The sequence below is a fragment of the Adhaeribacter sp. genome (assembly GCF_057359045.1).
Map to the genome: position 1 here is coordinate 1 of NZ_JBMQUD010000048.1, position 57,671 is coordinate 57,671.

Consider the following 57,671-nt stretch of genomic DNA (forward strand, 5'->3'; position numbering starts at 1 on the left):
CTTAAAACAGCAAAGCCCGGCGCTTACAGGCACCAGGCTTTGCTGTTTTACTATTATTAAACTACTTAAGAAGGATCGTAAGACGAGCTCTTCCGGGCAGCGTGGGCAGTATTGTTGGCTTTAAAATCGGTTTTAGAACGCGAAGATAAATACCAGGCACCGGCGGCAATTAAAGCGCCGCCAATAACTTTTTGGGTGGTGCTCATGCTTTTAACTTTGCTGGCGGCAGTATTACCGTACTGCTTTAATGAATCCGGAATATTATTCAGGTTTACATTACCTAACATTGAAGTAGCTTTATCAATCAGGCTGCCGGAGCTTTTGCTATCGGCCATGCCACTGGGTTGTCCGGGATTATTAAATTGATTTTCCATAGTCTTAAATGTTAATTTTTTAATTAATTGCTTTCAAAATCGGAATGCCTCAAGTAAATATTTAGCTTTTGTATTGCCTTAAGGGAGAACTTTTTATCGGAAAAACGAAACTTTTGTTTCGTTCAGGAGCAATTTTATTTTGCATTCTTTATTGATAGGCTTACGCCAGCACCTGCTTATTGCCTTTGCGGGTACACCACCACTCATGCCTTAAGTAATTCCTAAAACCGCTGAACACTTTACACTACCTGCATATTATCAGGTAATAAGTTAAGGAGTTAATTACGTAAGGGTATTATTTACAATTAACTACCGCTTTTACTGGTTTAAGCCGTTTATGGCAATATAACCAAAATGTTATGCCTGCTTTAATTTAGCTGTACGCCACACAATTACTTAAAATCGCTAATACCAGACCGTAAAAAAAGCCCTGTGATGTAGTGGGGGTTCTTATTTTTTTTGTACCTTAGAGAACAATCTTATTACCACCTTAACGTAATTATTTTACGCACTGCTTAAAGGATGGCACTGTTTCTGCAGTAAAAAGATTAAAACCTTTATCCCCAATAATAGTTTTATAAGATACAAAACCCGATTGGGTTTATTTGCCGTAAGTATTACAGCGCAAATCTTGTGCGTGGAGAGCACCTGTATGTTGAGTACATAGAGGCTTTGAAGCGGCGCTTTAAGCGTTTAACGTTTTATTCCAAGCCTGTTTATCTTTTACCTTTAAATGACTGAAAACATGGCCAACTACCAATGCACGATTGATTTACCTATGCCCTCGCCCGATTTATCTCCGCAGGAAGTAATTGGGTTGATACTGGAATCTTTACAGGAAAACAATAAAGAAGATATTGGCATAGAAACTACTTTTAACTTTGCTTCGCCGGCCAATAAAATGGCTACCGGTTCCCTGGCAAATTATAAATTGCAGGTAAAGGCACCTTTGTTTCAGCCTATCCTGAACTTTATTTCTTATAAAGCCAGCGATTTGGTCTCGGATGGTGAGCAGGCGCAGCAAATTATTGTTACCCGTACCGAAGAAGGTACTGATTCGGGCTTTTTGCTTACACTTACCAAACAATCGGCTGCTCCATACACCGATTGCTGGATGATTGATAGTGTACGCCGGATTAACCCCAAAGAATATGGCGTAACGGTATAACGGATGCTAAAGCTTAGTGGGTTCATTCCGGATCCAAATCTAACTCCATTTTTATATCGGCACGTTTATAACCATTAGGTGGGCAGGGAACATCCCGGAAGCCCAACTTTTGGTAAACGTGCAGGGCTGGTTGCAAACTGCGGTGCGAATATAAAACCAGTTTGGTTGCTCCTAAATTTTTAGCTTCGGCTATAGCGGCCCGGCACAAAAACTGTCCTATTTTTAAGCCTTGTTTTTTTTCGGCTACGGCCATTTTGCCTAATTCGTAGCTGGTATCAGTAATTTTAAGCAAGGCACAGGTTCCCACCACTTCGCCCTGATATCGGGCAAATAATATCTGGCCTCCTTTGGCCAGAATATAACTTTCAGGATTATCTAAAATCTGCCGGTCCAGGTCTTCCAGTTCAAAATATTTATTAATCCACTCGTGGTTTAGGCTCCGGAAAGCTTCTTTATAAGCTGGTTGGTACGTTATTATTTCGGGCGTTTCGGAATTTGCAATAACAGACATAGCGTAAATTATCTATTTAACCAGTGGCAAAAATACAGAATCTCTGCTGGGCTACAATTTATACAAGTCGGCAATTACGCCATCTTCCTTAATTTTCCGGTTGTCGGTCGGTGAGTCGTGTACAATTAAAACGTGTTTGTCATCATAAAGCGCCATACCTTCGGCTTTATCCTGACCAGAAGTCGGGCCGGAGCCGTGCGGTACATCAAACAACCGAATTAATTCTTTCCGGTGCACAATGGCTTCATCGTCCTGGTGCAACCCGTTAGGCCAGCGGTAAACCGCAATGGTACCGTCCAAATCCATGGTTGGGCCGGCCAAAAGCAATAAATCCTGGCCATGTACCCGCAACTCTCGCACGCCCATGCCCTCCAGGTGCAAAAAATGCTTTTTATAGAGCCGGCCATTTTTATCGGGGGCTAATTCAAAATACCCGGGCTCCGTATCCCGCACGTTTACTTCTAAAACCGCAGCCCATCCGCGCAGCACTGGTCCCCTAATACCAATAAATATGCGGTCGCCTTTTACGGCCAGTCCTTCAATATCAAAGCCATTGTCTTTGCCAGGAATTTTAACAAAGTCTTTGAAATGAATATCGTTGGCTACTGCCGTTAATAACTGGTTACCGGCTTCATGCATGGGGAGTTGGGCCGACGTTAATATTTCGTCGGGGTTATCGGGGTTGGGGCAGCTTTTGTGCAACTCGTAATTGCCGGTTTGTTTATCCAAAACCAAAGGAATACGGGCCAGCAAATACCGGTTGGGATCGTTTTTAAGTTTAGCCAGTCTTTTAATTTGTTTGGCCGGGCTATCTTCTTTGCGGGGCTTTTTGCGCGCCAAACTATGCGACCCTACTAACCACAAATAATGCTTATCGTGCCCCAAGCCTTCAATATCTATTTCGCAGCTAGTACCCGCCGGCAACTTTAAATATTTATTCAGGTCGAAAGATTGGTGCGCACTAAAAATATTTTTATCGGTTAAGGTTAAACGTTCCAGCGTGCTGCGCTCATCGCAGCTTACCCACAAATTATCGCCGGTTCTAAAAGCCGCCGATAAGCCATCGCGCACGTGTTTACCGGCTTCGTTCAGGCTGCTGTTAGTATCAAAAAGAAGGTTAATAGCTTGTTTTTTCATAAGGTTACGGACTTAACTATCGCTTGCCGCCTAAGCCAGATTGCCCCGAGGCAGCATGTTTATGCCACGATTAACTACTTACGTAACCAACAGTTTAAAGTATTATTTTATGCTAATATTTCAAGCGACAAAGGCAATTCCAACGAACAAATAATTGCTTTTATTTATTAGACCAGGTTTATAATTTAATAAATTTCCGGATTATACGCGTCTGCTCCGTTCTGATTTCTAGCAGATATAAACCTGGCTGCAAACCGGTTAAGGTCAAAGTTCCGGGTAAAATGGTGGTGGGCTTATAATGCGTGCTGGTAAATACTTTTCGACCTAACTCATCCCAAATAATAAATTGGACCGGCCCCATCTCGTTAGAAGTAAACTCATAATGCAATTGTTGCGCGGTTGGGTTTGGGCTTATCGTTAGCTCTGGTGCTGCCAAAGAAATCACCTGGTGCACCTGTTCACTGGTTACTTCACACCCGTTGGTGATAATCTTAACCTGGTAATTACCCGTATTCCGGGCCAGGAACTTCCGTTTGGTAGCACCCGTAATTTCTTGATCGTTAAAATACCACTGGTACGCTTCGGCTGGCGGCGCAATTAAGGTATCGCCACTAACTGTTAAACTAATACGGGCTGGCTGGATAGATACTGTTACCGCAGTTACCGGGCTCTCGCAGTTATTTAGGGTTTGGGTAACGTAAAAAGTAGTAGTGGTATTAATTGCGGGCGTAAAAGTATGGCCGGTATGTACAATTTTTGTTTTACCCGCATCGGCGTACCAGATTATATTTTTACCCGATGCTAGTAATGGCACTAATTTGCTTCCTTCGCACTGTACCGGCGGTACCGGAATAACCGGTGCTGGCGGTATTGGGTAACGGTTAACTTTAATTTTACTGCGCGATACTTTATTGCACAAAGTTATGGTCCATTCCAGTTCTACTGGTTCGTAATTGTGTAGGATCAGGTCTGTTTGGGAATTGGTTGGCGCCACAATAGTAGCTTGTCCGGAAATAAGTTGCCAACGCCCCGCTCCTTTTTGCGGCGTATTAGCCTGTAAAGTAATTTTGTCTTTTCCGCAAACCTCCTGATCGGGTCCGGTTTGTGCGGTAGTAGGTGTTTCCGGGCCGCAATCATACACCATTATGGGCGCGGGTGGTAGCATTATGGTATCGCCAATAATATTAAAAACCTGGTTGGTAGCTACGGGACTGTTATAATCAAAATAATTGTAAGCAATATTTTTGATGATTGTGCCTTTGGCATTATCTGGCGTTTGGCTGATATTAAATTTAATATACCCATGGCTCGCCGGTTCATTTGTTTTGTGGTCGGGCAGGTTAATATTCTTAAAAGTAAACGTAAGTACGGGTTGGCCTTTACCCGAAACACTATAGGTAAACGGATGCGACCCCGAACCCACCCGTAGCGTAGAAATATCGAGGTACGGACTTAAAGTATCTTGTATCACCACGTTGTAAGCCACATCGGTGCCGGTGTTTTGGAACCGAATAAAATATTCCAGTTCGTCTTTGGCTTTAATGTAATGGCGTTTGGTAATGCCGCTGGGACTTACCTGCTTATCGTTGGGGTCGTAACTGTCTACAATGGTCTGGCAGGCTATTTCTACTTCGGCATCGGCATCGTCCTGGTAAAAATTATCAACCGGCGTAGGAGCAGCCATGGCGGGTGGCGCATTGGGCACATCGGGCGGAAGGGCCATTTGTAAGCTAACGGTGGGCCGGCTTTGGCCCGGATGGTGCTGGCTTTGGTCGGCTTCTAAACGTAAGGTAGCTGGGGTAGCCGGAACAGCCAACTTTGCCTGCTCTCCTTGCGCCAGCATTACTTTCCCGGTTTTTATTAAGGCTTGGTTGGCGTACAAACGGTACTCGGTACTATCGGTCATGTGGCCGCTGCCTTCATTGGCAATGGTAAATTGGGCATTCTGCTCCTCGGGCGCATAACTGGCCGCTACGGTTACACTCGATTCGTCCCAAGCCGGATTAGGGGCTACACAAACATTACGCGGCGAAATAGCCGCCTTGATACACTGGCTTAAACCCCGAATAGCTTCGTTGCCACAAATTGTTGAATCGGTAATAACAAAACTGCGGCGCTCGCCGGCTTTTAAAGTGCCCACCTCAAACAGTAAATTAGATTCTTGCCTGGCTACCCACGGTAACGAGCTGCTAATAGGCACTACGTACTCGGGGTAAGTAACTTTTATTTTAACATTTTGGGCATCGGCGGTGCCGTCGTTGGTATAGGTAACGGTGGTTTGGCTCCGGAAGCAACGGCGCAGGCGGTCGGTGGCAACGTCTACGGTTAGGAGCGTACATTCTTTAATGGTATAGCCAAAGTTAATATCTGTAACTTGTTGGTGTAAACTATCAGTAGTAGCCTGAGCATATTCCCGGCAGTTTTCGATAGTTTGGGATTTTGTAGTTGGGCTAATAAGAGGAGTTACGGTAAATTGGCCATAAGGCACCCTGGCAGAGTAATTTCCATGCTCATCAGTTATGGTATACATGTTGCCAGGATCTATTTTTAATAATTTCTGAGCTAACCCCTTCTCCGATGCGTCAGGAAAACAATTGGAATTAGTGTCGGTATACATTCTTCCACTAATCTTGGCATTTAAAGCAATACCGTCTGCCAATGTATCTGGAATCTGACCAATAAAAATATCGCCCAAGCCTATACTAGTAAGATATTTGCCATTATTAGGTAATTTCTCCGCGAAAGATGCAGCCAAAACTATTTCCTTCCTTTTAGGCACAAAGGATATCTGAGGAGAGCCTTCATAAGACAAACCTCCATAACGTTTCATCCATTCTACTTTCCCATCTAAGTTTAACTTGGCTATAAAAATGTCAGGAGACCATTCTTTATTTGGTCTTAGAACTTTATCCTGAAAATTAAACTCTTTACTAAAAATACCAGTTAAATAAAGGCTCTGATTTGCATAAATCATAGGAGCATAACTATTATTCAAAAAGCTGATGGCCCACTTTGCTCGCCCATTCGGATCTAATTTTATTAGGTTACCTCCATTAAATTGAATCCCAGCCCACGCAGACCGGTCTAAGCGAACGGAATCAATAGTTACTTCAGGATCCTCACTTTCAAAATACGTGGTAAAATATATATTGTCATCGGCATCTAATACCACACTGGGTGAAAAATAATTTGCCTTTACCGGGAAATTTCTGGCCCAGAGAACATTTCCATCTGGATCTCTTTTAACAAAAAACCTACTTTCCACAATCTGACCATAACTATTCAATGGATTTGTATTTTCTAGCTCATAGCCCGCTATGTTAATCTTTTTACTTAATCCTCCCGAGGTAATAATATTCCCCGAAGAATCTATAATTAAATGGGAATAACCTATGCTGGCTTCTAAAGAAGTTTTTACCCATAAAACTTCACCTTCCGAATTAAATTTTGCCAGGAATTCGGTACTTTGTTTTTCTTTTGTCCAATCAAAATCAAAACTTAACCCGCTAAAACCGGTACCGTCAAACCTCCCCGAAATATAAATGTTTCCTTGTTTATCAACGGCGAGTTTATCACCCCAAAAACTTCTAAAATTATTATCTGAAAAAATTATTTCGGGTCTAAATGTTTTCTCCCATACTGTATTACCATCCTGATCCAGTTTCTCCAAAACAAAACTGTAAACTGTAGTATGACTGGTTAAATATATAAACCCCGCTTCATCAATAGCCAAATCATGAAAATTGTTATCAATAGATAATGGCGCTGCCTTAACCCAAATACATTTATTTTCCTTATAGAATTTAGCTATAAAACTTCTGGTTACTTCTTTTTTAAAGCTGCCGAAATCTATTTTTTCTGGTTGGTACCCAGGAATAGTAACGGAACCTGGTTGACCAATTGAACCCAAAATGTATCGGTTGTCATTTTTATCATGAACAATTTTCTGTACGTAGTCAGAATAGCTACCACCAAAAGTTTGGATATTTTCGGCAAATTGACCAAAACCAGGGCAAGGTATTAGTAAAATAAGGAGTAAAAATAACGATGGTAAAAAGTGCTTCATCCAGAAAAAATTAAATCTTTGGCTTTGTAAATTTATAGAAGAAGCAGTATATATAAAATCTAATGTTTAAGTATAAAATATAAATAAAAAGGGAATCAATAATTAGTTGATTCCCTTACAATGCTGATATACTTAGTTTTACGCTTTACCTTTTTTATCTTCTACTTCCGGTTCTTTCACTTTTACTTTATCTTCTTTGCCAATACCCGATATTACTTCAATATTAATGCCATCGGAGATGCCGGTTTTTACAAGGCGTTTTTCAAATTTCTGGGGAGCGGTTTCTACTTCTACAAAGGTGCTATCTTTACTAAACTGCAACAGGCTTTCTTTTATGGCCAGCACGCTATCTTTTCTATCCAGCACAATATCGGCGTTGGCGCTGTAACCCGCCCGGATAAAATCATCTTCGTCCAGCAGTACTTTGGCTCGCACCTGAAACTTAATGGCGCCTTCTTCCAGAATTCCTTTGGGAGCAATGTATTCTAATTTAGCCCGAAAAGTACGGCCTTCTATCGCGCCAATGGTTAAATCCAGATCCATGCCTTCGCGTATTTTACCTACTTCCGACTCATCAATATTGCCTTCAAATATTAAGCTTTTCATGTCGGCGACGGTGGCAATGGTGGTGCCCTCGTTAAAATTATTCCGCTCGATTACGGAGGCCCCGGCTTTTACCGGCACATCCAGCAACATGCCATCTACGGTAGAATAAACCGAGTTAGACGCCGAACCGGTCCGTTTAGAAGCTCCCCGTAGCGCTATTTGCAAATTGCTTTCAGCGGCTTCTAAAGCTTCTTTTTTTAACTGGGCATCTACTTTAAACCGGTTAAATTCCTGCTCGGCAATTACTTTTTGCTCGAATAATTGCTGTTGGCGGGCCAGTTCCCGTTGGGCATCGGCGTGGTTAATGCGGGCGGTTTGCAAACTGGTTTGAGCATTGTTTACGTTTACTACATTGGGCACAATTTTTATTTTAGCAATTAACTGTCCGGCTTTTACAACCTGCCCGGCTTCTACGTACAACTCTTCAATTATACCCGACACCTGCGATTTTACCTGAATTTCGCGGCGCGGTACAATAGAACCCGTAGCTACTGTTTTCTTAACAATGTTGGTCACAAAAGGCTGCTCCGTTTTATAAACCACCGGGTCGGTATGCGATTTCTTGTAAAAATAATAGCCCAACCAAACTGATAAGGCCAGAAATAACAAACCAAAAATGCTTAATAAAACTTTTTTCATTTGGTGTTTAGTAATTAGTTTTTAGAAGTTAGTGATTAGTTGTTAGATGTTCAGATAATTATTAGCGATAAATAAATCATTAACAATCTAACCATTCAACAATTCAATTACTCATCCCTTAGGGCTTCTACAGGATTTACGCGGGCGGCTTTGGTAGCCGGAATTAAACCGGCCAGTGTACCGGTAAAAACCAACAAAACTACCGCCGTAAGCGCAATGGGTACATTTACTTCCGGGTTAGAAAAAAAGCCGGCATCTACTTTAGATTTAGTCATGAAATAATCGATAAGCGCTACCAGGCTGGTGCCGGCCAGCAAACCCAGGTAACCGGCAAAACCAGTTATAACTATAGATTCCTGAATGATAAGGCTGATGATAGACCAGGGCGTTGCGCCTAAGGCTTTGCGAATACCAATTTCTTTGGTGCGTTCTTTTACCACAATCAGCATAATATTGCCAACGCCAATAATGCCGGCAATAATGGTTCCAATGCTTACCACCCAACTAAAGGCGGCAATGCCGGTAAATAATCCTTGTATTTCCTGAAACTCTTTTTCGACGTTGGCCGAGCCAAAGGCTTTTAAATCTTTGGGATCGACCTTATGCCGGCTCATGAGCAAAAGCTTAACTTTATCTTCTATTACTGCCGCGGCAACACCGGGCTGGGGAGTCATGGCAAAGTAGCCGATTTTATTTACCAGGTTATACGTTTGCTGTAAAGTAGTAGTAGGAATATAAATGTTCTGGGCATTCTGAATTAAGTCTTCGCCCTGCCCCACACCCCGCGAAATGCCAACCACCCGAAAGTAGGCCCCTTTGATATTTATGTATTGCCCAATTGGGTCTGCCTCTTTCCCGAACAACACTTCAATTACCCGTTCGCCGATTACGGCTACTTTGCGTTTATCTTTTATATCTAGCTCGTTCAGGAAACGGCCCTTTAAAATAAGTATGGGTTCTACTTCGCGGAAAGCCGGGTAATCGCCGCGCACCGGAAAAGTAGAACTTTTGTTTTGATAACTTACGGTAAAGGTTCCGTTGAGCGAAATACTGGGCGAAATAACCGCCACCTCGGGCACTTCGCGTTTTATTGCGGCCATGTCGTCGTTGGTTAATTGAATAAAGCGGCCGGCTTTTAAACCTTTGTAAGGAATACTGGTACGTTGGGTCCAGACAAAAACTGCATTCTTAGCCACATTAAAGTCTTTTATTACGCCATTCTCCAGGCCTTTGCCGGCACCCAACAAAAGTATCAGCATAAATATTCCCCAGAACACCCCGAAGGCCGTAAGTGCCGTGCGTAGCTTATGCTTTTTAACGGTGGCGTAAATTTCGGCCCATTTATCTATGTCGATTACACTCATACCAGAACGGATTTAATCGGCGCGTAAAGCCTCTATGGGTTTAATGTTGGCGGCTTTTAAGGCCGGAATTAAACCCGCCACGGCGCCGGCAATTACCAATATTACGGTAGCAGTTAGGGCCACTTCCAGGTCAACTTCGGGGCGCGCAAAAAAAGGCAGTTCGGCCCCACTCGACTCTAATAAATACCGGATGCCATCGAGCAAACCGGCTCCGGCCAGTAATCCCAGGTAACCCGAAAAAGCGGTAATAACAATAGACTCCTGCAAGATTAAACTTACTATGGAAAAAGGCGTAGCACCTAAGGCTTTACGCACGCCAATTTCGCGGGTACGCTCTTTTACAATAATGAGCATAATATTACTTACGCCCACAATACCGGCTATTAACGTGCCAATGCCCACAATCCAAACAAATATCCGGATGCCGCTAAACAACCCGTTTAGCTTCTTCAGTTCTACTTCGTTGTTGTTGATGTTCAGGGCCAGCGGGTCTTCGGTAGAGAATTTGTGACGGCCGGCCAATACTTTTTTAACCTTTTCTTCAATAACGGCTGCCGGAATATTATCCTGGCCTACCATTGCCAGCATTTGTACTTTATTGGGCTGGTTAAATGTGGTTTGCAACGTAGCAAAAGGAATATACGCTCGCTCTTCGCGGCGGCCTTTGTTATTGCCAGATGCGTTAAAAACACCTACCACTTTAAAATGCACGCCCTTTATTTTTACGTACTGCCCCACGGCATTTACCGAATCGCCGAACAAAACATTCTTGGCGGTTTCGCCCAGCAAGATTACTTTTCGCTTTTCGCGGTTATCGTTGGGGTTCAATAAACGGCCTTTGTTCAGTTTTTCGCCGTTGAGTTTAAAGAATTGTTCGGTGGTGCCAAATACCTGGTAAGAGCCATTTTGCTTCTGATAATTAATGGTAAACTCGCCAAACAGCCGGTTGCGTGGGGTAATAATTTTGATATTGTTTACCTCTCTTTGGATAGCCGCTACATCGTCGTTGGTAAAATTAATTTCACGGCCCGGTGCCAAACCCTGGTGCGCCACCGAGGTGCGGCCATTCGAAAAGAAAATACTGTTTTTAGCGCCATCGCCAAAGCGGTTAAAAATACCGTTTTCCAGACCTTTACCAGCTCCCAACAACAACACCAGCATAAATATCCCCCAAAACACCCCGAAGGCCGTCAGGAAAGTACGCAGCTTGTTCTTGCGCATGGTTCCTAATATTTCCTGCCATTTATCTAAGTCGAACATGATTGGGTTGTTGGGAGTTGAGCGTTAATTGCTGATAACGGGCTACAGTTATGCAGTAGCCGGGAACTTTGTTTGTAATTATTTCTAATACTTCACTGCCTTGATAGAAAGTAAAAATTGATAATAGAATTATAACCTGATAATTCCAAAGGTAGTATTAGTTACACCTTGCTTATCTTGTTTTTATTTCTGTAATTTTTATGTCCCCTTCCTTTACTAATAAATCCATATGATTAAGAGGCTCAATAATTGCAGGATAAATTTCCTTTATAATATGCCAAACTATTTTATTCTTATTTTCATCTGTAGATAATAATACATTGTAAATAGGCCAAGATTTACCACGGGTAAAAAATACCCCTAATTTTTCATTCCAATAATGCTCAGAACCACTGTCTATTGTTCCGTCGTAGGTTGAGAAGTGATATACTTTATAACTCTTGCTTTCAGATATAATTGAATATTTATTTACAAGATTCAAAGTAGGTGCCTCATAATAGGGGCTAATCATTTGTGCTTTTCTCTTGTCTTTCTTATCAAATACATAAGCAGTAGTATCAAGTACTGTTCTATATGTTAGTTTAGTTTGCTTTTCTGTACTTTCTTTTTCTATTACAACTTTAGTAGTATAGATACGCATTGTTCCATACTCTATTCTTTTTATATAATATTCTTCTGCCTTATGTTTACATGAAGCCGAGAAAATAATAATTAAGCTTAATGACCAGATAAGTTTCATTTTTTAAAGTTGTACCCAACTTACATTCGACAACCAATAACTAATCTCTACCCACTAAAACTCTCAATATTCTCCCGTTCATTTATGATCAAACCATCTTTCAGGCGGATAACGCGGTGGGTTTGGTCGGCAATGTCGTTTTCGTGGGTTACAATTATCACGGTCATGCCCTGGCGGTTTACGTCTTTAAATATTTCCATTACTTCGTAAGAGGTTTGGGTATCTAAAGCACCGGTGGGTTCGTCGGCCAGAATTAATTTGGGTTGGCTAATGAGCGCTCGTGCAATGGCTACGCGTTGGCGCTGGCCGCCGCTCATTTCGTTAGGTGAGTGTTCGGCCCAGTCTTTTAGTCCTACCCGGTCTAAATATTCCAGGGCTAGCTTATTTCGTTCCCGCCTCCCTACATTTTGGTAGTACAGCGGCAGCGCCACGTTTTCCATGGCGTTCTTAAAAGAAAGCAGGTTAAACGACTGGAAAACAAAACCTAAAAATTTATTCCGGTAAAAAGCCGCTTTGGTTTGCGACAGGTTTTTAATGGGTGTACCGGCCAGGTTATAATCGCCCCGGTCGTAATCATCCAGAATACCCAATATATTTAGCAAGGTAGATTTGCCGGAACCCGAAGAGCCCATTATAGAAACCAACTCGCCTTCTTCAATAAGCAAATCGATTCCTTTGAGCACGTGCAGCTTATTCTGGGCAATGGCATAATATTTATGAATATTCTTTAACTCGATCATAACCTGGTAGCCCTAGACTAATGAATGACTAAAAAAAGCTATTATGCTTTACCTAGTAGCTGGCAATGCAAAGAAGAATAAATTATTGTTAAAAACCAAGCAGTTCCTGTAAATATCTTATTTATAAGACTTAAACTTGCCTGTATTTATTATACAAACCACCCGATTTATTTTAATTGGGTCGTTGTTTTTTTAGAGTAGATACTTAAAAGGTGCGGGAAGTTGCCTGATTCCATAAATAAATTTGCTAGAAAAGTAAAAAGCCCATGAAAGTAGACTTCATGGGCTTTAAAATATTTAGTTAAGACTATAATTAAATATGAATAGCGCGGTTTTCGGTAGCGGCTAAACAAGCTTCTTTTATGGCTTCGGTGTAAGTAGGGTGCGCGTGGCTCATACGGGCAATATCTTCGGCCGAAGCCCGGAACTCCATCGCTACTACTGCTTCAGCAATTAAGTCGGCAATGCGCGGACCAATCATGTGCATGCCCAATATTTCGTCGGTTTCTTTATCGGCTAATACTTTTACAAAACCATCGGTGTCCATGCTGGCTTTGGCGCGGCCCGAGGCTTTAAACGGAAACGAACCCGTTTTATATGCGCGGCCTTGCTCTTTCAATTGCTCTTCCGTGTAACCAACACCGGCCACTTCGGGCCAGGTATATACTACTCCCGGAATTAGGTGGTAGTTAATGTGCGGCTTCTGGCCGGTAATATATTCAGCTACCAATACGCCCTCTTCTTCGGCTTTGTGGGCCAACATAGCACCTCGCACCACGTCGCCAATGGCAAATATTCCGGGCACATTGGTTTCCAGGTGGTCGTTTACGGCAATCATGCCGCGCTCGCCCACTTGCACGCCGGCATTCTCCAGGCCTAAGCCTTCGGTATACGGTTTGCGTCCAATAGAAACGAGGCAATAATCACCTTCGAACGTAACGGTTTCGCCTTTCAGGTTCTCAGCCGTCACGGTTACGCCGCTGCTGGTGTTGGTAGCGCCGGTTACTTTGTGCTGGAAGAAGAATTCAAAACCTAAGGTTTTCTTTAGTACGCGCTGCAGCTCTTTACCCAAAGCCCGATCCATGGTCGGGATAATCGAATCCAGGAACTCTACTACCGATACTTTGGCCCCCAAACGGGCATATACCGAACCTAACTCCAGGCCAATAACGCCACCACCAATAATAATCAGGTGCTTGGGCACTTCAGTTAAAGTTAAGGCTTCGGTAGAGGTAATAATCCGCTCTTTATCTACGGGCAAGAAAGGCAGAATAGTGGGTTTAGAACCGGTGGCAATAATGGTTTTATCGGTTTCTATTTCCTGCACGTTGCCATCGGTGCCGGTAATTTTAATGCGGTTTTTATCTACAAAAGAACCCAGACCAAAATAGGTATCTATCTTATTTTTCTTCATCAGGAAGGTAATACCATCGTTGTTCGATTTTACTACCTCGCTTTTGCGCTTAATCATTTGCCCCAGATTTACCTGCAGGTTTTCCAGTTCAATGCCGTGGGTTTTAAACGTATGGGCCGCATTGTGGTAATGCTCCGACGAATCGAGCAAAGCTTTAGATGGGATACAACCTACGTTTAAGCAAGTACCACCCAGTACATTATATTTTTCAACTATAGCCGTTTTTAAACCTAATTGCGCGCAGCGGATAGCGGCAACATAACCGCCCGGGCCGGAGCCGATAACTACAACATCGTATTTCATTTCTTGTAATTTAAGGAGCTAACAAAATATTAGCTGTTATAAAATATATGTCAAAAATAAAGGAGGGAAAATATTAAAATCCTCCCTCCTTTTCACTTCTTATGCATTATACACCTAGTAATAAGCGCATTGGATCTTCCAGCAGTTCTTTAACCCGTACCAGGAAGCTAACCGATTCGCGGCCGTCAATAATCCGATGGTCATACGACAAGGCAACGTACATCATGGGCCGGATTACCACCTGGCCATCGATCGCCACCGGACGCTGCACAATATTGTGCATACCCAATATAGCTGATTGCGGCGCATTAATAATGGGAGTAGACATCATGGAACCGAATACGCCACCATTGGTAATGGTAAAGGTACCGCCGGTCATTTCTTCGATAGATATTTTATTGTCGCGGGCGCGGCCGGCCAAGCGGATTACTTCTTTTTCGATGCCGTCTAATGCAAGCGACTCGGCGTTACGGATTACCGGCACCACCAGGCCTTTCGGGGCCGATACGGCAATCGAGATATCGCAGAAGTCATTGAATACCATTTCGCCTTCGTCGATCATGGCATTAACGGCTGGGAATTCCTGCAGCGCTACCGTACAGGCTTTAACGAAAAACGACATAAAGCCTAAGCCTACGCTATGTTTTTCTTTAAACTTATCTTTGTATTTGGCCCGAATATCCATAATTGGCTTCATGTCTACCTCGTTAAAAGTAGTGAGCATGGCCGTTTCGTTTTTAACAGCTACCAGACGACGGGCAACGGTTTTGCGTAAGCTCGACATGCGCTCGCGACGCTGGTTACGGTTACCAACTTGCGGAGCTGCTGCTGCTGCTGGCTGAGCCGCCGGAGCAGTTGGCGCGGAAGCCACAACCGGAGCCGGGGCGGCTGGTTTAGCCTGTGCTTTCTGGGCATCTTCTTTGGTAATGCGTCCGTCGCGGCCAGTACCCGCTACATCGGTGGCATTTATACCTTTTTCGCTTAATATTTTGCCGGCTGCCGGCGATGGTGTACCCGCCGCATAAGCCGAAGTACCGCCGCTGGTTGCGGCAGCGGGTTGTGCCGCGGGTTGTTGCGCCGGAGCCGTACTTGGCGCACCGCCAGTTGCACCCGAGGTATTAATATTACAGATAACTGAACCTACCGGGATAGTTTCGCCTTCCTGAGCAATAATTTGTAAAGTTCCGGCGGCTTCGGCAGGTAATTCAAAAGTAGCTTTATCCGACTCCAGCTCGCACAGCACTTCGTCCATGGCCACCTGATCACCATCTTTCTTCAGCCATTTAGAGATAGTCACCTCGGTAATAGACTCGCCTACGGTTGGTATTTTTATTTCCTTTACGCCACCGCCACTTGGAGCGGAACCAGCACCTAGTTGGGTGCCATTGCTAACCGCTTCGGGAGCCGGCGCACTGCTTTCGGGCTGACCGGAACCACCGTAACCCGATTGGGTATTGGAAGCAGGCGCATCATTATTAGTCGCTGGCGTAGCAGCGGGAGCAGCTCCATCTGCCGATATTTCGCAAAGCACCGCTCCTACCGGAATGGTTTCGCCTTCGGGTACCCGAATTTTTAAAATGCCGGCCGCTTCGGCTGGGAGTTCAAACGTGGCTTTATCAGATTCCAGTTCGCAGATAACCTCATCCATTGCCACCTGATCGCCATCTTTTTTAAGCCATTTGGCAATGGTTACTTCGGTAATGGACTCACCTACAACCGGCACTTTGATTTCAAGACCCATAGTGTTTTATAATTATGAATTTAGAATTATAAATTACAATTTGATTGTTTCCGGCAAATTAGGAAATCGTATCAAAACTGCCATTTATACTTTTTATATTTCTTTAATTTTATCTTATTCTTTATGCGCAACTGCTAACTAAATGCTAAATGCGGTATCAATAATTTCGCGTTGCTGCTTGCCGTGTACTTTGTTGTAACCGGTAGCCGGCGAAGCACTGGCCTTGCGGCCAATAACATCTTCCAGCAAATTTGTGTGGCGCATGGCCCGCAGCACGTACGTCCAGTAACCCATATTGGTAGGTTCTTCCTGTACCCAGTAAATTTTGGCGTTGCTGTATTTATTCAATTCGGCTTCTAACTGGGTATGCGGGAACGGATGTAATTGTTCTACCCGGATAATGGCCACATCGGTACGTTGGTTTTGCTGCTGCTCATCGAGCAGTTCGTAGTACAGTTTACCAGTACACAAAAGCACTTTGGTTACCGCTTTCAAGTCGGCGTAAGCATCCCCGATAATTTCCTGGAACGAACCGCTGGTAAAATCTTCGAGCGGCGAAACGCACAGCGGATGGCGCAACATAGACTTCGGCGACATAATCACCAATGGTTTCCGGAATGACCAGGCCAGTTGCCGACGCAGGATATGGAAGAAGTTTGCCGGGGTAGTTAAATTAGCCACTACAATATTGTACTCAGCCGATAATTGTAAGAAACGCTCCGGACGGGCGTTCGAGTGCTCTGGTCCCTGGCCTTCGTAGCCGTGGGGCAGCAACATTACCACACCATTCATGCGTTGCCATTTAGACTCCGATGGCGTTACAAACTGGTCGATCATGACCTGGGCACCATTGGCAAAATCACCAAACTGGGCCTCCCAAATAACCAGGGCATTGGGGTTAGCCATGGCGTAACCAAATTCAAAACCCAGCACCCCGTATTCCGATAACAAGGAATTGTAGATCCGGAGTTTTTCCTGGCTTTCGCCAATGTAGTTTAAGCTGTTATAAGCTTCGTTTGTTTCGGCATCGTGCAGTACGGCGTGGCGGTGCGAGAAAGTACCCCGTTGCACATCCTGACCCGATAAACGTACAATTTTATTTTCTAACAGAATAGAACCATACGCCAATAATTCGGCGGCCGCCCAGTTCAGGGTTTTCTGACCGAAGAACATATCCTGACGTTCTTTTAGGAGTTTTTCTATTTGTTTTAAAGGTTTAAAACCAGCTGGTATCGTGCTTAAAGCTTTTCCTACTTTTTCTATTACTTCCGCAGAAATATTGGTTTGCGGCGATCTTTCAAAATCTGCCGGCTCCGACCGGCGCAACTCCTGCCATTCTTTTTCCAGATTCTGGAGGTTATAAGGCAAAGGTTTTTGCTTAACCAGGTTCAGGCGGTCCTGCAACAAATCGCGGAACTCCTTATCCATGTTTTCGGCCAGTTTGGCATCTACTTCGCCCCGACCAATCAGCTCTTTAAAATAAATTTCGCGCGGATTCGGGTGTTTCGAAATAAGATTATACAGTTGCGGCTGCGTAAATTTAGGCTCGTCGCTTTCGTTGTGGCCATGGCGGCGGTAGCACACCATGTCTATAAATATATCGTTATGGAACCGCTGGCGGTATTCGGTAGCAATGCGTACCGCAAAAACCACAGCTTCGGGATCGTCGCCGTTTACGTGAATTACCGGTGCATCTATTATTTTAGCTACATCGGTGCTGTAAATACTGGAGCGGGCATCTTCAAAATCGGTAGTGAAACCAACCTGGTTATTGATTACAAAGTGGATGGTACCACCCGTACGGTAACCGGCTAAGTTAGACATTTGCGTTACCTCGTACACAATGCCCTGACCGGCCAAAGCTGCATCGCCATGAATTAAAATAGGCAGAATACACTTGTAGTCATGGCCATACATCGAATCTATTTTGGCCCGTACAAAACCTTCTACAACCGGATTTACCGCTTCTAAGTGCGATGGATTAGGCGCCAGTTTCAGGTTTACAGTTCTGCCGGCGGGCGTTTGCACCTCGCTGGAATAGCCCATGTGGTATTTTACGTCGCCATCGCCCATGGTTAAATCGGGCACAGCCGTACCTTCAAACTCGCTGAAGATTTGCTCGTAGGTTTTACCCATAATATTGGCCAGCACATTTAACCGGCCCCGGTGCGCCATACCAATTACAACTTCTTTTACGCCCAGTTCGGCACCTTTATCGATAATGGCATCTAAAGCCGGAATAGTGGTTTCGCCACCTTCCAAGGAGAAACGTTTCTGGCCTAAAAACTTGGTATGGAGGAAATTTTCAAAAACAACCGCTTCGTTTAACTTCGATAAAATCCGTTTTTTATATTCGATGGAAGGATCAAAATTAAGCGACTCATGTTCTATTTTTTGCCGGAACCAATCCAGAATTTCGGGATCGCGAATGTACATGTACTCGAAACCAATGGTACCCTCATATATTTTTTTCAGGGCAGAAATTATATCGCGTAAGGTTGCCTGACCAATGCCTATTTCTTCGCCAACTCTAAATACGGTATCTAGATCGGCTTCGCTTAAATTAAAGTCTTCTAAATTCAGGCGGGCCTTGCGGTCTTTGCGCGGACGTACCGGGTTGGTTTTAGATTGCAAGTGTCCGCGGCTACGGTAAGCATAAATTAAATTACGCACCTGCACTTCTTTATCCGATTCGGCGGCAGTTCCACCAGGAACAGCGGCTTTCTTTGGTTCGGCGGTTGCGGCTTGGCCGTTGGTCGTACCATTAGACCCTTTACCGTTGCTGCCGGCATATTGGAGCGAAAAGTCGTAACCTTCAAAAAATTTACGCCAGCCAAAATCTATTGATTCGGGGTCTTGCTGGTAATTTTTATATAACTCATCAATATATGCAGCGTGGGCGTTTGCGATATAAGAATAATTATCCATCGGAATCTGAAGTTTTAAATTCGGCAAATATAAATAATATTACTAACCAACGTATAACAAGTATGCGCATAAGCAAATAAAGGGGTAGTTCTGAAATATTTTTCAGCTGTTTACCTTAATTACAAGCTCCATGCGCTAACCTTATATTTTGTTGTAACTACTTTTTAATTATGAATGGAACAAATCCATTAAAATAATAACGCAACCTTCCCCGAAAGGATATTTATTTCTTAAAATTTGTTTCTGGCAGCAAGTTAGTTCATCTTTTAAAGTAACAGTAGTTTTGGTTTATTTTTTATGTAAAAACCTGTCTTTTTTGTTGATAGACGCTTTGTTTAAACAAATTAATCTGGTTTAACCAGAAAAGCCCACGTATTTAAGACTTCATTAATCAGTCCTAAAAGTTATTCATTGTTTGTAAGTACTTAAATCTTATACAAGTCAGAGCACAGTTAGTATCCATTTGCCCGAAAAGGAAAGAGCCGACCTCTTCACTGAGAAATCGGCTCTTATACCTTTTAATTTCTAACTTTATTTTTGGGGTACCGGCTGTTTTCCGTTATCGAAATAAACCCAATCTAATTGTAAAAAATCGCTTTTGCTGTTACCATTCCGGAATACCAGGTACAAGTCTTGCGGATGCCCGGTAGTTTTAAGGTTGGTACTAAAGAGTTGCATGGTTTCTTCCTGGGGCCCTGTTACCGGCACTTCGGCCGTAGCCAAAAGCTGCCCATCCGGAGAACCAGTTCGGATTTCAATCTGGCTACCCGCCTGGCGGGCTCCACCCCGGAACCACAATTTAGTAATGGTATTCAGGTCAATATTTTTCAGGCCTAGGTAAGCCCCATTCTGCACATTATTTATATAAGAAAAGTCGCTACCATCCAGGTGTTTACGATTAACTAACTTAGACACCTCAAAATCTTCGGCTTGTACTTTGGGGTTACGCAGCAGTACCAGGCTGGTAGCGTTCAGGCTACCAATGGGCGCATTGCCTTTATCGGCGTAGCTGGCCCGAATTACATAAGTGCCTTTGCCACCGGCGGTCAGGTGTTCGTCGGTCGTAACGGTACCGGTCAGCGGCATGCCAATATTTTGCTTGTTGCTCAAAGATAAAATGTACTGGGCCATAGCCGTAGTTTCTTCTTTGGTGTGCTGGGGATGCGCGGCCATTACATTTTTACCCCAATTGCCGTTGCCTCCGGTAATAATTTTGGTAGCCAACATGTCGTCGGAGCCGGTTTTACCTTTGTAGCGCTGCGCCACGGCAATATAGCTGGGCCCAATGGATTTGGCTTCAAGGTTGTGGCAAGATTTACAATCGCTGTTGGCAATTAAAGTTTTACCCCGCAGATATTTTAGCCCACCGGTCATTTGGGTGTTAGAAGCCAGTAAGGCCAAGTCACGGCCTTGTTTCAGGTAATCGAAAGAGAAAAAGGCGTTGTTTGGCTCCACGCCCTTGCCCAAAGTACCATCTTCTTTATCGGTGATATTTACCTGGTAATTCAGCTTTTCGTTATCGAAATAAAACGACCGGTTAGCCTTACCTAAATCTACGGTTACTTTGGGCGGCTCATTGCCTACTCGTATTTCCAGGTCGGCGAGTGATTTTTTGCCTTCGCTATCGGTTACGGTTACTGTGGGGCGGTAAATACCCGGTTTGGTATACGTTACAGTTGCGGTTGGTTGGTTCTGGTTAGAGCCGGACTGGTTACCAAAATCAAAAGCATACTGCAACTTATCGTTTTTATCGTAATCAAAAGATTGCGTAGCCGATAGTTGCACGGTTAAGGGAGCGGCTCCCATGGTTTTATCGGCGGTAATTTTAGCAATGGGTTGGCGGTTGCCTTCGGCGTACGTAATTTTAATCAGGCGCGAATCGGGGTTATGTTCAAAATAATTAGCGCCGTATTGCAACACGTACATGGCCCCATCCGGCCCAAATTTCATATCGATGGGTTTATACCATTCCTGTTCCGGTAAAAAGTTTTCGATACGGGCCAGGTTATAATCTTTATCAAAAGAGACGACTTTTACCCAACTGCGGGCCCATTCGTAAATAAAAAGCTTACCATTATAATAATCCGGAAAACGGTTGCCTTTCGGGTAATCGGCAGCATAATAAATAGGCCCGGCCATGGCACTGCGCGAGCCTTTCCCTAAAATCGGAAATTCTTTCGACTCGCCGTACGGGTACCAGATCAGGGGCTTTTGGGCAGGCGGCAGTATTTTCTGGCCAGTATTATTCGGCGATAAATTTTCAGGACGCTGGCGATCGAACTTAGGGCCTATTTTATTTGTGGCAAAATCAAAGTCGGCGTAAGCAAAATTATTACCTACAAAATAGGGCCAACCAAAATTTCCGGCCTGCCGGGCCTGGTTCCATTCATCGTAGCTTTCGGGGCCACGTTCAGTCGATTTGCCGCCATCTGGTCCCACATCACCCCAATACACGTAACCAGTCTTTTTATCGACGGTAAACCTAAAAGCATTGCGGGTACCCATAACGTAAATCTCGGGCCGGGTTAAGGGCGTACCGGCCGGAAATAAATTACCGGCCGGAATGGTATATGAACCATCGGGTTCCGGATGAATACGCAATATTTTACCGGTTAAGCTATTGGTATTACCGGATGATTTCTGGGCATCGAAGGGAGCCCGGCCCGATCGTTCGTCGATGGGGCTAAAGCCGTCTGACTCTTTGGAACTGGTATTATCGCCGGTAGAAATATACAAATCGCCGTTAGGGCCAAACTCCAAATGACCACCCGAGTGGCAACAGGTTTCACGCTGGGTAGGTATTTCCAACACAATTTTCTCGGAGCTTTTAATCAGGCTATCGCCCTTCATGAGAAAACGCGATACGTTTTGTTTGGGAATATTACCGGCCGGCGAATAATTAATGTAAATAAAGTTATTTTGTTCGAAATTGGGATCCAAAGCTACGCCCAGCATGCCATCTTCGTAGTTACCGGTAATGCTTACATCAAACTTGGCAATGGTACTGGTTTTGCGTTTAGCCGGATTATACAGTTTTACTTCGCCGCGGCGTTCGAGGTAGAGTATCCGGCCATCTTTAAAAATAACCATTTCCATGGGCTCGTACATATAGGTATCGAGCACCTCTACCACAAACCGATTCGACTCCGGCACCCGGGCGGTTTTGGCCTGGTTGTAGTTTAATTTGTCTTTACCAGCCGAAAATTTAAAAGCTTTACCCAGCATTTTTTCCAATGCCTGCGGCGAAAAACTGGCATCTAGTTGGGCAAAGAAAACCCGGCCGCCATCGTATTTAGCCATAAAAGGGGTATCGGCGGTTTTTTGCCGGACCTGGTTTAAAGTATGGTACCAGGGCCAATTGCGCACGGTATCAGTAACGGCATTAAAAGCCATTACACCGCCACCGGCCTGCACATAACGTTCAAAATCGGCTTGCTGGCGGGTATTCAGGACCTCCAGCGGTGTATACAAAAATACCACCGATTTATATTGCTTCAGGGAATCTTCGGTAAAATAAGCGGCATTAGCGGTAGTATCTATCTGCATTTTTTGCTTAGCGCCCAATTGCTGCAACAATTGCAAATGCGCTAAGCGTGCCGCTTCGGCACCACCAGCGCGAGAAAATACCAATATTTTAGGTGGGGTACTTTTAAAAGAAAATAAGCCCACAAATAACAACAAACAAAGGCTGCCCAGGGCATACCACTTTGTGTTTTTAGCAAATGTACTTTTAGAAAAATTTTGGGGGTTCATGTATAATTAACCTAGAATTAGCGGGGTAACAAGTTACGCACTTATAACCAAAATACGCACTATTTTATTCCAAATTAAAAGGCGTAAAACTTAATTTTATATTGGTTTCTTGCTAAAAAGCTGTTTTGCTTATACAAATAATTAAAATTATAGGAAGCCTTTCTGAGAGCAGCTCAGAATTATAACTAAATAAAATATTTGCGGATAGCCAATAATTTATTCCCCTCCCGGAGAATATCTTTTAAAACCCTTGTAATCAAACCTAACCTTTTACTTTAAATTTTAAAAGTTGGTGCAACGAATATTAAAAAAAAAGGTTTAAGGAATAAATAGCTTATTCTTGTACAAAAATTATTTCTTTTTTAACCCTTACGTTAAATTTATGGATGTACTTAAAAGGAATAATGTAACCGTAACGGGCCACGGCAAAACGCCTTTGGTATTTGCACACGGCTATGGCTGCAACCAAAACATGTGGCGCTTTATTACACCGGCTTTCCTGCAAGATTACAAAGTAGTTCTTTTCGATCATGTTGGTTTTGGAAAATCCGACGTATCGGAATATACCCCTAAAAAATATGGTTCTTTACACGCCTACGCCAACGACATTCTGGAAATTTGTAGGGCCCTGCACCTGCAGGATGTTATTTTAGTGGGCCACTCAGTTAGTGCTATGATTGGCATATTGGCTGCCATAGAAGCACCCCGGCTTTTTCAGAAACTGGTACTTATCGGGCCATCGCCGCGCTACATAAACGCCCCCGGCTATACCGGTGGCTTTAAACGCGAAGATATTCATGACCTGCTGGATTCGCTGGACAGTAATTATTTGGCTTGGTCGGCGGCCATGGCTCCGGTGATTATGGGTAACCCGCAAAAGCCCGAATTAAGTGAAGAACTGGCAAATAGTTTTTGCGAGAGCCACCCGGAAATAGCCCGGAATTTTGCTTACCTGACCTTTCTCTCGGATAACCGGACTGATTTGGCCAGGTTGCATACACCTTCCCTGATTTTGCAGTGCCAGGAAGATATGATTGCGCCCTTAGAAGTAGGACAATATATGTACCAAAACCTCCCCAATAGCCAACTGGTGATTTTAAATGCTACCGGCCACTGCCCCAATTTAAGCGCTCCTGAAGAAACGATAACAGCCATTAAAGAATATTTAACCCCCGAACTGGTAACCGCCTAAAAACCCATTATTTAATTAAGAACAGATAATTTAATAGTAAACTGCGGCTTTTAGATTGGGAATGGAGCGTAAGGAATTAAGAAAGGCCAACGGCGATGTTTTTTTTGAAGCAGAACGAAAAGCCGGTAATGCTTATATTCTGGCAAATTGGATTGGTATTCAAACCCTCGAAGGCATTATGATGGGCACCAACCATTTACTTACCATGCTCCGTCGCGTTCCTTGCCGGGCAATACTTAATAGCCACCAGGAATTAATTGGCCCCTGGGAAGACGGTGCTTTGTTCCTGGGCAGCCGATGGGCCGTACAAGCCAGAATATTAGGGGTTTTAAACTTTGCCCAGGTAATGGCACCCGGTATTTACGGCCAACGGTCGTTCCAGACTTTTTACCAACTTGCGCAACGCCACCTGCAAATAAAAACATTTACTACAACCGCCGAAGCCGAAGCCTGGTTATTAAGCGAAGAGGCTGCATAAGAGTTGAATTTACTTTAAATTTGACAACTAGCCTGCTCAATATTTCTGGTTAATCAGCGCTTTTTTACCCCATTATTTAGCCTCCTGCTGCTGCCCACGAATACCATTGCGGCCCGGCTCGTGGGGGTATAAAGTAGTTAATTTATCTGACTGCCAAACTTGTTTGCTATCCATATCCATTACCGACAGACAACCGGTAAAAGCTGCCCCGGTATCTATTAAGATAATATTGCCCATTTGCAAAGGCTGTTGCTGGTTTTCGTCGAGGCGGATAGTGGGCGTATGGCCTACATAAATTTCTTTGTACGGCGGTACAATGGGGCCTGGCTTTGACAGCGGACTGTTTTTGTCTTTCAGGTATAAACGGTAATATTTATTTATAAAATTTCGGCTCCAGATTAAATAATCCTGGTTGGTTTTTTCAATGGGCGTTTCCGGATCAAAGCCGGCGTGTACCAGCAAAATATTATCTTCGGTAACATAAAATGGTTTGGCGTTTAAAAGAAACTGAATATGCGCCTCTGGCATACCAACGCCTAAGCCATACGATTTAACGGTAGCCGCCCCACCTTGCTGCAGCCATAAATCTAATTCTAAAGATTCTGCCTCATCTGTTCTGGAAAACCCGCTGGTGTAATATTTAGTTGCCCACTGGTCGTGGTTACCTATTAAATGTACCAGGTTCCGGATGTCTAATAAAAACGCAATGCTTTGTTTTGTTTCGGACCAGCCATCTACCACATCGCCGATAAAAAACAACTGGTCTTGGTCATTATTAAACCCACAACGTTCCAGGCACTGCAATATGGCTTTATAGCCGCCGTGGCTATCCGAAAAAACAAACCTTTTCATGTAAGCTATAAATTAAAGAGGGCAGCACCAGCCTGCTTTGGCTGTACCGTATAACCTGGCAAATGGTTTAGCCTACCCGCTTGCTAACCTGTAAACCAGTTTTGGTCTGTTTACAAAACCTTTTTAAGGATTTTAATTTTTAGTTCTGGCTTTTTTTCTGGGTCAATGCGTAAACTATATTTAAACAAATAACCGGTTCAGCTTTCAGCTACCCTAAAGAATAACGTTAAAATATTACCTGTACTTTAGGTCAGAACCTTTATTACCTAATTAGCAATTAGCAGCTTTTAAACCGCTTTACGCATTTCTTTTGTACATAGTATTTCATAATAAATATTAAATAATCTTTTCCGCTTCCATGATAAACCTATCCGAATTTATCCCGGGCTTTGCCGCAATATTGCCGGCGCACCAGCATTTACCCCCTTGGGAAATAACCCAAAACTTAAAAACAATTTTGCCCGAAATAATCTTGCAGCTTGGGTCTGATTATATTATTACCGATGGCGTAGCCGTACATAAAACGGCTCTTATTGAGCAAGGTGTGGTTTTAAAAAGCCCGGTCATTATTAATCAGCATTGTTTTGTTGGGGCGCACGCTTACTTTAGAGAAGGTGTTTTTTTAGCTGATGGGGTAAAAATTGGTCCGGGTTGCGAAATCAAAAACAGTATTATTTGTGCCAATACGGCTATTGCGCACTTTAATTATATTGGGAATAGTATAATTGGGGAAAATATAAATTTCGAAGCCGGGGCTATTGCCGCTAACCACTACAACGAAAGAACCGATAAAAACATTTCTGTTTTGTATAAAGGCCAGGTGATTGATACCCGAACTACTAAATTTGGGGCTTTGGTTGGTGATAATTCTAAAATTGGCGCCAATGCCGTTTTATCGCCGGGTACTATCCTGGGTAAAAATACAATAGTAAAAAGGCTGCAATTAATAGAACAGTATGTGCCGTAAGCTTCAATCACATTCCTATCCATTTAAATTATCCGGTGATTTAAATATTTATAGAACTTCCGTAAAAGCCGCTCGGGCTAGGCATTTTCACCAGCCAGTTTTCTGAATAATTTAGGCAACGGCCAAAATAAATATTATTTATCCGTTGGGGCAAAGTCCTGTTTTACTTATTACCTCTAATTTATAATTCAGCCGTAGCAAATATTATTTGGTATAGTAATATCGCTAAGCCAACGCCTGTCATCAGGCAATACAATATTTCCCAACCAATACCGGCAGGATGAATCTTTTCTTTATAGTAAATTATTTTTACTTGCTTGCCTACGCTATAAAGCGGCAAACTGGCACCTATTTCTAATTTCAGCTCCAGTTCCTGGTCGTCTGCGGTGGTAAATTTAATAATTGGGTAATAGTAGTACCTGAACTTACCCCCGCTGGCGCGCCATTGACCAATATTCTTAACTACGGTGCCTCTGGTATGAAACCCATTTTTCACATAGTTATAATGCGAGAAAACCCCAATAAGGCCGGCAACAAAAATGACTATACCCAAAAACAAGTAAAAAATATCCATAGCCGCTATTAAAGGCAGGTAACTCTTGTAAGATAAAAAGCAAGTTTGTTACGCTCGCCAGTTAAAATTACCCAGAGCTCGCTCAGTATAAATATTCTGAAAAATTGGTTAATTTTAGCTATTCTGTTTAAATATTCCACATGAAACATTTTGCTTTTGTACTTACTTTATTTTTTCTGGCAAACGGCTTAAGTGCTCAAAATAAAACTAAAACTAAAACCAGCATTAACCCAACCAACCAGCAAGCCGTGGAAACGGCGGTGCGCACCTTATTTAACAGTATGCGGGCCGCCGATACAGCTCTGGCCCGTTCGGTAATGGCACCGAACTTCCGGATTATTGTTTTAGCGCAGAATGCGGCTGGCGAAGCCGTAACACGCGAAACCACTGGCAAACAATTTTTAGCCCAAATAGCCAGCAAACCACCCCAAACCCTCGACGAGCGATTCTGGGATGGTCAGTTACAGGTAGATGGCAACCTGGCTTCTTACTGGTGCCAGTATGCTTTTTTTAACAACGGCAAATTTAGCCATTGCGGCACCGATGTGTTCCAACTGTACCGCTCGGCCAAAGGCTGGCAAATTGTAAACCTTGCCTACAACATCCGGCGCGAGAACTGCGATATGAAAGCCATCCCGGAAAAATAAATTATTAGCTGCCTAGAGCGAGCCATATTTATAAACAGTAAAGCCTGATTATTTATAGCATAATCAGGCTTTACTGTTTAAACGAAAGCTTTTTACCACAATTGGTGCACGTGCGGTTTTACTTTATTTTCATAGACCGCTTTTACGCCCGCCAACTGTTCTGGGGTTAGTTCCGGCATATCCAGGGTTTGCAGGTTAGAGCTTAAATGCTCGGGTTTAGAAGCGCCCGGAATAATGCAGCTTACCGCTTCAAACATCAGAATCCAGCGCAAAGCTACCGGGGCCAGGTTTTCGTGTTCCGGGAAAAGCTTTTTTATTTCGTCTACCGCGGCCAGACCCAGGTTGTAATCCAGGCCCGAGAAAGTTTCGCCTTTATCAAAAACTTCGCCATTGCGGTTAAAGCTGCGGTGGTCGGTAGAGGCAAAATGCGTAGTAGGCTTAAATTTACCCGTGAGTAAACCGCTGGCCAAGGGCACCCGCACAATAATGCCAATATTGCGGCGCTGGGCTTCCTTAAAAAACAACTCAGCGGGCCGTTGCCGGAACATGTTAAATATTATTTGCACGGTAGTTACATTGGGGTATTCTATGGCTTTTATAGCTTCTTCTACTTTCTCTACGCTTACCCCCATATTTTTTATTTTTCCTTCTTCCTGTAAGCGCTCGAAAAGCTCAAATATTTCGGGCCGGTAATACACGTCGGTAGGCGGGCAGTGTAGTTGAATCAGATCCAGGGTTTCGAGGTCCATGTTCCTGAGGCTATTTTCTACAAATTTGCGCAAAGCTTCGGGCGTGTAAGCGGCATTTACGTGCGGACTCAGTTGCCGGCCGCACTTGGTTGCCACAGCAATATTTTCGGAACGGCTGCGTACCAACCGGCCAACTGCTTTTTCACTTTCACCGTCGCCGTATACATCGGCGGTATCAATAAAATTAATACCGGCATCTACAGCCGCATTTAATATCTGGTCGGCATTTTCGTGGCTAAAAGGAGCACCCCATTTACCGCCTACCTGCCAGGTGCCTAAACTAATTTCCGATACTTCTATGCCGGTTTTTCCTAATTTCCTGTAATTCATTTAATCTGTTTTTATTTTTTTGTGCATAGCCGGCAGCAATTTGTATACTGGGCTAATTTGTTTTTTACTACCTCAAACTATTTTCTTTTACGCAAAAGTAAACTTTAAATAACGTTTCTGAACCCAATTTTAATTTTTAGATGCTGAGTTATACTGCCTGGTTTTAATGCTGTTTCATTATTTAACCAAAGGCAATATTTCTGGTAGCCAGGTAAATAATATTAGTTTGGGTTATAGCCATTAGCACTACCGCTTGCCTGCCCGGCACAAAGTTGGCACGTTTTTGAAGCTACCGGATAATAACTGCTTTAGGATTACATTTGCTTTTATATTAAATTAGAAGTGTCGTTTTGTAGCTTGCCGGCACAAGTAAATAAATATTAGCCCCAGCAGCCAATTAGATTTAACGATATTTAAATATTTTTGCCGGGAGCAGTTAGAAAAACAAGTCTTTTCCTGTACCTTTTACCACATTTAACCCCTTACCTAGTATATGCAATCCAATCACCGTCGTTCGTTTTTAAAAAAATTAGGCTTGGCTGCCGCCACCTATAGTTTTTTACCGGTAGTACCAGGCTTTTCGCTAGATACCACCGCTTCTGGTCTGCTAGCCGAAGCCAGTAATGCTTTGGGTAAAAAACCATTCTTCCAGATTTCTTTGGCCCAATGGTCGTTACATAAAACTTTGCAGGCCGGCCAGTTAGATAACCTGGATTTTCCGCTGAAAGCAAAAAACGATTTTGGCATTAACATAGTAGAGTACGTGAGTCCGTTTTTTAAGAAACAGGAAAAAAATACCAGCTACTTACAAGATTTAAAAAAACGCACCGACGATAACGGCATTACCAATCACCTGATAATGGTAGATGGCGAAGGTTACCTGGGCGATACCGATGCTACCAAACGCAACCAAGCCGTAGAAAATCATTACAAATGGGTAGATGCAGCCAAATATTTAGGCTGTAAAACCATCCGGGTAAATGCAGCTGGCCGCGGTACCGCCGAAGAAGTGCAAAAAGCCGCTATTGAAGGTTTAAGCAAGTTGAGTGCTTATGGCCAACAAAATAAAATTAACGTTATCGTCGAAAACCACGGGGGCTACTCTTCTAATGGAGCCTGGCTGGCCGGCGTTATGAAAGGCGTAAACAACAAATATTGCGGTACCCTGCCTGATTTTGGTAACTTCCAGGTTAGCCCAACCGAAACCTACGATCGGTACAAAGGCGTACAGGAGTTATTGCCTTATGCCAAAGGTATGAGTGCCAAGTCGCACGATTTTGACGCTAATGGCAATGAAACCGGCACCGATTACCAACGCATGTTTAAAATGATTAAAGCTGCTGGCTGGAAAGGCATTGTGGGCATAGAATACGAAGGTTCCCGGTTAAGCGAAGACGAAGGCATTAAAGCAACCAAAGCCCTACTGGACCGCATATTGAGCGAAATGGCTTAACTTTTTGCTAGAATAATGTTGAAAGAGCTGCTTTTCATGAAAAGCAGCTCTTTTTATTGGCTACTGGTAAACGCTAATTTTAAGCAATTATACCATTGCCTTGGTTAGAAGCAGGAAGTAAGCTTTAGTTTAATTACCTGCATAAGCCATTAATAAAGCCTGGCACAAACCCGGCGACATAAACCTATTGGCTTTAATCTACCCGCTACGCTTGCCAACTCTGGTTATCAAACAGGAGTTAACTGTAATATTTACTATTCTAAGAGCCTGCCCCCAGAAGCTTACATAATTGTGTTCTTAGCCGGTTTTTGCACCTTTTCTGCTTTGTAAAATTTACTTGTGTTTTTATGAAGCAATTAATATATTTAGGGACTAATGCTTTATGTGTTTATTTGACTTTAGTAAACCGGCGCATTAAATCTTACCCTGCTTAAGGCTGGTTTTGGAAAATCATCCCGGATATCACAAGCTTACTAAACTGGTGCTATTCTCCCTATTTCCAGCCAGAACAATTGAGTAAAACAAACAGCAGCAATATTTAATACAATTCGCCACCATGAAATTAAGCGCTCCGGATCAGAACGACGCCACCTTACTATGGATTAGATTTCAGCAGGGAGACGAGTTAGCTTTTGCTGAAATTTACAGAACTTATATTCAAACAGTTTATAGTTATGCCAAAAGGTATACCAAAGATGAGGCACTTATAGAAGACACCCTCCACAACCTTTTTATCTACCTGTGGCAAAACAGAGCCAAGCTGTCGGTGCCTTTGTCCATTAAATTTTACTTGTTTTCGGCGGTTAAAAGAAGTATTTTAAAAGATGTACTTACCCACCGGGAAACGCTTAGCCAGCAGTATTTAACGCCTGCTCACGAAAAACAAACCGCTGTATATTCGGTAGAAGCCCAATATATTGAGCACCAGAACGAAGAAGAATTAAACAGCCTGCTTAAAAATGCTTTCGGCTTACTTAGCGGTAATCAAAGGCAAGCCATTGAGTTAAAATATTATAATAATCTATCCTGCCAGGAAATATCGGGTATTATGGGCCTGAATCCTGATAACGTTTATAAGCTAATTAGCCGCGGTATAAGTATTCTGAAAAAAAATGTTCGCCAGGATATATATTCTTTTTTAGTGCTGTTTTTACTGCCTTTCTAAATATTCGTTATTGCCGCCTACTCTTTCAGGTACTGCCAATTAGTGCTTCGCTACATTATAAATCATGAACTTAAAGTTAAAAGAGCCCTTTTACGTTTTGTTCCCTCATTATTTAATTACTACTGGAATTGAATTTCAGCTAAAATCGCTTAACGCAGGTTTACGCTTGAAAGAAACAAGGTGTTTTGACTAGATTAAACTATTACCTTAATTACCGCACAGGCCGGATAAATCTAAGCAATTAACTGCTAGTTAACTCAAGTTGCGAGTTATAAAAAAAGCTGTTCTGTCAATAGCTACCATACGTTTTAGAGTTACCACACTTCAAAAACAAAAAGAGCCATGACAGAACAGACGATAGCAATATACTGCTTTATTGACGATTTCTTTATCAGCATTGGCCGGAAAGAAGATGTTCATTGCAAGCTTTCTGATGCCGAAATACTGACTACTGCTCTTTTAGCGGCCCGCTACTTTCATGGTAATCTGAGCTCGGCCTGCAACTATATGCGGCAGCATCATGGCGTCAGGATGATAGATAAATCTGGTTTTACCCGCCGCCTGCACCGCTTGCGCCAGCAACTGTTAGCCTTGTTTCTGGCCTTGAGCGATACGATAAAGCAACTCAATACCAGTTGTCAGTACCTGATTGACTCTTTTCCGGTGGCCGTTTGCGATAACATTCGCATTTCCCGCTGCCACTTGTTACAGGATGAAAGCTACCGGGGTAAGAATGCCAGTAAAAGGCGCTACTTCTATGGCTTCAAAGTACAAGTCATTACCACCCTAGAGGGCCTGCCCGTGCAGTTCTATATCCATGCGGGCTCCTTTGCTGACATCACCGCCTTACAAGCCATGTCCGTGGACTTACCCCAGCAGAGCGAACTTTATGCTGACAGTGCTTATACCAGCTATGAACTGGAAGACTTACTCTGGGAATGTGACCAGGTAAAGCTGCTTGTCTGTCGCAAAAGCAATGCCACCCGAAAAGACGAACCTTGGCAGGCTTTCTTGAAAAATCACTACCGCAAGCGCATTGAAACTACTTTCTCCGGCATCACCAACTTCTTCCCTAAGAAAATCCATGCGGTCACACCCCAAGGTTTTACCCTTAAAATTATCCTCTTTATATTCGCTTTTACCATCAACAAAATCCTTTAACCCGCAACTTGGGTTAGTTAAATATTTAATGCCATAAATTATTCCCCTAGTCTTTTAGAATTTTAAACTTATTCTTAAATAAGAATATCTTTTATTCCTTTTTTATATAATACAGCCAAGCTCCGGGCAACTCCCTGCCTAAGTAGTACATATTATACTTTATTCATTAGTAGGCATCTAAAATTTACCTTTCCCCCGACAGTATATTTTTGCATTATATCTATACAATATTACGCTTAGTTAAATATTATTTAACAAAATAACTTTGCTTTTTAATAAAATAAAAATCTAATAAAATAAAGAAAAATTCATGTCCAAAAAAGAAAGATAAAGTCTCTGTATAAGAAAAGCACCACTGTTTTTAAACCCATGGAGCCTAGGGAGAAATATAAGTTTTATGCGGCTGAGGACTTTGCCAACGACGAGGCTTTCTGGCTGTGGGTAATAGAAGCCGATCCGGAGCAAACCGCCTTTTGGTATACTTTCCTGAAAGAGAATCCGGCTAAACGGGCCGACATTGAAAAAGCGCAGCAACTTGTTCATCAATTAAACACCCCTACTCCGGATTTACCCCCTTCCAAGGTTGACCAGTTATGGCAACGCATAGAAACAACGCGGCGGCATTTTCCTAAAGAAAAAACTACTCGCCTTTTTAATTTACGAAAGCCCCGCCAGTGGTTAATGGTAGCGGCTACTTTTACCCTCCTGGTTATAGTTGGCGCTTTAAGTTGGCAGTGGCTCCATACACCCAATTTGGTAACATTGGCTACTACTTATGGCCAAAGCCAGGAGTTCAGACTACTCGATGGCTCCGTTGTTTTACTAAATGCCAACAGTAGCTTAAAATACCGCAGCAATTGGCAACCCGACCAACCACGCGAGGTTTGGCTTACCGGCGAAGGTTATTTTGATATCCGCTCTAAAAAAAACAAGCAAGAATTTCTGGTGCATGCGGGTAGCGTTTCTATCAAAGTTTTGGGTACTACCTTTAATGTAAACCATCGGCGACAAGAAATTAAAGTAGGGCTACGTACCGGCCGCATTAGTTTAGGTTTTAAGCAAACAACTGCCCAACCCCTGCTGCTTAAACCCGGCGATTTTGTTACCTACCAGGAGCAATCGGCTAAGCTTACCAAAGAAACCGTTGACCCGGCATCTTTTCTGGCCTGGAAAGATAATCTACTCGTTTTTAAGGCCGAAAGCCTCCGGAATATTTTTCAGATGCTTCAGGACAACTACAACCTGCAGATAAGAATTGCTGACTCCACGCTCCTGAACCGGAAATTTACGGGTACCGTACCAGCCGATGATTTATCGGTTTTATTTATGGGCCTCCAGGAAGGCCACAACCTCAAAATTAATCAGGTAGAAAACCAGATTCATATAAAAAGCAAAGTAGCTGGACAGAACATACCAGCCCCAAATTAAATATTACAACCTAAGCGACCTAGTGGCCGCTTGCTTTTATCCACCACAAATCAATTTTATGAAAGAAAAATTACCCCAGAAGAAGTGGCTTACTACCGCACTAGGCTTAGCCTTGAGTTTGCCTTGGGCCCATGCTCAAACCCTTTCTTATGCCGATGCCAAGGCACCTACCCGGTTAGCGGCTGTACAATCGGTTAAAGCCGTATATGCTTTGCAGGATGTCTTACAAAAGCTGGAATCTAGCCAAAAAGTGCACTTTATGTACGACCCTGACCTGATTAAGAATAAATTTATTTCCAAGTCGGAGGCGGATTTAAAGAAAGCTCAACTAGAAACTGAGTTAAAACAACTGCTGGCACCGCTTAATTTAGGTATTAAAAAAGCGGTTAATAATTATTACATCATTCAGCCGCTGACCCAGAATCCAGCAGCTACTCACCCTACGCAAACCAAAGATGTTAAACAAGTAACCATAAAAGGTAAAGTAACCGCCAAAGAAGATAATTCACCGCTTCCGGGTGTTACGGTTCTGGTTAAGGGTACTACTAACGGTACAGCTACAACAACGGATGGTAGTTATTCGCTAATAGTAGAAAATACGGCTACTACCTTGGTTTTTTCTTTTGTGGGATATAAAACCCAGGAGATAGCTATAAACAACCGCACCCAAATAAATGTAGCTTTAGAAGTAGATGCCAGTGCCTTGGAAGAGGTACAGGTGGTGGCTTACGGCGAGCAAAAAAAGGAAAGTGTAGTGGGTGCTATTTCATCGGTAAAAGTTAAAGAAATAACCACGCCTACCCGAAATCTTCAGAATGCCTTGGCCGGTAAAGTAGCGGGGGTAATTGCGGTGCAACGAAGTGGCGAGCCCGGTTACGACGATGCCCAGTTCTGGATTAGAGGAGTTAGTACGTTTGCCGGTGGCTCTAACCCTTTAATTTTAGTAGATGGCGTAGAAAGGCCCATTAGTAACATTGAGCCCGAAGAAATTGAAACTTTTTCTATTCTTAAAGATGCCGCCGCTACCGCTGTGTATGGTATACGGGGCGCTAACGGAGTTATTTTAGTTACTACCCGGCGGGGCGCCAAAGAAAAACCCAGCATTAGTTTTAAAATGGAAAGGGGCATTGTGGGGGCAACCATGCTACCGGATGTGGCCGATGGCCCTACTTACCTGGAGTTATACAACGAAGCCCAGTTAGCCACCAATCCTAACTTTGTTACGCCTTACACTTCTGAATATATCCAGAAAACTCACTCCGGCGAAGATCCTTATCTATACCCCAATGTAGACTGGATTAATCTAATGATGAAAGACTTCTCTAATAACCAGCGGGCCAATTTAAATGTATCCGGTGGCGGCGATGTAGCTAAATATTTTGTTTCGGCTACTTACTACGACGAAGATGGCATCTGGAAAGTAGATAACCTGAACCAATACAATACCAACATTAAACTTAAGCGCTACAACTTTAGGGCAAATACCGATATAAACCTAAGCCGGGATACTGAGTTAAGTTTAGGCATTGGCGGTATTTTAATTACTTCTAATTACCCGGGCCGCAGCGCCGCTGATATTTGGGGAAACAACGGCGGTATTATGATGAATACCCCCATTGGGTACGCCCCTTTTTATCCTGACCCGGCTAACCCCAACAAGATTGTTTACGGCGGGGTAAATGGTATTGGTAATCCTTACCAGCACCTAACCGGTGCTGGTTTCTCTACCGAATGGCGCAATAATATTCAATCTGATATAACGCTGCGCCATGATTTAAGCCGCTTTGTTAAAGGCTTAAAGGTACAGGGCAAGTTTGCTTTTGATGGCTATAACTACCATAATATTCAGCGGGTAAGGGGCAGCGGCGATAACTCCGGCGACCGCTATGCGCTAAATGGCCGCGATGCAGATGGAAACCTGATACTTAGCAAATTTTACGACGGACCGGAAGATTTACCTTATGGCCGGAGCAGTGGGGGCAACCGCCGGGTTTATATAGAAGCAAACGCCACGTATAACCGTACCTTTGGTAAACATAACCTATCTGGGTTAGTTTTGTTTAACCGGCAAAATTACCAGGTAGGCGATGCCGGAAGCGCCATTATGGCTATTCCGTATCTGATGCAAGGCTTAGTAGGCCGGATTTCTTATAGCTTTAAAGACCGGTATTTTCTGGAAGGCAGTGCCGGTTATAATGGCTCCGAAAACTTTGAAAGAGGCAAACGAATGGGCTTATTTCCGGCGGTGGCATTCGGTTATATCCTATCGGAAGAGCCTTTCTTTAAAGATAATATTAATTTCATGGAATTCTTAAAATTCCGGGGTTCTTATGGTTCTAAAGGGAATGACCAGTTAGGCCCAGCGGGCGATGTTAGGAGGTTTGCTTATTTAACAACCGTAGGAACTGGCAACGGCGGCTATACTTTTGGCAATACCGGGCAAACCAGCTATAGTGGCCGGGGCGAAGACGAATGGGGGGCAGACTTAACTTGGGAAAGAGAGAAAGAAATAAATCTAGGCTTTGAAACCCGTTTACTGCGGGGCTTTTATATCCAGGCCGACTTATTTCAGCGCCACCGGAAAGGTATTTACTTAAGACGTGATGCCTTACCAGCCATTATGGGTTTAATCCGCAATCCATCAGGTAACCTGGGTGAGTTTAAAAACCGGGGAATAGATGCCACAGTAGAATACCGGAAAAGATTAGGCCAGGTAGATATATCTCTGCGGGGCAACTATACTTTTGCCCGCAACGAACTCGTAGAAAACGACCAGCCCGATTGGGCTTATCCTTACCTGAACCGGAGAGGCAAAAGATTAAACCAACCTTTTGGTTTGCTGGCCGAAGGCCTTTTTGAAAGCCAGGAAGATATCAATGCTTCTCCTGCCCATACATTTGGCCCGGTACGTCCCGGCGATATTAAATACAAAGATATTAATGGTGATGGGGTTGTAAATTCTTTTGATGAAGTCGCTATCGGTAATCCGGCTAACCCAGAGGTAGTTTATGGTTTTGGAACTACCTTGGCCTATAAAGGTTTCGACTTATCCGGATTTTTCCAGGGTACCCGCAACATGGATTTTATGCTCGGCGGCAATGGGTGGTTTCCCTTTATTCAGGGTGGTTTACGTGGTAACTTAAATACCAATGCGCTGGATAGATGGACACCGGAAAACCCGCGGCAAGATGCTTTGTTTCCACGCCTTTCTTTTGGGCCTAACACCAATAATTACCGCAACTCTACCTGGTGGATTCGCGATGCCAGTTATTTACGCTTAAAAACGGCTGAACTGGGCTACACCGTTCCCAAAGCAATTACCCAACGCTTTAAAGTTAACACGCTTCGGGTGTATGTTTCAGGATTTAACTTATTAACCTTTAGCAAATTCAAATTCTGGGATCCGGAATTGGGCAATGGAAACGGTTCTGCCTATCCTATCCAACGGAACTTTAATGCCGGTATTAATTTGAATTTATAATTTAGAAAGAAATAAAATGAAGCTATTTAAACTTAAACCATATATAAATATACTGCTCTTAAGCAGCTTATCTCTTATAGCTTGCGAGAGTTTCTTAGATAAGCAACCAGACGATATGCTTACCATGGACCAGGTTTTTAAAAGTGAGGTAGAAGCCCGCAGTTACCTGGCCAATGTATACAGCTATGTACTCGACGAAGCCGATCCTTACAGCAACTATTCGCCGGCAACCGATGAGGCAGATTTTGTTTGGACCGGCCACGGGGCCAATAATATGAATAATGGTAGCTGGAACCCCACCAGCATTCCTTATAACCACTGGGCCCGGTTTTACCGGGGTATTCGCTCAGCTACCGTTTTAATGAACCGCATTGGAGAATGTGCCGAATGCGAAGAAAAGAACCCTGGCATTACTACCCGCTACCGCGCCGAAGCCCGGGTAGTGCGGGCCTTTTACTACTTTTGTTTAATGCGCCAATTTGGGCCGGTACCAATAATAAAGGAATCTATTCCGGTAGATGCTGCCGTTGCCGACACCCAGATACCCCGGAGCTCTTACGATGAATGTGTTGATTATATTGTCAGTGAACTGGATGAAGCCGTAAAAGACCTGCCGGAGCGAACCCCCGTTAGTTCTGATTACGGTCGGGCCGACCAGCGGTTTGCCTTAGCCCTGAAGGCCCGGGTACTCCTTTACGCTGCCAGTCCACTTTGGAACGGCAATCCCGATTATGCCAACTTTAAAAATCCGGATGGCAAACAATTGGTAAATACCAACTACGATGCAAATAAATGGAAAAAAGCGGCCGATGCAGCTAAAGTGGTTATAGGCATGATGCCCGAAGGCTTGTACACGGTTAATACCAATGGCGTATTAGACCCTTATTTGTCTTATCAGAATTTATTTATAGAACGCTGGAACAAAGAAGTAATTTGGGCGCGCACGGCCAACAGCGGAAACTCCTGGCAACAACACACCACGCCCCGCCAGGCCCGGGGATGGAATGGCTCCAGCCCCACCCAGCAACTGGTAGATGCTTACCACATGGCCAACGGCAAGCAAATTAATGAACCTGGTTCCGGTTACGTAGAAGAAGGCTTTGCCACGGCTGCTACCAAATATACCACAACCGGTACCTGGAATATGTATGTAAATCGGGAGCCGCGTTTTTATGTATCTGTTTTATACAACGGAGCCGACTGGAAATTCCGGGGAGCAAACGGCAACACCCCTTTAAAAATACAATTATACTTTACGGGTGCCTCCGGTAAGCGCGATTCGCATGACCATACCGAAACCGGATATTTAATAACCAAGTTCTTCAGCCCGAATACCGACGTGGCCAATAGTCGGTACGACCCGCTGGCCTGGATATATTTCCGGTTAGGAGAAATGTACTTAAATTATGCCGAAGCCCTGAATGAGCACCAGCCCGGTAATGCCGATATTGCCAAATACGTGAACTTAATCCGGGAGCGGGCTGGTTTACCGGCGTTGCCAACTGGTTTATCGCAGGAAGAAATGCGGGAAAGAATCCGGCACGAACGCCGCATAGAGTTAGCTTTTGAAGGGCACCGCGCTTTTGATACCCGCCGCTGGAAAATTGCCGAACAAACGGATGGTGGCCCTATGGGCGGCATGAATGTAAACGCCGGCACCAGCTTTACCGATGTTTCTTTTTACCGCAGAAGCGTATTTGAAACCCGGATATTCGATGACAGGCATTACTTGTGGCCAGTACCGCAATCAGAAATAGACCGGAACAAACAAATGGCCCAAAATCCTGGCTGGTAAAAACAAAGGCAAGGTGCTATAAGCTACGGGGTAGTTTGCAGCACCTTGCCCATAAAGTATAAAATATTAAATAACCCAAGATGAAATATTTATTAAAGATAATAGCCTCTGGCGTTATGGCCTGTAGTGCAGCTTTTCTGGTTTCCTGCGCCAAAGATGAGCTCAAACATTTAGAGAGTGTAACTCCCAAAGTATATATTACTCAGGTAAATGGCGGCACTATTAACTTAACTCCGGCCAATGTAATTATCGACAAAACAGATAAGGTAATAAAAGCGCCGCTGGGAATTAATCGCTCCGGTAACCAGTCGCGGGAAGCTTTTTCGGTAGAACTGGTAGCAGAAAACAATAATTTGCCGGCTGGTACTATTCCCTTACAGCCGGATATGCTCTCCAATACCCACCTGGAGGTACCGGCAGGAAAAGCTTCGGCCAGCTTTTATTTAACCATACCTAAAGCACTGCTGGATGCCAACAAGGGCAAAAAACTAGCAATAAAACTTAAAATTGCTAACCTAACTAAGTATGAATTAAACGAAGAAATGTCTTCGGCTAATATTATTTTAGATACAAATGATTTTGCCGATAAAAGTGTAGATGTTACTTCGAATTACGTAAAAAACCCTGGCAATCCCTTTAAGCGTGCTGATACCAACTCCAGCGGCCGCTTTGGTTTATTAGCCGATTGGATGGTAAATGATGCGGCTAAAAACATGGAAAATAGTACCAAGGGCGGGTTCGATAACCTTAACAACGGCGGATGGATGTCTTTTGAACGCTGGGGAACCCCGGCTATACCTAATGGCAAAATTTACCAAACGGTAGAACTGCCCGCCGGCCGTTATCTATTCGAAATCGTTTCTTTTGACGGCACTCCCGGCTACACCGTAAAAGATCAGGCTTATATTGCCGTAGCCGAGGGCAATATCCTACCCGATGCGAGTGATATGGTAGGTGCGCTGGCCTTTTCCCCTTTTAATGCGCCCAAAGCAGAATTTACGCTCGCTTCTAAAAAGATGATTTCCTTCGGTATTGCGGCCAACTTCGTTCAGGATTCCCAATATTTTAGAATTAAGCAGGTAAAGCTCACCAAGTTTACTAATATTTTTGAATAAGCAGTTGTAACCGTTTAGCCACCAAAAAGCTAACCTATTTACGAGCAGCAACTTATTGCCTAATTAAAAAGCCAGATGTTATTTAAATATGAATAACATCTGGCTTTTAGGTTATTAAGCACATAGTTCGAAATAGTTTATTTTAATTTATACTTTCAGACGTAAGCGACAAGCGCCATACCCGTAAACTAATTTGTTTTTTTTGAGCTTTACCGCCGCCCTTTCCTTCTCGCCCATTCATTATAAATTCCCCAGGCACTAATGGTTATCACCAATAAAGCCATCAAACAATAATAATTGGTTAATGCTACCTCCTTCATTCCTTCCAACTTTTTCGGAAGAAGTCAGGCAATTAATATACCAAACTACAAAATCGTACGTTTTAACTGTTTAGCCATACTACAATTAATATACTGACTCTTTTTAATTGGGTGCTCAAATCTGCTTTAAAAGCGTTTAAACTAGCATTTTTTACAACCAACTCCATTACGCTACCAGATAAAAATTTTATTAGCTCATAACTTAAATTTGCAGCGTATTCTGTGCTTTAATTCCTATTTTTATTTAGTAAAGCTCTATTCTTAGAAAGTTTTATAGCTGAAATTTAAATGGAATAATCCGCCTACATGCCTTTTACTTTTGCTCATCCTGCTATTGTTTTACCCTTAACTTTCCTGCCCCGCTCCTGGTTTTCTGCCACCGGCTTAATAGCCGGTAGCTTAGCACCTGACTTTGAATATTTTTTAAGGATGAAAGTAAAGAGCCAGTACAGCCACACCTTAAGCGGAGTGTTTTGGTTCGATTTGCCTTTAGGATTGGCGCTGACGTTTCTTTTTCATCATGTAGCCAGGAACCGTTTATTCGATAACCTGCCATTCAGTTTAAAGGCACGGTTATCAACCTTTACGCATTTTAACTGGAATAATCATTTTAAAACCCAATGGTTTACAGTAGTACTTTCTATCCTGATGGGTGCTGGCTCGCACCTGCTCTGGGATAATTTTACCCACCACCAAGGTTATTTTGTTCAGGTTTTACCATTTTTAATTTACCAGGTAGAAATATGGTCTTGGCAAATTCCTCTCTTTAAAATATTACAACATGCCAGTAGTTTGATAGGTGGGATAATAATATTGATTGTTTTATTTAAACTGCCTAAAACCAATCCTTTAAATAATAGTGCTAACCCTAAATACTGGATAACCCTAACTGCTATTACCGTCCTGATTGTGGCTGTCAGGTTTTCTGGAGGGTTGCCATTTAAATTTTACGGGCACTTTATTGTAACTGTAATCGCTGCCTTTCTACTAGCTTTAGTCCTGACACCAGCTTTACTCCGGCTAAATGGCAATCGATAATTGCAATTAAAAGCTGCTAAATTATTATCGGCTAAAACAATTGCTTACCCTAATTGCCCCCTTAATACCAGTTAGTATAGAATACCTGCCAAAAGGGAAATACAAATTATTCCATCCCCACAGTCATTCCCGGCGGGAATCTTCTGCCCAGAAAGCGTAACAGGCAAACTCCAGGTTCTGTTTATTACCTGTTTATACCTCCCAAGCAGAAGATTCTTTTGGAATGATCGGTTGGGGAAGCTATTGGCTGGGCTGCTATAAAGTACACTATTTACTATTGGGTATTAAATAATCATTATTGAAAGCCACAGAGAGTTTTTAAATAAAAAAAGCCAGGCTGAGGCGGACTCTACCTGGCTGAATATTTTTTAAATTATCGGCTAAACAGTTAAACCAGCCAGGTAATTGTAACTTACTTGCATACTCTCTATTGATGGGCGGGTAAACGTTTCTTGCTCTACCAGGTAATGTTTCATGCCGGCATCTTTGGCGGCTTTAAGTACCTGACCGTAATTAATAGAGCCGCTCCCTACTTCGGTATTCTTGGTTTTATCTTGTTTATCCATGTCTTTCACGTGGCACAACGGAAAACGATTGGGATATTTGCTAAAATAAGCCAGCGGGTCCTGGTTGCCGGCCACTACCCAGTAGAGGTCTAACTCATACTTTACCAGTTCCGGATCAGTATTAGCCAGCATAAAGTCGTACAACATTACATCGCCAACTTTTTTAAACTCAAAATCGTGGTTGTGGTAGGCAAACTGCAAACCGGCTTTCTTTGCCGTTTCGCCGGTTTGGTTAAACAACTCGGCAGTGCGTTTTAAATCATCAGGGGTTTTGCGCAGACTTTCGTCCAACGAAGAACAGGTAATATATTTCTGGCCGGTTTCAGCGGCTTTATCGGCTAGCTCGGCAAAATTTTGCAGCAAGCTGGCTTGTTGCCAGGTACCCGATTTATCCTGGCGGGTACCAGACCCTACGTGGCTGCTCACCAACGTTATACCGGCATCGCGGAGCATACCGGCAAATGCCTTGGGCTCCAAGCCGTAATAATGGCCTTTTGCCCCCGGATAAGATTCCGCCTCGGTATAACCTATTTTCCCCAATTGCTGAATAGTACCCGGCAGATCATTTTCCAACACATCTTTAACCGAATACAACTGCAGACCAATAGCGCCCAGGTTGCCTTTACCCGCCTGCGTGGCTGCAGTACTGGTGCTATCATTATGGGCGGAATTTTCGCCGGCGGTCTGGTTTTGGTTACCCTGGGAATTACAAGCCGGCAAAAGCACGGTGCCCAGCGCGAAAGCGCCCGCATGCTTTAAAAAATTTCTTCTGTTTGTCATTAAATTATATAGATTTTTTAGGTGGACAATAAATAGCAAGTGGAATGTATCCGGGTTGGTAAATTAGGAAAAATTCTGAATAAGTGTTGTACCTACCCTATTTTAAGCCCAATATTTATCACCCCGTTAATTAAATCTGGCTTACTTATAACCCATAATTTGCATGGCAATTAAAACTAAATTTCTGCAAAAATAGTAAGCTGCTTTGCTTTATATATAAGAGAATACCTGCCCAGCTGAAACTGCCTGCAGTTTAAGGTTTATTATTAATCCGGAGTATTTTCTGGAATAAGCAAAAATAGCAAGCTACACTATTTCGGCAAAGTTGCGTACCGCCACCAAAGTTTCCTGGGGGCGTTCATACATACCCACGTGGCCGGTTTGGTCCAGAAAGAGCGTATAAGAAAGTTTAGGCAAATGGCACTGTTGCAGCGTTTGGGCTAGCGTTACGGCCTGGTCTTGTTTACCCGAAATAAATAAGAACGGAAAATCTACCTGTTGCAGCACCTCGGTACGGTCAGGGCGATCGCGCATGGCTGTTACTGCTCCAATTACGGCTTCCGGCGCTACTTTTTTACCGGTTTGGGTCAGGAAGGCAATGGCCTCAGCCTGGGTTTGGCGGTTGCTTTCGTAAAATAATGGTGCCACAAAAGTATCCATAAACTTTTCTACGCCGTGCTTTTGAATAAACTCAATGGTTTTGTTGCGGTTTTCCTTTTTCTCGTCGGTATCGGGTAGCGCACTTGAATGAAATAATACTACGCCGTTCAGCATTCCCGGGTATTTTTCGGCAAATGCCATCGCCAGGTAACCGCCCATAGAATGCCCCACAAGCAAAAATTTACTTACTTGTAAAGCCTGTAAGGTTTGCTGCACGTATTCGGCACCGCTCTCCATACTATAACTTTCGCGCGGAGCGGTATTGTTGCCGTGACCCGGCAAATCCAGTAATATTACCCGGTAAGTGGGTAGCAAAGGTTTAATAAAATCTAACCAGATTTCTTTACTCTCCATAAAACCATGAAGAAAAACGAGTACTTTGCCGTTGCCGGCCGAATCGAACACGGTTGGCTGAGAAGGATTATTTTGCATAATGAAACGTTTTTAAAAGCGAAAAGCCGATAATCTGCGAAAATTACCGGCTTGTGGTTACCAGGCTAATGCCCGGAATACTTTAAACTTTAACAGAATGCCCGATTAACTGCCGGACTGTTTTTTCAATGGAAGCCGGATCCAGACCTGCTTCGCGGTGTAACTCCAGTTGGCTGCCGTGCTCAAAAATAGCATCCGGAATGCCCAGGCGTTTCACCGGATTGGTATACCCATTATCGGCCATAAATTCTAAAACCGCACTGCCAAAGCCGCCTGGCAGACAACCATCTTCTACGGTAATAATTTTATCGTATCTCTGGCAAATTTCGTGCAGCAGCTTTTCGTCGAGGGGCTTTACAAAGCGCATATCGTAATGGCCAACTTTAACTCCCTCCTGGTTCAGGTTTTGGCAAACATCAACGGCGTAATTGCCAATGTGGCCTACCGTTAAAATAGCTACTTCTTCGCCTTCCTGAATTACCCGGCCGGTACCTACCGCAATTTTCTTTAGTGGGGTACGCCACTCCGGCATAACACCTTCGCCGCGCGGATAACGAATGGTAAACGGCCCCATATCGGGTTGGCTGGCCGTAAACATCAGGTTGCGCAGTTCGGCCTCGTTCATTGGCGCCGACACCACCATGTTGGGAATGCAACGCATATAGGCAATATCGTAGTTGCCGTGGTGCGTTGGGCCATCGGCTCCGGCAAAACCGGCCCGATCGAGGCAAAATACCACGTTCAGGTTTTGCAAACACACATCGTGAATTACCTGATCGTAGCCGCGCTGCATAAACGTAGAGTAAATATTGCAAAACGGAATTAAGCCTTGCGTAGCCAAACCCGCCGAAAACGTTACGGCATGCTGCTCGGCAATACCTACGTCGAAAGCCCGGTCCGGCATGGCCGCCATCATAATATTTAAAGAGCAGCCCGACGGCATGGCCGGCGTTACGCCCATTATTTTACTGTTTTGTTCGGCCAGCTCCACAATGGTGTGGCCAAATACATCCTGGTATTTGGGTGGCTGCGGCGTGTCGTGGTGTATTTTATAAATTTCGCCGGTTATTTTATCGAACGTGCCGGGCGCGTGCCATTTGGTCTGATCTTTCTCGGCCAGGGCAAAGCCCTTACCTTTTACGGTAAGAACATGCAATATTTTTGGTCCCGGAATACCTTTTAAGTCGTTTAGTACGGAAGTTAAGTGGTTGATATCGTGGCCATCGATGGGGCCAAAATACCGAAACTTAAGCGACTCGAATAAATTGCTTTGCTTGAGCAGGGCCGCTTTAATGCCACTCTCTACTTTAGAAGCTACCGCTTGCGCATTAGGACCAAACTTGCTGATTTTTCCCAGCAAATTCCAGACTTCATCGCGTAATTTATTATAAGTGCGGGAGGTGGTAATATCGGTTAAATATTCGCGCAGGGCACCTACGTTGGGATCAATGCTCATGCAATTATCGTTGAGCACCACCAGTAAATTGGCATTAGAAACGCCCGCGTGGTTTAAGGCTTCAAATGCCATACCGCCGGTCATGGCGCCGTCGCCGATTACGGCAATGTGTTGCCGGTCCTGCTCGCCTTTATATTGCGAAGCCACCGCCATACCAAAAGCCGCCGAAATAGACGTAGAAGAATGGCCTACGCCAAACGTATCGTACTCGCTTTCTTTGCGTTTAGGAAAACCCGACAAGCCTTTGTATTTGCGATTGGTATGAAACAAATCGCGCCGACCAGTTAATATTTTGTGGCCGTACGCCTGGTGCCCCACATCCCACACCAACTGGTCGTAAGGCGTTTGAAAAATATAATGTAAGGCTACGGTTAACTCTACTACTCCCAGACTGGCTCCAAAATGCCCGCCATAGATAGATACGTTATCGATGATGTATTGCCGAAGTTCCTGGCAAACCTGTAGCAACTGCTCCTGGTTTAGTTTACGCAGGTCGGCGGGCGATTGAATGGTAGCTAATAGCTCTCCGGGTTGTAAAATCATGGGCACTAGGTTTTCTATAGTAAGAACAAGTATTTTGGGTACTTGTTCAGAAAATGCTGGGAAAATTTCTCTCGAAATAACCTGCAAAAATATAAATAAATTTTTTAACTATCGCTATTTGCCGGTAACTGCCCAAGGCTAACCCAGGGTACAGTGTTTACTCCCATCTACGTACAGCATGCGCTTACTGCTTAAGATTCGGCTAATCTTAGACAAAATTATTACCAGATAAACGCCTAAACGTAAGATATGTTTTAGTTAAATTTTATGGCCTTAATCCGGAGTAACTTTATTGCGTTCTGGCCCAACTTACCGGCAATATTGCCGGGCAACTACCTTTTAACCACCCGCCATATTAAGTAAATAATTATTTCTGGTTACCACCGGTAGCCGCAGCAGGCTTAGCAGGGATATCCCGGATAAAGGCATTTTTTATTCAGATCGTATTTTTGACCTTTATTTAAAATTAAAAACGGTCTAGCTGAAAAGTAGCAGCATTATTTATTATTTGTATTTGGCCCTTTATTTATTAGTAGTAAGGCGATGAATAAGAAGCGCGGTCCGTTTTACAATATTGTTGATGGTGGGCAGGTTTATATATTCTTCCGGTGCATGAAGATTGCCGCCCAATACGCCTAAACCATCTAAACCATCTACATACTGCGCTACAAAAGAAATATCGCCGGCACCTCTTTTAGCCGGGTCCCAAGGTTTTACTTCGCCCTGGTTTAAATCTACGCTTACTTTACTTAATTCGTTTAACAAGGCCAGGTTACCTTTCGTCGGCGACATAGCCGGGTAGCCATCCTGGAAAGTAATTTCGGCTTTTGTTTGGGGTAAACTTTGGGCCACAATGGCTTTCATCTTAGCTTGAGCCCGTTTTTTCTGTTCTTCGGTCAGGAAACGTAAATCGCCTTTTACAATGGTTGTGTTGGCTACCAAATTGGTTTTGCCGGCCACCGTAGCCTGGGTACCCGACGAATCGATGCTTACCTGCGTTCCCCCAACAATAAGGCCGGGGTTAAAAGTTAAGTTTTCTTCCTGTACTTCTTCGTAAAACCGGTTCAGAATACGCGAAGCCTCGTATACGGCGCCCGCCCCCGAGCCTTTAGAAAATATACCCAAAGAATGCGCCTGCTTACCCGATACTTTTAGCGTCCAGCTACTACTGCCACGACGAGCAATGGTACCGTAATTAAAGCCGGTGCCGCCTTCAAAACCCAAAGCAATATCGCTACGCTTGGCAATGTCTATTAAATCTTTCCGGCTCACTTCAATTGGGCTGCCGGGGTTTTCTTCGTCGCCGTGCAATACCACTACAATTTGCCGGTCTTTTAACTGGCCGGCTTCCTGCAACGCTTTTAAGGCGTACATAATTACCATATTACCCCCTTTCATGTCGCTAATGCCGGGTCCTACGGCCGTACTGTCTTTTAATTCCCATTTCTGAAAAGGGCTATCGGGTTCAAACACTGTATCGATGTGGCCAATTAAAATTATCCGCTTACCTTTTTTGCCTTTTATCTCCCCAATTAAATGGCCACCGCGCTTCATGCCGGCCGGCATATCTACCCAAGTGGTTTTAAAACCCATCTCGTCCAGCATTTTTTTGTAAATGGCACCGGTTTGCTTTACACCCGCAACATTAAAGGTACCACTGTTAATCTTTACCGTACTTTCTAAAAACCGAATGGACTCTTGCTGGTTCTTTTCTACATTTTTAATTATTTGGGTTTCCGGTTTGGTAAGTTTCTGCGCGAAGGCCGCCGTCTGAAATAAGCTAAGAACAGATAAAATAAAAAGCTGGTAATTTTTACGCACCATTGTTAAGTAATTTTGGTTTAAAAGAATTAATGGTTTATGAATAAGGTTTGAATATTTATTTATTTTCTAATATCTAAAAATTGTAACACACCAAACATCAACCACTTATCCATCGAGTTAAAAGATTGGGGCTATTTACATTTAAGCAAAGTCATTGTAAGAATAAATTGCCCCGAATATCAGCTTTATTTTTGATTGTCTAAACTATAAAAAGAATTAGTTTTCTGATTCCAATGCCCTAAATAATACCTAAAGCTAGTCCATTAAAAAAAAACAGCAACTTTTGGCGCTATAGCAGGTGTATTCCTGTTGTGGCTCCAAAAGTTGCTGTTCTACGCTTCTTTTAAGATTGATATTTTTAAACGGTAAAATATTAGTTGTTCACCATCTTCTTATTTAAAATAAGCTCATCACTCGGAATTGGAAAAATATAGTTCGGCGACTCTGGTGAAATGGCCAGCACAGAATGCGCGGGTTTGGCCGGAATATCTAGTCCCAGGCGCATAATGTCGGCATTACGAATTCCTTCGCCTAAAAATTCAGTCTGGCGTTCTTTAATTAACGAGGAGATTAAAGCCGCGGCATCCGGAAAACTGGCCGTGGTGTAGGTAATACTTTTATCGGAACGGTTACGTACGGCATTTAACAAAGCAACGGCCCGGGCATCTACCGCCATAGAACTTTTGGTTAAAGCCTCCGAAAGATTCAGCAATACTTCGGCATACCGGATAACCGGAATATAATCGGTATACGGCGAGGCCTGCGAAAATTTAGTAAGCCAGGTCTTTTTAGAAGAAGTACCAATTTTAATAAAGGCCCGGCGGGCATCTGCAGAAGTCCAGGAGGGATCGGCGACAATGCCATTGGGGTTAAGCGAGTATTCGCCGGCCCCGTTGCTGGTGGCCGTACCGCCATCGCCGGTACCGGGCAAATAATACCGGGGTACAGCCGTGCCTGGGGCATCGTTGCTGGTAAACGGCATCGATAAAACCGACTCCGTAGTGGTATAAGGCGGCGTAAAAACACTGGCAATGGAAGCCGCCAAAGTATTTCGCACCCCGTTGGTAGCGGTAAAAGGTGCAGCCTCCGATACAATTTTATTCCCTTCAGCAATTACGTTGGCATAATCCTGCATGCTTAAGTATACCCTGGTTTTAAGCGCTATGGCGGTATTTTTATGCGCCCGGGTAGTATTAAAAAACGCTGAACTGTAGTTTACAGGCAGGTTGGTTTCGGCAAAGTTAAGGTCCGCCAGAATTTGCTCATACGTTTCTTTAACGGTACTTCTGGCCAGGTCGTAATTACCGGGGGTTTTGTTAGCGGTAAGCCTTAAGGGCAATCCGGGTCTAGAACCGGCGCCATCGCGGTAAGGCCGGGCATATAACTGCAATAAATCGTGGTAAGCAAGCGCCCGGATTAACCGGGCTTCGGCCAGGTAATTGGCGGCTAGTGCTTCGCCGGCAACCGCAGTGCCGTACTGCGTCATGCCATCGATAAAAACATTACAGGCATTTATGGTTTGGTAACCTCTTTCCCATACCGTACCTACATCACTGGTAGTAGTTTGGGTTAGCATTTGGTACGTGGTAGCCCCGGTGGCAGCGTTCATGTTAGAACTAATAAAATCGCCGGCGCGAATATCACTTACAATATAATAAAAGCTTCCCAGAAAACCACTGGCTTTTAACGTAGCATATAAGCCGTTCACCTGGTTCAGAATACGCTCTTTGGTACTAAAGGCGGTTACGTCGGTAATTAAGGTAGTGGGCGTGGGATTCAGGTTTTCTTCTTTGTCGCAAGCACCCAGCAGAACTAAACAACTGCTCAATAACAGCATTTTTTTAAATTGGCAGGTATACTTAAATATTCCCATTAATCTGTTCATAATCATCTGTATAAGAGAATTTAATTTCTGGTAATTTCTGGTTGATTATTAAAAGCCAATATTTACGCCCACGGTAATGGTTCTGGCATTAGGAGATTGGTTCTTGTCGATGCCCTGCGACATAGATTCATTGGCATTGGTCGTTACTTCGGGGTCCATGCCGGTGTATTTGGTTAATAAGGCTAAATTTTGGCCGCTTACATACAATTGCGTACTGCTTAGCTTTAACCGCGACAGGAAACTGCCGGGCACATTATAAGATAACATTACGTTTTTCAACCGGACAAAATCTGTAGAACTAATATTAATATCGAGCGGCAGGGTATTGCCGTTAGAAACATTATCACCGTTCACTAATCTGGGCATATCCGTTTGGTCGCCGGGGTTTTTCCAGCGGCGCAACACATCGGTAGAGTTATTCCAGAACCGCTGATCCCGCATGGTGGCCTGGGTACCATTGTTCATGTGACCACCCAGTTGGTAAGTGGTTAAAATATTCAGTTGAAAAGCTTTGTACTCGAAGGTGTTGTTCCAGCCACCAAATATTTTGGGGGCGGCATTCTTATAAACAACGGCATCGGCGGCCGGGGTAATGGTCGGTGCCTGCGTACCATCTTCATAAGACCATTGGTAACGGGAAGGCGAAGAAGCATTTACGGTTTGCTGATAATATACTTTTCTTTCGCCGTCACCGGTATTGCTGATAAAGATGCGGCGGCCGGTAGCCGGATCTACGCCGGCGGTACGGATAGCATACAGCATGCCAACCGAATAATCCGGCAGCGTAATGGTATAAGCATCGCCGCTGCCTACAATAATGCTGGGCACGCCATCGGCCAAGGAAATTACCCGGTTCTGGTTGGTAGTAATATTAACCGAACTGTTCCACGAAAAATTATCTTTGGTTATAGGGCTGCCACTAAGCGAGAATTCTACTCCCTTGTTGTACATTTTACCTACGTTTTGCAGAATAGTATTATTGGTAGAGTTAGGCACACCCGCCGACGGCGGCAATGGCACACCAAAAATAAGACCATCGATATTATTTTTATAATAAGCCAATTCGCCGGTTAACTTATTGCCAAACAGACCAAAGTTTACGCCTACATCGGTTTTCTTACTGGTTTCCCATTGTAAATCGGGGTTGCCGGTGGCGTAATATACCAAACCCGACTGACCACCATACAAAGAAGCCGAGTAGGTATTTAAAGCGCCAAAGTCACTTAGGCCGCCCACATTACCAACCTTGCCATAACTGGCTCTTAATTTAAAGTTGCTGAACAATCCGTCTAACCCGGTAGCCGACCAAAAATCTTCTTTCATGAGTTCCCAACCGGCCGAAAAGCCCCAGAAAGTGCCTTTTTTATTGTTAAGCCCTAAAGCCGAATATTCATCTTGCCGGATGTTGGCTGTCAGGAAATATTTTTGCTGGTAGTCGTACTGCACCCGGCTAAACAAGGAAAACAAATAATTATCGAAAACCTGGTTGTTGGTGTTGTAAACCGCTACATTTTGCCAGCCGCCCTGAATATTGGAGTAAAACGGATCTGACTGGCCCTGGCGCTGCAAGCCAAACTGATTGCCGTCGGTTTTTTGCTGTTCCTGGCCCAGCAATAAATTAAATGTATGTTCGGCACCAATAACTTTATCTATGGTAGCGGTGTTGGTCCAAACCCATCTTTGCCGTTTAGCATTGGCGCTGTTAGTGCTACCATTGGTACCAATTCCTTCGCCAGTAATTGGGCTGAAATAAGATTCGTAAGTTGTGTACCGGTAATCGATGCCGTATAAACTTTTAAAAGACAACCAGGGGAAAGGCGATACCTGCACGTAAGCATTGGACTGGATATTGTTAACCTGGTTGCCGGAAAAGTTGTTATCCATGGATGGTACTGGGTTATAAAAGCCTAGACGCGACTGATTTAAGTGGCCGGCATTATCTTGCAGGCCCAAGAATCCGTTGGACGTATTGTTATAAGTACCATCGTTGTTGTAAGGCCCCACAATAGGCGCCAGAATTAAAGCCAGCCTGGACATACCACCCGAAGCCGAAGAGTTACCGGCTGAACCCGTAGACATGGTAGAGGCATTATTTTCGTTTATATAGTTAATTTTTGCCCCTACCCGCAACCAGTTGGTCGTGGTATTATCGACATTAAACATCACTGATTTTCGGTCGAAGCTGTTGCCCCGGAAAATACCGTCCTGCTTCGTAAACCCTACCGAGCCGTAATATTTGGTACTCTGGTTTCCGCCCGAAATGCTTAAGTTGTTGTTATGCGATACGCCGGTCCGGTAAATATAATCGTACCATCGGGTATCGATAATATTGCCGGCGGCATCGCGCGAAAAGTCGTAATAATTGGTTTGGGCATTATAAGTACCTTCGTTTCTTAAGCCTTCATTTTTAATTTCTACGTATTGGGCGGCGTTTAATACATCGGGTAAGCGGTTGGCGTTACTAAAGCCTACCCAAGACTGGTAAGACACCTTGCCCGCGCCACTTTTTCCTTTTTTTGTGGTAATAAACACTACGCCATTGGCAGCCCGGCTACCGTAAATACTGGTGGCAGCGGCATCTTTGGCAATATCTACACTTTCAATATCGGCGGGGTTAATGGCTGATAAAGGATTGGTGGCGGCATTGCCCAGATTAGATTCATTCTCGTTGGTAAAGGTGGGTACCCCATCTACCACAATTAAAGGATAAGAGCTTAATGACAGGGAATTGGTACCTCTGATCCGGAATACGGGTGCCTGGTTTACAATACCGGCGTTGGCCGTCATGTTTACCCCGGTAGCCCTACCGTTTAAAGCGCTTTCAAAACTGGTTACGGGCAACTCGGCCAGGGCACCGCCACTAACGTTGGCGATACTGCCGGTCGTTTCCGATTTTTTTTGGGTACCGTAGCCAATTACCACTACTTCATCCAGTGTTTTCTGGTCGGTGCTTAGCGAAACGTTAATGGTGGTTTCGTTGCCAACGGTGCGTTCCAAGGCCTGGTAACCAATAAAGCTAAACACCAGGGTATTGCCATTTGCCGGAACATTAAGCGAGTAAGTTCCGTCTACTGAAGTAGCCGTTCCTACAGCAGTTCCTTTTACCAGTACCGAAACACCTGGCAATCCTTGCCCGGTTGCCTGATCCTTAACCATACCAGACACGCTCTTACCCTGTGCCGCCACTTGGTGCATTAGTGTAAGCATCAGAGCAAAAAATATTAATAATTGTCTTGTCATTTGTTTTAGATTAATAGTAGAAGATGAGTTAGATAAGGTTCTTTTATTGCTGATTAGGGCTTGGAAAAAGGCAACAGGAAGCCACTGCACCAGATTTGATGCATTTTTTTGGCACCAGTGCCAATACCCGGGAAAGCTTAAATTTTACTTATTTAGAAGTTGTTACGTTTTTTTTGTTTTTCACGTACTTTTCTAACCAGCTATCCTGTTCCCAAAAAGTATGCAGCACCGATTCCCGGCTTCTGTAACCATGAAATTCTTTGGGTAACATTACCAGCCTTACGGTACCACCGTGGCCTTTTATGGCACTGTACAAGCGTTCACTCTGGATGGGGAAAGTTCCGGAATTATCATCGTCGATGCCGTGCGTCATCAACAAAGGAGTTTTAATTTTATCGGCATAATTAAATGGCGACATTTTATTGTAAACATCCATGGCCTGCCAGTAAGTACGGGCCTCGCCCTGAAACCCGAACGGCGTTAAGGTGCGGTTATACGCCCCGCTCCGGGCAATGCCGGCGGCAAACAATTTGGTGTGGGCTAACAGGTTGGCCGTCATGAAGGCACCGTAAGAATGGCCGCCTACCGCAATCCGCTCGCGGTCGGCTACGCCCATGGCAACTACGTAGTCAATTAAAGCGGTGGCATTGTCTTCTATCTGCTTAATAAAAGTATCATTGGGCTCTTCTTTGCCTTCGCCTACAATGGGCATGTCGGCCTGGTCCAGCACCGCATATCCGCGGGTAACCCAAAATACCGGCGACCGGAAAGCTAACCGGGTAAAGCGGTAAGGTGAGCCTTTAACCTGACCCGCGGCAGCCAAAGTTTTAAATTCACGGGGATAAGCCCAGATTAGCACCGGTAAAGGTGCATCTCCTTTTTTGAAATCTTTGGGCACGTATAAAGTAGCCGATAATTTAATGCCGTCTTTCCGGGGGTAAGATAATAAGGTTTTCTGCACACCCTTTAAGCCAGGATAAGGATCCGAGAAGCTGGTTAAAGCCTGCGCTTTTTTACTTTTAATATTAACTGCAAAAATATTGGGCGTCTGTTCTGTAGATTCTCTCGAGATGAAAACCGTGCCGGTATTGTTAAAGAACAACGGTTCTTCGTAATAAGGGGCCTTAGACTTAAACAACGTATCTTGTTTGTTCGTCAGCAGGTTCCATTTCAAAATAAATGGCCGGTCGCCCTGCGGCGAGGCTCCCGCTCCTTTGGTAAAAACCACCGGCTGGCTGCCTTTTTCGAACAACAAAGTTTTGTCTTTATTATAAATAAAATCGCCCGGATCGGTGTAGGTATCTTCTGAAGAGCGGTTGGCAATTTGTTTAATCACTTTCCCGGTTTGCGGGTTAATTAACGTCATGATAGACTTACGGTCTTTTCGCCAGCGTTCTTCTACAATGGCGTAATCTTTATTTCCCCACTCTACGCCCCCATATCTTAAAGGCATTGAAAATAGCTTTTTCGGGGTGCCATTAAACGGTGCGTCTAATGTAAATACCGCATCCCGGATAGGTGCTTTTGTATTCGGGTCGCCGTTGTCCTGTGCCTCTGCCCAGGCTACGGTAGCCGGCGCATCTGTTCGCCATTCGTAACCCCGCGGGCCCGTTAATACGGCATCAAAACCAGTAGGTAGTTTATCGGCTAATGGAGCGCTATACAGTTGCTTAACTACCGCTCCCTTGGTATCCAGAATGGTGGTATTAAACGGGAAATAATACACAGGCACCAAATAAGAATAAGGCTTTTGCACCGTCTGCACCATCAGGTATTTACCATCCGGCGAGTAAGCAACACTGCGATAAATAGCGGGCGAGCCAATTTTAGTAACCTCACCCGCTACCGAAATTTCCTGCAATTGGGAGGTTAAATAATATTCCATCAACTGCTCATCGTATGCATTCTGCAATAAATTCTGGTAAGTTCTGGAAGGCGTAATTACCCCCAGGTTTTCCTGGATTACGGGTCCGGAAGGCACAATACTTTCAACTGGTTTACCGCCGCGTTCGGCCTGGATAAACTGCGCCAGAATATGTTTTCCGTCCGGATGCCACTGCAGGGTTTTGCCAAAAGCATCATTCAGGTAAGCATCCGATAACTTAACTGCTTTTAATGATTTTATATCGGCCACCCAGAGTTCTACGCCCTTAAAAGTGTTATTCGTAAAAGCAAAATAGCTGCCGTCCGGGCTCCAGGTAATATTAGTTAGCCGCGGATTAGCGGGCAGGCCGGTCAGTTTTAGTTCCTTGCCGGTTTTTACGTTTTTAAGGGTGAGAGTATTGTATACGCCAGCCACCTCCGACTCGGTAGAATTATTGGCCGGATTCACTTTAATGCCGGCAATGCCGATTACGGGTTGCGCTACCTGCTCAATAGAAGCATAACCGGGTGCTTGCAGCAACAGCATTAAACTACCATCTTTATTAAACTGAACCGTTGGCGAGTTGGGAGCATCTACCAGGTCAACGATGCTTTTGGGTGGCAACTGGTACGTTAAATTGCTTTGCGCATACCCCGATAAGGTCAAGCTTCCGAAAAAGAATAAGCCCAGATAAAATTTCTTCATATTTGTTTGTTTGTTTTGCAGGAAAGGAGTTTAATTATTCAGAAATAAGTATCAATGTAACCTGATTGGCAAAAGCTAAAATCAGGTATGTCTTATTCTAATAAAAGATAGAAACTATAATTCTGTCCATCCGGATAATGAACAGAATAGTTTTTTGGTTGCTGACTTAGCAAATCTAAAGTTGTTGTTATAAGAGCTCCTATTTTGTAAGACAAACTTCTAACAAGTACAGTTAAGGAGAATAGGCATATATCAGGATTGTAAATCATCATCTAAAAAAGTTTAAATGAGAATATTATTTTTTTATAGCACCACAATCTTATGCACATCTTATACAATTATACCTAATTCGTTGATTAACCCCTAATATTTTAAGTGACTTTTTGAAAAATATTCATTTTATCAAAAAACAAGCATTAATTTTAAAGGCAAATTAAATATTATCCAAAATTCAATCCACATCTTTATTATAAACTTCAACAAAACGGCATCAGAGATTAAAAAATAATAAAACTGCACTTAAACAGGTTTTATCTGTTCTTTAAGCTTTAAATTATTATCATCCGAGTAGTTTGATTTATAATTGTTAAATAAGAAACACCAATTTTAATAGCTGCACTCACCGGTTTAGACGTTTACCTGTTTATAGACAGCAACTACTTAAATGATGATTACTTGTGAATAAAGGAAATAGCCGCTGGTTATTTTCTAATATTTATCGCTTTAGCAAGAACACAGTTGCTTATTTTTTTAGAGATAAAGCAAAGCGTAGCCAGGCACCTAAAACTTTACGTACAAAAAAGCTACTACAAAAGAGTTTATGATTCTTAACTTATTTTTCGGCCGGTATTGATTACATTAATGCCGTTAAACCGGGCAGTGGGGCAACCATGCGAAACCGCACTTGATTGGCCGGGTTCTCCTTTACCATCAAAGAAAGTACCTCCTAACCGGTAATCATCTTTATCGCCCAAGGCCGCGCAGGAGTTCCAGAATTCCTGGGTGTTAGATTGGTAAGCGGCATCGCGCAGCATGCCCACAATTTTGCCGTTTTTAATTTCGTAGCATAGCTGGCTACTAAACTGAAAATTGTACCGCTGGTGATCAATAGAAGAAGTATTACGGCCCAGCATGTAAATGCCTTTTTCTACATTCTTAATCAGGTCGGCGGCGCTCATTTTTGCTTTACCGGGCTGTAAAGAAACATTGGGCATACGCTGAAACTGCACATCTTCCCAACTCTGGGCGTAGCTGCAACCCTGCGACTCTGCCAAGCCAACCATGTGGGCCTGGTCGCGGGTAGCCTGTAATCCCACCAGCACGCCGTCTTTTACAATGCTCCAGTCTTTGGTTTTTACTCCTTCGTCATCATACCCCACGGTTCCCATGGCATCGGGTTGGGTTTTATCGGCTACCAGGTTTACAATTTTACTACCGTACTGAAACTTTCCGGATTTTAGCTTTTCTAAAGTAACAAAGCTGGTACCGGCCATATTGGCTTCGTAGCCCAACACCCGGTCCAGCTCCGTGGGGTGGCCCACCGATTCGTGAATGGTTAGGAATAATTGGCTGGGGTCCAGCACCAGGTCGTATTTGCCGGGCAAAACCGGTTTTGCTTTTAATTTTTCGTCGAGGTTAGCGGCCGCTTCTCTTACATCGCCTAAAATATCGTAACGGCTTTTATAGGTAGTTACCACGCCGCGTACTTTTTCTTCTTCCTTCGGAATAAGATATTCATAACCTTTGCCAATAGGAGCGCTTAAGGCATTTCGGCTTTCAAACCGGCCGGTATTCGCATCGGTTTTGGTTACCGTAAAAGTGGGCCAGAGCCGGTGAATATCCTGGTCGATATAAGATCCATCGGTAGAGGCAAAATATTTTTGCTCATTTATCAGGTAAAGCGACGAATTGGCAAATTTAGCACCGCCTTTTATGCCTTCGGCATTTACGTTAAAAAGTAAATCTACTTTTTCTTTTACCGGAACGGCAAAGCCGTTTACCTCAATGGGTGTTTTCCAGGTTACCTCGCCGTAGCCTTTTTGCCGGGCTAACTGCACGGGCTTGTCCATTAATTTGGCGTTTACCTTGGCTAACGCCACCGCCTGCGTAGCTGCTTTGGCTATAGAATCTTTATCCAGATTATCTGTAGAAACAAAGCCCCAACTGCCATTTACCAGTACCCGCACGCCCATGCCATAAGATTCGGTATTGCTAATGCTTTCTACCTT

General features: G+C 43.7%; 37 protein-coding genes (1 of these 37 running past the window's edge). 13 read left to right on the forward strand and 24 right to left on the reverse strand.

Features of this window, described 5'->3' with window-relative positions; all coding sequences use genetic code 11:
• Positions 1–65: 65 nt before the first annotated feature.
• The gene (locus tag ACO1R6_RS08685; RefSeq protein ID WP_486263951.1) at positions 66–374 is read right to left on the reverse strand and encodes a hypothetical protein; all 309 of its coding nucleotides are present in this window, start codon (positions 372–374) and stop codon (positions 66–68) included.
• 745 nt (positions 375–1,119) lie between these two features.
• Here ACO1R6_RS08685 and ACO1R6_RS08690 point away from each other — a divergent pair.
• Positions 1,120–1,542: a hypothetical protein gene (locus ACO1R6_RS08690; protein WP_486263952.1), complete on the forward strand. Its 423-nt coding sequence runs from the start codon at positions 1,120–1,122 to the stop codon at positions 1,540–1,542.
• Between the two features lie 22 nt (positions 1,543–1,564).
• On the opposite strand, the gene ACO1R6_RS08695 is transcribed toward ACO1R6_RS08690, so the two are convergent.
• The 12 genes from ACO1R6_RS08695 to ACO1R6_RS08750 form a co-directional block, all read right to left on the reverse strand.
• A complete protein-coding gene (locus ACO1R6_RS08695) occupies positions 1,565–2,053 on the reverse strand; it encodes a GNAT family N-acetyltransferase (RefSeq protein WP_486263954.1) in 489 nt (162 codons plus the stop codon).
• A 51-nt stretch (positions 2,054–2,104) separates the two neighbouring features.
• The gene (locus tag ACO1R6_RS08700) at positions 2,105–3,190 is read right to left on the reverse strand and encodes a DUF3616 domain-containing protein (protein ID WP_486263956.1); all 1,086 of its coding nucleotides are present in this window, start codon (positions 3,188–3,190) and stop codon (positions 2,105–2,107) included.
• A 178-nt stretch (positions 3,191–3,368) separates the two neighbouring features.
• A complete protein-coding gene (locus tag ACO1R6_RS08705; RefSeq protein ID WP_486263957.1) occupies positions 3,369–7,256 on the reverse strand; it encodes a T9SS type A sorting domain-containing protein in 3,888 nt (1,295 codons plus the stop codon).
• Positions 7,257–7,394: 138 nt separating this feature from the next.
• On the reverse strand, positions 7,395–8,501 hold the full coding sequence (locus ACO1R6_RS08710) for an efflux RND transporter periplasmic adaptor subunit (protein ID WP_486263958.1): 1,107 nt from the start codon (positions 8,499–8,501) through the stop codon (positions 7,395–7,397).
• 107 nt (positions 8,502–8,608) lie between these two features.
• Positions 8,609–9,865, reverse strand: a complete 1,257-nt coding sequence (locus ACO1R6_RS08715; RefSeq protein WP_486263960.1) for an ABC transporter permease — start codon at positions 9,863–9,865, stop codon at positions 8,609–8,611.
• Between the two features lie 12 nt (positions 9,866–9,877).
• Entirely contained in the window at positions 9,878–11,125 is a 1,248-nt protein-coding gene (locus ACO1R6_RS08720) for an ABC transporter permease (protein WP_486263963.1), read from the reverse strand.
• A gap of 172 nt (positions 11,126–11,297) precedes the next feature.
• Entirely contained in the window at positions 11,298–11,864 is a 567-nt protein-coding gene (locus ACO1R6_RS08725) for a hypothetical protein (protein WP_486263964.1), read from the reverse strand.
• A 47-nt stretch (positions 11,865–11,911) separates the two neighbouring features.
• Complete coding sequence (locus ACO1R6_RS08730; RefSeq protein ID WP_486263965.1) at positions 11,912–12,604, reverse strand: ABC transporter ATP-binding protein; 693 nt, start codon at positions 12,602–12,604, stop codon at positions 11,912–11,914.
• A 313-nt stretch (positions 12,605–12,917) separates the two neighbouring features.
• A complete protein-coding gene (lpdA, locus tag ACO1R6_RS08735; RefSeq protein ID WP_486263967.1) occupies positions 12,918–14,321 on the reverse strand; it encodes a dihydrolipoyl dehydrogenase in 1,404 nt (467 codons plus the stop codon).
• A gap of 106 nt (positions 14,322–14,427) precedes the next feature.
• On the reverse strand, positions 14,428–16,062 hold the full coding sequence (gene odhB, locus ACO1R6_RS08740) for a 2-oxoglutarate dehydrogenase complex dihydrolipoyllysine-residue succinyltransferase (protein WP_486263968.1): 1,635 nt from the start codon (positions 16,060–16,062) through the stop codon (positions 14,428–14,430).
• Between the two features lie 138 nt (positions 16,063–16,200).
• On the reverse strand, positions 16,201–18,990 hold the full coding sequence (locus ACO1R6_RS08745) for a 2-oxoglutarate dehydrogenase E1 component (protein WP_486263969.1): 2,790 nt from the start codon (positions 18,988–18,990) through the stop codon (positions 16,201–16,203).
• Between the two features lie 531 nt (positions 18,991–19,521).
• Complete coding sequence (locus tag ACO1R6_RS08750) at positions 19,522–22,743, reverse strand: PQQ-dependent sugar dehydrogenase (RefSeq protein WP_486263971.1); 3,222 nt, start codon at positions 22,741–22,743, stop codon at positions 19,522–19,524.
• A 382-nt stretch (positions 22,744–23,125) separates the two neighbouring features.
• Here ACO1R6_RS08750 and ACO1R6_RS08755 point away from each other — a divergent pair, with 382 nt between their 5' ends.
• Both ACO1R6_RS08755 and ACO1R6_RS08760 read left to right on the forward strand, forming a co-directional pair.
• A complete protein-coding gene (locus ACO1R6_RS08755; RefSeq protein ID WP_486263972.1) occupies positions 23,126–23,935 on the forward strand; it encodes an alpha/beta fold hydrolase in 810 nt (269 codons plus the stop codon).
• 61 nt (positions 23,936–23,996) lie between these two features.
• Positions 23,997–24,413 (forward strand): hypothetical protein, encoded by a 417-nt coding sequence (locus ACO1R6_RS08760; RefSeq protein WP_486263973.1) that lies wholly within the window; start codon positions 23,997–23,999, stop codon positions 24,411–24,413.
• A 72-nt stretch (positions 24,414–24,485) separates the two neighbouring features.
• Here ACO1R6_RS08760 and ACO1R6_RS08765 read toward each other — a convergent pair whose 3' ends face one another.
• Positions 24,486–25,265, reverse strand: a complete 780-nt coding sequence (locus ACO1R6_RS08765; protein WP_486263975.1) for a metallophosphoesterase — start codon at positions 25,263–25,265, stop codon at positions 24,486–24,488.
• A gap of 358 nt (positions 25,266–25,623) precedes the next feature.
• On the opposite strand from ACO1R6_RS08765, the gene ACO1R6_RS08770 reads away from it, so the two are divergent.
• Positions 25,624–26,232, forward strand: coding sequence for a DapH/DapD/GlmU-related protein (locus tag ACO1R6_RS08770; protein ID WP_486263976.1), 609 nt, complete (start codon positions 25,624–25,626; stop codon positions 26,230–26,232).
• Positions 26,233–26,413: 181 nt separating this feature from the next.
• On the opposite strand, the gene ACO1R6_RS08775 is transcribed toward ACO1R6_RS08770, so the two are convergent.
• Entirely contained in the window at positions 26,414–26,806 is a 393-nt protein-coding gene (locus ACO1R6_RS08775) for a DUF3592 domain-containing protein (protein ID WP_486263977.1), read from the reverse strand.
• A 140-nt stretch (positions 26,807–26,946) separates the two neighbouring features.
• Between ACO1R6_RS08775 and ACO1R6_RS08780 the strand changes: the two genes are divergently transcribed.
• Positions 26,947–27,453 (forward strand): hypothetical protein, encoded by a 507-nt coding sequence (locus tag ACO1R6_RS08780; protein WP_486263979.1) that lies wholly within the window; start codon positions 26,947–26,949, stop codon positions 27,451–27,453.
• 92 nt (positions 27,454–27,545) lie between these two features.
• Here the strand turns inward: ACO1R6_RS08780 and ACO1R6_RS08785 are convergent, their stop codons facing one another.
• A complete protein-coding gene (locus tag ACO1R6_RS08785) occupies positions 27,546–28,532 on the reverse strand; it encodes an aldo/keto reductase (RefSeq protein WP_486263980.1) in 987 nt (328 codons plus the stop codon).
• Between the two features lie 493 nt (positions 28,533–29,025).
• Here ACO1R6_RS08785 and ACO1R6_RS08790 point away from each other — a divergent pair, with 493 nt between their 5' ends.
• The 8 genes from ACO1R6_RS08790 to ACO1R6_RS08825 all read left to right on the forward strand — a co-directional run bounded on the left by ACO1R6_RS08790 (position 29,026) and on the right by ACO1R6_RS08825 (position 41,488).
• Complete coding sequence (locus ACO1R6_RS08790) at positions 29,026–29,985, forward strand: sugar phosphate isomerase/epimerase family protein (protein WP_486263981.1); 960 nt, start codon at positions 29,026–29,028, stop codon at positions 29,983–29,985.
• Positions 29,986–30,541: 556 nt separating this feature from the next.
• Positions 30,542–31,150: an RNA polymerase sigma factor gene (locus ACO1R6_RS08795; protein ID WP_486263983.1), complete on the forward strand. Its 609-nt coding sequence runs from the start codon at positions 30,542–30,544 to the stop codon at positions 31,148–31,150.
• A 342-nt stretch (positions 31,151–31,492) separates the two neighbouring features.
• Entirely contained in the window at positions 31,493–32,311 is an 819-nt protein-coding gene (locus ACO1R6_RS08800) for an IS982 family transposase (protein WP_486263984.1), read from the forward strand.
• 369 nt (positions 32,312–32,680) lie between these two features.
• Positions 32,681–33,739 (forward strand): FecR family protein, encoded by a 1,059-nt coding sequence (locus ACO1R6_RS08805; RefSeq protein ID WP_486263985.1) that lies wholly within the window; start codon positions 32,681–32,683, stop codon positions 33,737–33,739.
• A gap of 58 nt (positions 33,740–33,797) precedes the next feature.
• Complete coding sequence (locus ACO1R6_RS08810) at positions 33,798–37,220, forward strand: SusC/RagA family TonB-linked outer membrane protein (protein ID WP_486263987.1); 3,423 nt, start codon at positions 33,798–33,800, stop codon at positions 37,218–37,220.
• 16 nt (positions 37,221–37,236) lie between these two features.
• Positions 37,237–39,015 carry a RagB/SusD family nutrient uptake outer membrane protein gene (locus ACO1R6_RS08815; protein WP_486263989.1) on the forward strand — a complete coding sequence of 593 codons (1,779 nt, stop codon included), beginning with the start codon at positions 37,237–37,239 and terminating at the stop codon, positions 39,013–39,015.
• Between the two features lie 80 nt (positions 39,016–39,095).
• Complete coding sequence (locus tag ACO1R6_RS08820; protein WP_486263990.1) at positions 39,096–40,130, forward strand: DUF5013 domain-containing protein; 1,035 nt, start codon at positions 39,096–39,098, stop codon at positions 40,128–40,130.
• Between the two features lie 626 nt (positions 40,131–40,756).
• The gene (locus ACO1R6_RS08825; protein WP_486263991.1) at positions 40,757–41,488 is read left to right on the forward strand and encodes a DUF4184 family protein; all 732 of its coding nucleotides are present in this window, start codon (positions 40,757–40,759) and stop codon (positions 41,486–41,488) included.
• Between the two features lie 380 nt (positions 41,489–41,868).
• Here the strand turns inward: ACO1R6_RS08825 and ACO1R6_RS08830 are convergent, their stop codons facing one another.
• The 8 genes from ACO1R6_RS08830 to ACO1R6_RS08865 form a co-directional block, all read right to left on the reverse strand.
• On the reverse strand, positions 41,869–42,834 hold the full coding sequence (locus ACO1R6_RS08830) for a sugar phosphate isomerase/epimerase family protein (protein WP_486263993.1): 966 nt from the start codon (positions 42,832–42,834) through the stop codon (positions 41,869–41,871).
• 306 nt (positions 42,835–43,140) lie between these two features.
• The gene (locus ACO1R6_RS08835) at positions 43,141–43,926 is read right to left on the reverse strand and encodes an alpha/beta fold hydrolase (protein ID WP_486263995.1); all 786 of its coding nucleotides are present in this window, start codon (positions 43,924–43,926) and stop codon (positions 43,141–43,143) included.
• 82 nt (positions 43,927–44,008) lie between these two features.
• Positions 44,009–45,925 carry a 1-deoxy-D-xylulose-5-phosphate synthase gene (dxs, locus tag ACO1R6_RS08840; protein WP_486263996.1) on the reverse strand — a complete coding sequence of 639 codons (1,917 nt, stop codon included), beginning with the start codon at positions 45,923–45,925 and terminating at the stop codon, positions 44,009–44,011.
• Between the two features lie 522 nt (positions 45,926–46,447).
• Positions 46,448–47,749 (reverse strand): M20/M25/M40 family metallo-hydrolase, encoded by a 1,302-nt coding sequence (locus ACO1R6_RS08845; protein ID WP_486263998.1) that lies wholly within the window; start codon positions 47,747–47,749, stop codon positions 46,448–46,450.
• Positions 47,750–48,122: 373 nt separating this feature from the next.
• Positions 48,123–49,634 (reverse strand): RagB/SusD family nutrient uptake outer membrane protein, encoded by a 1,512-nt coding sequence (locus ACO1R6_RS08850; RefSeq protein ID WP_486263999.1) that lies wholly within the window; start codon positions 49,632–49,634, stop codon positions 48,123–48,125.
• Positions 49,635–49,682: 48 nt separating this feature from the next.
• Entirely contained in the window at positions 49,683–52,874 is a 3,192-nt protein-coding gene (locus tag ACO1R6_RS08855) for a SusC/RagA family TonB-linked outer membrane protein (RefSeq protein ID WP_486264001.1), read from the reverse strand.
• A gap of 148 nt (positions 52,875–53,022) precedes the next feature.
• Entirely contained in the window at positions 53,023–55,443 is a 2,421-nt protein-coding gene (locus ACO1R6_RS08860) for a S9 family peptidase (RefSeq protein ID WP_486264003.1), read from the reverse strand.
• Positions 55,444–56,270: 827 nt separating this feature from the next.
• Positions 56,271–57,671, reverse strand: partial view of a TldD/PmbA family protein gene (locus ACO1R6_RS08865; RefSeq protein WP_486264004.1) — the 3' portion only. 237 nt of this gene lie beyond the right edge of the window; the window shows 1,401 of its 1,638 coding nt (coding positions 238–1,638); the start codon falls outside the window, past its right edge — the gene reads right to left on this strand; it ends in the stop codon at positions 56,271–56,273.

Coding starts and splice junctions, on each gene's coding strand:
- ACO1R6_RS08685 (WP_486263951.1), bottom strand. CDS start 374: ATGGAAAATCAATTTAATAATCCCGGACAACCCAGTGGCATGGCCGAT.
- ACO1R6_RS08690 (WP_486263952.1), top strand. CDS start 1,120: ATGGCCAACTACCAATGCACGATTGATTTACCTATGCCCTCGCCCGAT.
- ACO1R6_RS08695 (WP_486263954.1), bottom strand. CDS start 2,053: ATGTCTGTTATTGCAAATTCCGAAACGCCCGAAATAATAACGTACCAA.
- ACO1R6_RS08700 (WP_486263956.1), bottom strand. CDS start 3,190: ATGAAAAAACAAGCTATTAACCTTCTTTTTGATACTAACAGCAGCCTG.
- ACO1R6_RS08705 (WP_486263957.1), bottom strand. CDS start 7,256: ATGAAGCACTTTTTACCATCGTTATTTTTACTCCTTATTTTACTAATA.
- ACO1R6_RS08710 (WP_486263958.1), bottom strand. CDS start 8,501: ATGAAAAAAGTTTTATTAAGCATTTTTGGTTTGTTATTTCTGGCCTTA.
- ACO1R6_RS08715 (WP_486263960.1), bottom strand. CDS start 9,865: ATGAGTGTAATCGACATAGATAAATGGGCCGAAATTTACGCCACCGTT.
- ACO1R6_RS08720 (WP_486263963.1), bottom strand. CDS start 11,125: ATGTTCGACTTAGATAAATGGCAGGAAATATTAGGAACCATGCGCAAG.
- ACO1R6_RS08725 (WP_486263964.1), bottom strand. CDS start 11,864: ATGAAACTTATCTGGTCATTAAGCTTAATTATTATTTTCTCGGCTTCA.
- ACO1R6_RS08730 (WP_486263965.1), bottom strand. CDS start 12,604: ATGATCGAGTTAAAGAATATTCATAAATATTATGCCATTGCCCAGAAT.
- lpdA (WP_486263967.1), bottom strand. CDS start 14,321: ATGAAATACGATGTTGTAGTTATCGGCTCCGGCCCGGGCGGTTATGTT.
- odhB (WP_486263968.1), bottom strand. CDS start 16,062: ATGGGTCTTGAAATCAAAGTGCCGGTTGTAGGTGAGTCCATTACCGAA.
- ACO1R6_RS08745 (WP_486263969.1), bottom strand. CDS start 18,990: ATGGATAATTATTCTTATATCGCAAACGCCCACGCTGCATATATTGAT.
- ACO1R6_RS08750 (WP_486263971.1), bottom strand. CDS start 22,743: ATGAACCCCCAAAATTTTTCTAAAAGTACATTTGCTAAAAACACAAAG.
- ACO1R6_RS08755 (WP_486263972.1), top strand. CDS start 23,126: ATGGATGTACTTAAAAGGAATAATGTAACCGTAACGGGCCACGGCAAA.
- ACO1R6_RS08760 (WP_486263973.1), top strand. CDS start 23,997: ATGGAGCGTAAGGAATTAAGAAAGGCCAACGGCGATGTTTTTTTTGAA.
- ACO1R6_RS08765 (WP_486263975.1), bottom strand. CDS start 25,265: ATGAAAAGGTTTGTTTTTTCGGATAGCCACGGCGGCTATAAAGCCATA.
- ACO1R6_RS08770 (WP_486263976.1), top strand. CDS start 25,624: ATGATAAACCTATCCGAATTTATCCCGGGCTTTGCCGCAATATTGCCG.
- ACO1R6_RS08775 (WP_486263977.1), bottom strand. CDS start 26,806: ATGGATATTTTTTACTTGTTTTTGGGTATAGTCATTTTTGTTGCCGGC.
- ACO1R6_RS08780 (WP_486263979.1), top strand. CDS start 26,947: ATGAAACATTTTGCTTTTGTACTTACTTTATTTTTTCTGGCAAACGGC.
- ACO1R6_RS08785 (WP_486263980.1), bottom strand. CDS start 28,532: ATGAATTACAGGAAATTAGGAAAAACCGGCATAGAAGTATCGGAAATT.
- ACO1R6_RS08790 (WP_486263981.1), top strand. CDS start 29,026: ATGCAATCCAATCACCGTCGTTCGTTTTTAAAAAAATTAGGCTTGGCT.
- ACO1R6_RS08795 (WP_486263983.1), top strand. CDS start 30,542: ATGAAATTAAGCGCTCCGGATCAGAACGACGCCACCTTACTATGGATT.
- ACO1R6_RS08800 (WP_486263984.1), top strand. CDS start 31,493: ATGACAGAACAGACGATAGCAATATACTGCTTTATTGACGATTTCTTT.
- ACO1R6_RS08805 (WP_486263985.1), top strand. CDS start 32,681: ATGGAGCCTAGGGAGAAATATAAGTTTTATGCGGCTGAGGACTTTGCC.
- ACO1R6_RS08810 (WP_486263987.1), top strand. CDS start 33,798: ATGAAAGAAAAATTACCCCAGAAGAAGTGGCTTACTACCGCACTAGGC.
- ACO1R6_RS08815 (WP_486263989.1), top strand. CDS start 37,237: ATGAAGCTATTTAAACTTAAACCATATATAAATATACTGCTCTTAAGC.
- ACO1R6_RS08820 (WP_486263990.1), top strand. CDS start 39,096: ATGAAATATTTATTAAAGATAATAGCCTCTGGCGTTATGGCCTGTAGT.
- ACO1R6_RS08825 (WP_486263991.1), top strand. CDS start 40,757: ATGCCTTTTACTTTTGCTCATCCTGCTATTGTTTTACCCTTAACTTTC.
- ACO1R6_RS08830 (WP_486263993.1), bottom strand. CDS start 42,834: ATGACAAACAGAAGAAATTTTTTAAAGCATGCGGGCGCTTTCGCGCTG.
- ACO1R6_RS08835 (WP_486263995.1), bottom strand. CDS start 43,926: ATGCAAAATAATCCTTCTCAGCCAACCGTGTTCGATTCGGCCGGCAAC.
- dxs (WP_486263996.1), bottom strand. CDS start 45,925: ATGATTTTACAACCCGGAGAGCTATTAGCTACCATTCAATCGCCCGCC.
- ACO1R6_RS08845 (WP_486263998.1), bottom strand. CDS start 47,749: ATGGTGCGTAAAAATTACCAGCTTTTTATTTTATCTGTTCTTAGCTTA.
- ACO1R6_RS08850 (WP_486263999.1), bottom strand. CDS start 49,634: ATGAACAGATTAATGGGAATATTTAAGTATACCTGCCAATTTAAAAAA.
- ACO1R6_RS08855 (WP_486264001.1), bottom strand. CDS start 52,874: ATGACAAGACAATTATTAATATTTTTTGCTCTGATGCTTACACTAATG.
- ACO1R6_RS08860 (WP_486264003.1), bottom strand. CDS start 55,443: ATGAAGAAATTTTATCTGGGCTTATTCTTTTTCGGAAGCTTGACCTTA.